This window comes from Allobosea sp. (assembly GCF_017308075.1).
In the GTDB taxonomy this organism is placed as follows: domain Bacteria; phylum Pseudomonadota; class Alphaproteobacteria; order Rhizobiales; family Beijerinckiaceae; genus Allobosea.
The window spans coordinates 1-54,964 of the sequence record NZ_JAFKFX010000030.1 but is presented as its reverse complement, the minus strand read 5'-3'; the positions used below and the strand labels follow the sequence as shown (position 1 = coordinate 54,964).

General features: G+C 68.3%; 54 protein-coding genes (1 of these 54 cut by a window edge). 20 read left to right on the top strand and 34 right to left on the bottom strand.

What is annotated here, in order from left to right:
* The 4 genes from J0J10_RS11910 to J0J10_RS11895 all read right to left on the bottom strand — a co-directional run.
* A protein-coding gene (locus J0J10_RS11910) for a cyclic nucleotide-gated ion channel (protein ID WP_291646779.1) crosses the window boundary here: on the bottom strand, positions 1-658 show its 5' portion. Its footprint begins 494 nt before the window's first position; 658 of the gene's 1,152 nt are visible here — the first part of the coding sequence; it begins with the start codon at positions 656-658; the stop codon falls past the left edge of the window.
* Between the two features lie 7 nt (positions 659-665).
* The gene (alaS, locus tag J0J10_RS11905; protein ID WP_291646776.1) at positions 666-3,308 is read right to left on the bottom strand and encodes an alanine--tRNA ligase; all 2,643 of its coding nucleotides are present in this window, start codon (positions 3,306-3,308) and stop codon (positions 666-668) included.
* A gap of 199 nt (positions 3,309-3,507) precedes the next feature.
* Entirely contained in the window at positions 3,508-4,593 is a 1,086-nt protein-coding gene (recA, locus tag J0J10_RS11900; RefSeq protein WP_291646774.1) for a recombinase RecA, read from the bottom strand.
* Positions 4,594-4,851: 258 nt separating this feature from the next.
* Positions 4,852-5,073: a hypothetical protein gene (locus tag J0J10_RS11895; RefSeq protein WP_291646772.1), complete on the bottom strand. Its 222-nt coding sequence runs from the start codon at positions 5,071-5,073 to the stop codon at positions 4,852-4,854.
* Positions 5,074-5,295: 222 nt separating this feature from the next.
* On the opposite strand from J0J10_RS11895, the gene J0J10_RS11890 reads away from it, so the two are divergent.
* Positions 5,296-5,829: a hypothetical protein gene (locus J0J10_RS11890; protein ID WP_291646770.1), complete on the top strand. Its 534-nt coding sequence runs from the start codon at positions 5,296-5,298 to the stop codon at positions 5,827-5,829.
* A gap of 14 nt (positions 5,830-5,843) precedes the next feature.
* On the opposite strand, the gene J0J10_RS11885 is transcribed toward J0J10_RS11890, so the two are convergent.
* Positions 5,844-6,341, bottom strand: coding sequence for a hypothetical protein (locus tag J0J10_RS11885; protein WP_291646768.1), 498 nt, complete (start codon positions 6,339-6,341; stop codon positions 5,844-5,846).
* 31 nt (positions 6,342-6,372) lie between these two features.
* Positions 6,373-6,960, bottom strand: coding sequence for a TetR/AcrR family transcriptional regulator (locus tag J0J10_RS11880; RefSeq protein WP_291646766.1), 588 nt, complete (start codon positions 6,958-6,960; stop codon positions 6,373-6,375).
* Positions 6,961-7,043: 83 nt separating this feature from the next.
* On the opposite strand from J0J10_RS11880, the gene J0J10_RS11875 reads away from it, so the two are divergent.
* The 3 genes from J0J10_RS11875 (at position 7,044) to J0J10_RS11865 (ending at position 9,532) form a co-directional block, all read left to right on the top strand.
* Positions 7,044-7,865 (top strand): crotonase/enoyl-CoA hydratase family protein, encoded by an 822-nt coding sequence (locus J0J10_RS11875; RefSeq protein ID WP_291646765.1) that lies wholly within the window; start codon positions 7,044-7,046, stop codon positions 7,863-7,865.
* Positions 7,866-7,876: 11 nt separating this feature from the next.
* Positions 7,877-8,296, top strand: a complete 420-nt coding sequence (locus tag J0J10_RS11870; protein ID WP_291646763.1) for a DUF1330 domain-containing protein — start codon at positions 7,877-7,879, stop codon at positions 8,294-8,296.
* A gap of 93 nt (positions 8,297-8,389) precedes the next feature.
* Positions 8,390-9,532: a Gfo/Idh/MocA family protein gene (locus J0J10_RS11865; RefSeq protein ID WP_291634387.1), complete on the top strand. Its 1,143-nt coding sequence runs from the start codon at positions 8,390-8,392 to the stop codon at positions 9,530-9,532.
* Here J0J10_RS11865 and J0J10_RS11860 read toward each other — a convergent pair.
* A complete protein-coding gene (locus J0J10_RS11860; RefSeq protein ID WP_291646762.1) occupies positions 9,529-10,596 on the bottom strand; it encodes a Gfo/Idh/MocA family protein in 1,068 nt (355 codons plus the stop codon). The genes J0J10_RS11865 and J0J10_RS11860 overlap by 4 nt on opposite strands.
* Positions 10,597-10,782: 186 nt before the next feature.
* Between J0J10_RS11860 and J0J10_RS11855 the strand changes: the two genes are divergently transcribed.
* The gene (locus J0J10_RS11855; RefSeq protein ID WP_291646760.1) at positions 10,783-12,108 is read left to right on the top strand and encodes an O-antigen ligase family protein; all 1,326 of its coding nucleotides are present in this window, start codon (positions 10,783-10,785) and stop codon (positions 12,106-12,108) included.
* A 27-nt stretch (positions 12,109-12,135) separates the two neighbouring features.
* On the opposite strand, the gene J0J10_RS11850 is transcribed toward J0J10_RS11855, so the two are convergent.
* The 8 genes from J0J10_RS11850 to flgB form a co-directional block, all read right to left on the bottom strand.
* A complete protein-coding gene (locus J0J10_RS11850) occupies positions 12,136-13,263 on the bottom strand; it encodes an acyltransferase family protein (RefSeq protein WP_291646758.1) in 1,128 nt (375 codons plus the stop codon).
* Between the two features lie 251 nt (positions 13,264-13,514).
* The gene (gene cckA, locus J0J10_RS11845) at positions 13,515-16,019 is read right to left on the bottom strand and encodes a cell cycle histidine kinase CckA (protein ID WP_291646757.1); all 2,505 of its coding nucleotides are present in this window, start codon (positions 16,017-16,019) and stop codon (positions 13,515-13,517) included.
* An 85-nt stretch (positions 16,020-16,104) separates the two neighbouring features.
* Positions 16,105-17,172, bottom strand: a complete 1,068-nt coding sequence (gene flhB, locus J0J10_RS11840; protein WP_291646755.1) for a flagellar biosynthesis protein FlhB — start codon at positions 17,170-17,172, stop codon at positions 16,105-16,107.
* A gap of 11 nt (positions 17,173-17,183) precedes the next feature.
* Complete coding sequence (gene fliR / locus J0J10_RS11835; RefSeq protein WP_291634399.1) at positions 17,184-17,942, bottom strand: flagellar biosynthetic protein FliR; 759 nt, start codon at positions 17,940-17,942, stop codon at positions 17,184-17,186.
* Between the two features lie 77 nt (positions 17,943-18,019).
* Positions 18,020-18,286: a flagellar biosynthesis protein FliQ gene (fliQ, locus tag J0J10_RS11830; RefSeq protein ID WP_291634401.1), complete on the bottom strand. Its 267-nt coding sequence runs from the start codon at positions 18,284-18,286 to the stop codon at positions 18,020-18,022.
* Between the two features lie 81 nt (positions 18,287-18,367).
* A complete protein-coding gene (locus J0J10_RS11825; protein ID WP_291634403.1) occupies positions 18,368-18,694 on the bottom strand; it encodes a flagellar hook-basal body complex protein FliE in 327 nt (108 codons plus the stop codon).
* A gap of 29 nt (positions 18,695-18,723) precedes the next feature.
* A complete protein-coding gene (gene flgC / locus J0J10_RS11820) occupies positions 18,724-19,134 on the bottom strand; it encodes a flagellar basal body rod protein FlgC (RefSeq protein ID WP_291646753.1) in 411 nt (136 codons plus the stop codon).
* A 26-nt stretch (positions 19,135-19,160) separates the two neighbouring features.
* A complete protein-coding gene (gene flgB / locus J0J10_RS11815; RefSeq protein WP_291646752.1) occupies positions 19,161-19,544 on the bottom strand; it encodes a flagellar basal body rod protein FlgB in 384 nt (127 codons plus the stop codon).
* 233 nt (positions 19,545-19,777) lie between these two features.
* Here flgB and J0J10_RS11810 point away from each other — a divergent pair, with 233 nt between their 5' ends.
* Together J0J10_RS11810 and fliP are read left to right on the top strand one after the other, a co-directional pair.
* The gene (locus tag J0J10_RS11810; RefSeq protein ID WP_291646749.1) at positions 19,778-21,313 is read left to right on the top strand and encodes a flagellar biosynthetic protein FliO; all 1,536 of its coding nucleotides are present in this window, start codon (positions 19,778-19,780) and stop codon (positions 21,311-21,313) included.
* A 154-nt stretch (positions 21,314-21,467) separates the two neighbouring features.
* The gene (gene fliP, locus J0J10_RS11805; RefSeq protein ID WP_291646746.1) at positions 21,468-22,223 is read left to right on the top strand and encodes a flagellar type III secretion system pore protein FliP; all 756 of its coding nucleotides are present in this window, start codon (positions 21,468-21,470) and stop codon (positions 22,221-22,223) included.
* Positions 22,224-22,334: 111 nt separating this feature from the next.
* Here fliP and J0J10_RS11800 read toward each other — a convergent pair whose 3' ends face one another.
* The 3 genes from J0J10_RS11800 to J0J10_RS11790 all read right to left on the bottom strand — a co-directional run bounded on the left by J0J10_RS11800 (position 22,335) and on the right by J0J10_RS11790 (position 27,555).
* Complete coding sequence (locus tag J0J10_RS11800; protein ID WP_291646744.1) at positions 22,335-25,760, bottom strand: hypothetical protein; 3,426 nt, start codon at positions 25,758-25,760, stop codon at positions 22,335-22,337.
* Between the two features lie 190 nt (positions 25,761-25,950).
* Positions 25,951-26,400: a GTP pyrophosphokinase gene (locus J0J10_RS11795; protein WP_291646743.1), complete on the bottom strand. Its 450-nt coding sequence runs from the start codon at positions 26,398-26,400 to the stop codon at positions 25,951-25,953.
* Positions 26,401-26,634: 234 nt separating this feature from the next.
* Entirely contained in the window at positions 26,635-27,555 is a 921-nt protein-coding gene (locus J0J10_RS11790) for a LysR family transcriptional regulator (protein WP_291646741.1), read from the bottom strand.
* Positions 27,556-27,704: 149 nt separating this feature from the next.
* Here J0J10_RS11790 and cnbZ point away from each other — a divergent pair, with 149 nt between their 5' ends.
* Together cnbZ and J0J10_RS11780 are read left to right on the top strand one after the other, a co-directional pair.
* Positions 27,705-28,466 carry a 2-amino-5-chloromuconate deaminase CnbZ gene (cnbZ, locus tag J0J10_RS11785; RefSeq protein ID WP_291646739.1) on the top strand — a complete coding sequence of 254 codons (762 nt, stop codon included), beginning with the start codon at positions 27,705-27,707 and terminating at the stop codon, positions 28,464-28,466.
* Between the two features lie 164 nt (positions 28,467-28,630).
* Positions 28,631-29,596, top strand: a complete 966-nt coding sequence (locus J0J10_RS11780) for a Bug family tripartite tricarboxylate transporter substrate binding protein (RefSeq protein ID WP_291646737.1) — start codon at positions 28,631-28,633, stop codon at positions 29,594-29,596.
* 28 nt (positions 29,597-29,624) lie between these two features.
* Here the strand turns inward: J0J10_RS11780 and J0J10_RS11775 are convergent, their stop codons facing one another.
* The 4 genes from J0J10_RS11775 to fliL are packed head-to-tail and all read right to left on the bottom strand — an operon-like array spanning position 29,625 to position 32,596.
* Positions 29,625-30,446, bottom strand: a complete 822-nt coding sequence (locus J0J10_RS11775; RefSeq protein WP_291646735.1) for a MotE family protein — start codon at positions 30,444-30,446, stop codon at positions 29,625-29,627.
* A complete protein-coding gene (locus J0J10_RS11770) occupies positions 30,443-30,892 on the bottom strand; it encodes a DUF6468 domain-containing protein (RefSeq protein WP_291646733.1) in 450 nt (149 codons plus the stop codon). The genes J0J10_RS11775 and J0J10_RS11770 overlap by 4 nt, the downstream gene beginning before the upstream one ends.
* A 17-nt stretch (positions 30,893-30,909) precedes the next feature.
* A complete protein-coding gene (fliM, locus tag J0J10_RS11765) occupies positions 30,910-32,043 on the bottom strand; it encodes a flagellar motor switch protein FliM (RefSeq protein ID WP_291646732.1) in 1,134 nt (377 codons plus the stop codon).
* Between the two features lie 40 nt (positions 32,044-32,083).
* Positions 32,084-32,596 (bottom strand): flagellar basal body-associated protein FliL, encoded by a 513-nt coding sequence (gene fliL, locus J0J10_RS11760; protein WP_291646730.1) that lies wholly within the window; start codon positions 32,594-32,596, stop codon positions 32,084-32,086.
* A 290-nt stretch (positions 32,597-32,886) separates the two neighbouring features.
* Between fliL and flgF the strand changes: the two genes are divergently transcribed.
* From flgF to flgH, 4 genes are read left to right on the top strand one after another with little or no spacing between them, the layout of a single operon-like run.
* Positions 32,887-33,630, top strand: coding sequence for a flagellar basal-body rod protein FlgF (gene flgF, locus J0J10_RS11755; protein ID WP_291634428.1), 744 nt, complete (start codon positions 32,887-32,889; stop codon positions 33,628-33,630).
* A gap of 20 nt (positions 33,631-33,650) precedes the next feature.
* Complete coding sequence (gene flgG, locus J0J10_RS11750) at positions 33,651-34,439, top strand: flagellar basal-body rod protein FlgG (protein ID WP_291646728.1); 789 nt, start codon at positions 33,651-33,653, stop codon at positions 34,437-34,439.
* A gap of 17 nt (positions 34,440-34,456) precedes the next feature.
* Complete coding sequence (flgA, locus tag J0J10_RS11745) at positions 34,457-35,503, top strand: flagellar basal body P-ring formation chaperone FlgA (RefSeq protein ID WP_291646725.1); 1,047 nt, start codon at positions 34,457-34,459, stop codon at positions 35,501-35,503.
* Between the two features lie 30 nt (positions 35,504-35,533).
* On the top strand, positions 35,534-36,286 hold the full coding sequence (gene flgH / locus J0J10_RS11740) for a flagellar basal body L-ring protein FlgH (protein ID WP_291646724.1): 753 nt from the start codon (positions 35,534-35,536) through the stop codon (positions 36,284-36,286).
* Between the two features lie 478 nt (positions 36,287-36,764).
* Here flgH and dksA read toward each other — a convergent pair whose 3' ends face one another.
* The 5 genes from dksA to J0J10_RS11715 all read right to left on the bottom strand — a co-directional run bounded on the left by dksA (position 36,765) and on the right by J0J10_RS11715 (position 42,029).
* Positions 36,765-37,187, bottom strand: a complete 423-nt coding sequence (gene dksA, locus J0J10_RS11735) for an RNA polymerase-binding protein DksA (protein WP_291641819.1) — start codon at positions 37,185-37,187, stop codon at positions 36,765-36,767.
* A 145-nt stretch (positions 37,188-37,332) separates the two neighbouring features.
* Positions 37,333-38,337: a hypothetical protein gene (locus tag J0J10_RS11730; RefSeq protein WP_291646723.1), complete on the bottom strand. Its 1,005-nt coding sequence runs from the start codon at positions 38,335-38,337 to the stop codon at positions 37,333-37,335.
* Entirely contained in the window at positions 38,312-39,685 is a 1,374-nt protein-coding gene (locus tag J0J10_RS11725; RefSeq protein ID WP_291646721.1) for an MBOAT family O-acyltransferase, read from the bottom strand. Before J0J10_RS11725 ends, J0J10_RS11730 begins: the two co-directional genes overlap by 26 nt.
* A gap of 223 nt (positions 39,686-39,908) precedes the next feature.
* Positions 39,909-40,985, bottom strand: coding sequence for a tartrate dehydrogenase (locus tag J0J10_RS11720; RefSeq protein ID WP_291646720.1), 1,077 nt, complete (start codon positions 40,983-40,985; stop codon positions 39,909-39,911).
* Between the two features lie 69 nt (positions 40,986-41,054).
* The gene (locus J0J10_RS11715) at positions 41,055-42,029 is read right to left on the bottom strand and encodes a tripartite tricarboxylate transporter substrate-binding protein (RefSeq protein WP_291646718.1); all 975 of its coding nucleotides are present in this window, start codon (positions 42,027-42,029) and stop codon (positions 41,055-41,057) included.
* A gap of 172 nt (positions 42,030-42,201) precedes the next feature.
* Here J0J10_RS11715 and J0J10_RS11710 point away from each other — a divergent pair, with 172 nt between their 5' ends.
* Positions 42,202-42,909, top strand: coding sequence for a GntR family transcriptional regulator (locus J0J10_RS11710; RefSeq protein WP_291646716.1), 708 nt, complete (start codon positions 42,202-42,204; stop codon positions 42,907-42,909).
* Positions 42,910-43,068: 159 nt separating this feature from the next.
* Here the strand turns inward: J0J10_RS11710 and J0J10_RS11705 are convergent, their stop codons facing one another.
* A complete protein-coding gene (locus J0J10_RS11705) occupies positions 43,069-43,941 on the bottom strand; it encodes a flagellar motor protein MotB (RefSeq protein WP_291646715.1) in 873 nt (290 codons plus the stop codon).
* Positions 43,942-43,963: 22 nt separating this feature from the next.
* Positions 43,964-44,827 carry a flagellar motor stator protein MotA gene (gene motA / locus J0J10_RS11700; RefSeq protein WP_291646713.1) on the bottom strand — a complete coding sequence of 288 codons (864 nt, stop codon included), beginning with the start codon at positions 44,825-44,827 and terminating at the stop codon, positions 43,964-43,966.
* A 375-nt stretch (positions 44,828-45,202) separates the two neighbouring features.
* Between motA and J0J10_RS11695 the strand changes: the two genes are divergently transcribed.
* From J0J10_RS11695 to fabF, 6 genes are all read left to right on the top strand, one after another.
* The gene (locus tag J0J10_RS11695; RefSeq protein WP_291646712.1) at positions 45,203-45,874 is read left to right on the top strand and encodes a CerR family C-terminal domain-containing protein; all 672 of its coding nucleotides are present in this window, start codon (positions 45,203-45,205) and stop codon (positions 45,872-45,874) included.
* Positions 45,871-46,827 carry an HlyD family secretion protein gene (locus tag J0J10_RS11690; protein WP_291646710.1) on the top strand — a complete coding sequence of 319 codons (957 nt, stop codon included), beginning with the start codon at positions 45,871-45,873 and terminating at the stop codon, positions 46,825-46,827. Before J0J10_RS11695 ends, J0J10_RS11690 begins: the two co-directional genes overlap by 4 nt.
* Positions 46,828-46,829: 2 nt before the next feature.
* Entirely contained in the window at positions 46,830-47,756 is a 927-nt protein-coding gene (locus tag J0J10_RS11685) for an ABC transporter ATP-binding protein (protein ID WP_291647039.1), read from the top strand.
* Complete coding sequence (locus J0J10_RS11680; protein ID WP_291646709.1) at positions 47,753-48,892, top strand: ABC transporter permease; 1,140 nt, start codon at positions 47,753-47,755, stop codon at positions 48,890-48,892. The genes J0J10_RS11685 and J0J10_RS11680 overlap by 4 nt, the downstream gene beginning before the upstream one ends.
* 65 nt (positions 48,893-48,957) lie before the next feature.
* Positions 48,958-49,473, top strand: a complete 516-nt coding sequence (locus J0J10_RS11675; protein ID WP_291647038.1) for a winged helix-turn-helix transcriptional regulator — start codon at positions 48,958-48,960, stop codon at positions 49,471-49,473.
* A 9-nt stretch (positions 49,474-49,482) separates the two neighbouring features.
* Positions 49,483-50,748 (top strand): beta-ketoacyl-ACP synthase II, encoded by a 1,266-nt coding sequence (fabF, locus tag J0J10_RS11670; protein WP_291646708.1) that lies wholly within the window; start codon positions 49,483-49,485, stop codon positions 50,746-50,748.
* A 15-nt stretch (positions 50,749-50,763) separates the two neighbouring features.
* Here the strand turns inward: fabF and J0J10_RS11665 are convergent, their stop codons facing one another.
* From J0J10_RS11665 to J0J10_RS11645, 5 genes are all read right to left on the bottom strand, one after another.
* Complete coding sequence (locus J0J10_RS11665) at positions 50,764-51,768, bottom strand: MsnO8 family LLM class oxidoreductase (protein WP_291646707.1); 1,005 nt, start codon at positions 51,766-51,768, stop codon at positions 50,764-50,766.
* A gap of 56 nt (positions 51,769-51,824) precedes the next feature.
* Entirely contained in the window at positions 51,825-52,796 is a 972-nt protein-coding gene (locus J0J10_RS11660; RefSeq protein ID WP_291646705.1) for an ABC transporter substrate-binding protein, read from the bottom strand.
* A gap of 23 nt (positions 52,797-52,819) precedes the next feature.
* Positions 52,820-53,554: an ABC transporter ATP-binding protein gene (locus J0J10_RS11655; RefSeq protein ID WP_291646704.1), complete on the bottom strand. Its 735-nt coding sequence runs from the start codon at positions 53,552-53,554 to the stop codon at positions 52,820-52,822.
* The gene (locus J0J10_RS11650; RefSeq protein ID WP_291646702.1) at positions 53,547-54,311 is read right to left on the bottom strand and encodes an ABC transporter permease; all 765 of its coding nucleotides are present in this window, start codon (positions 54,309-54,311) and stop codon (positions 53,547-53,549) included. Before J0J10_RS11650 ends, J0J10_RS11655 begins: the two co-directional genes overlap by 8 nt.
* A gap of 179 nt (positions 54,312-54,490) precedes the next feature.
* Positions 54,491-54,964 (bottom strand): carboxyl transferase domain-containing protein (locus J0J10_RS11645; protein WP_291646701.1); only part of this gene is annotated, 474 nt, incomplete at its 5' end.

Genomic DNA, 54,964 nt, shown 5'->3' with positions numbered 1-54,964 from the left:
TCGTCGGAAAGACGTCGCCATAGCCGACGGTGGTCAGGGTGATGATCGCCCACCACATCGCGTCCGGGATGGTGGCGAATTTCTCCGGCTGGACGTCGTGCTCGGCGAAATGCATCGCGGTCGCCGCCAGCAGCATGACGCCGATCAGGATGACGAGGCAGGCGAACAGCGCCTTGCGCTCGGCGGTCAGGGCGGCGGCGAGGGAGGTCATGCCCGGCGAGTAGCGGCCGAGCTTGAAGAAGCGCAGCAGCCTGAACAGCAGCAGGATCTTGAGGTCGTTATAGCCGAGAAGCGCGGTGTAGAGCGGCACGGTCGCCAGGAAATCGACTATGGCCGGGGCCGAGAGCGCATAGGCGCGCCGGGCCGCATTGTCGCTGAGGCCGCGATAGCGGGCGTGCTCGGGCGCCGTCCACAGCCGCAGGCCGTATTCGAGGGTGAAGATCACGACCGAGACGAGCTCGATCGCAAAGAACAGCCTGCCATGGGCCGCCGCCAGGCTCGGCACCGACTCGAGCACCAGCGCCGCGACATTGACGATGATCAGCAGGACGAGCCCGCCATGCACCAGCCGGACCGACAGATCGTCGCCGGCCCCGCGGTCGATGATCAGATGCGCCCACCGCCGCCAGCTCATGCCGGGCTGCGGGGCGGGCGCCATGACCGCCTCAGCCCATCGCGGCGGCGACGGCTTCGAGCGCCGCCTGCGCTTGGGCTCCGTCCGGGCCGCCGGCCTGGGCCATGTCGCGGCGGCCGCCGCCGCCCTTGCCGCCCAGCGCTTCCGAAGCGGAGCGGACGAGCGCGACCGCGTCGAAGCGTTCGGTCAGGTCGGGCGTGACGCCGACCACGACGCCGGCCTTGCCGTCCTCGGCGACGCCGACGATGGCGACGACGCCGGAGCCGAGCCGGGTCTTGGCTTCGTCGACCAGACTCTTCAGATCCTTCATCTCGACGCCGGTGACGGCGCGGGCGAGCAGCTTGGTACCGGCGACCTCGCGGGCCGGATCCTGGGCCTCGCCGCCGCCGCCCATGGCGAGCTTCTTGCGGGCCTCGGTGAGTTCGCGCTCGAGCTTGCGGCGCTCCTCGATCAGGGCGGCGAGCCGCGCTTCCGCCTCGCCCGCCGGCACCTTCAGCAGGCCGGCTAGATCGCGCAGGCGGCGGGAATCGGCGTTGAGCTGGCGGCGGGCGCCGGTGCCGGTCATCGCCTCGAGCCGGCGCACGCCGGCCGCGACCGCGCCTTCGCCGGTGACGCTGACCAGGCCGATATCGCCGGTGCGGGCGGCATGGGTGCCGCCGCAGAGCTCGACCGAATAGGCCTTGCCGTCCTCATTGGTGCCCATCGAGACGACGCGGACCTCGTCGCCATATTTCTCGCCGAAAAGCGCGCGGGCGCCCGAGGCGATCGCCTCGTCGACGCTCATCAGGCGCGTCGTCACCGGTTCGTTGCGCAGCACGATCGCGTTGGCGAGCTCCTCGACCCGGGCGAGCTCCTCCTCGGAGATCGGCTTGGGGTGCGAGAAGTCGAAGCGCAGCCGGTCGGCCGAGACCAGCGAGCCCTTCTGGGCGACATGGTCGCCGAGCACGAGACGCAAGGCCTCGTGCAGCAGATGCGTCGCCGAATGGTTGGCGCGGATCGCGGTGCGGCGTGCATGGTCGACGGTCAGCTCGGCGGGGGCGCCGAGCCTGATCTCGCCCGAGGTGACCTTGACCGCATGGGCGAAGACCTCGCCCAGCTTCTTCTGGACGTCCGACACCTCGGCGCTGAAGCCGGGGCCGGAGATCGTGCCGGTATCGCCGACCTGGCCGCCTGATTCGCCGTAGAACGGCGTCTGGTTCAGGACGACGAGACCGCTCTCACCAGCCTTCAGCACCTCGACCTCGGCATTGTCGCGGACCAGGGCCGTGACCACGCCTTCGGCGCTCTCGGTGTCGTAGCCGAGGAATTCGGTGGCGCCGATGCGCTCGCGCAGCGGGAACCAGAGCTTTTCGGTTGCGGCCTCGCCGGTGCCGGCCCAGGCGGCGCGGGCCTTGGCCTTCTGCTGCTGCATGGCGGCGTCGAAGCCCTCGACATCGACGCCGACGCCGCGGGCGCGCAGCGCGTCCTGCGTCAGGTCGAGCGGGAAGCCATAGGTGTCGTAGAGGGTGAAGGCGACGTCGCCGCGCAGCTTGTCGCCGGAGCCGAGACCCTGCGATTCCTGGTCGAGGATCGAGAGGCCGCGCGCCAGCGTGGTGCGGAAACGGGTCTCCTCGAGCTTCAGCGTCTCGGTGATCAGCGCCTCGGCGCGGACCAGCTCGGGATAGGCGCGTCCCATTTCGCGGGTCAGCACCGGGACCAGCTTGTGCAGCAGCGGCTCCTTGGCACCGAGCAGCTGCGCATGGCGCATGCCGCGGCGCATGATCCGGCGCAGCACATAGCCGCGGCCCTCGTTCGAGGGCAGCACGCCGTCGGCGATCAGGAAGGCCGAGCAGCGCAGATGGTCGGCGATGACGCGGTGGCTCGCCGCCATCGGCCCGTCGGACGGGACGTTGGTCAGATCGGCGACGGCCCGGATCAGGGCGGCGAAGAGGTCGATCGCGTAATTGTCATGTGTGCCCTGGAGCACGGCGGCGATGCGCTCCAGCCCCATGCCGGTGTCGATCGAAGGCCGCGGCAGGTTGGTCCTGATGCCGCCGGCAGCCTCCTCGTACTGCATGAAGACGAGGTTCCAGATCTCGATGAAGCGGTCGCCATCCTCGTCGGGCGAGCCCGGAGGGCCGCCGGGGATATGATCGCCATGGTCGTAGAAGATCTCGGAACAGGGGCCGCAGGGGCCGGTGTCGCCCATGCGCCAGAAATTGTCGGAGGTCGAGATCCGGATGATCCGGGAGTCCGGCAGGCCGGCGATCTTTTTCCAGAGCCCGTGCGCCTCGTCGTCCTCGGAGTAGACGGTGACCGTCAGCTTCTCCTTGGGCAGGCCGAATTCGCGCGTGACCAGGGTCCAGGCGTGGTTGATCGCCTGTTCCTTGAAATAGTCGCCGAAGGAGAAGTTCCCCAGCATCTCGAAGAAGGTGTGATGGCGGGCGGTGTAGCCGACATTGTCGAGATCGTTGTGCTTGCCACCGGCGCGGACGCATTTCTGCGCCGTGGTGGCGCGGACATAGGGACGCTTCTCCTGGCCGGTGAAGACGTTCTTGAACTGCACCATGCCGGAGTTGGCGAACATCAGCGTCGGGTCGTTGCGCGGCACGAGCGGGCTCGACGGCACGACCTCATGGCCCTGGCCCTTGAAGTAGTCGAGGAAGGTCGACCGGATCTCGTTGACGCCGCTCATCGCAATCTTGGCTCTGGTTCTCTGGCAAGGGGCCGGCGCAGCCGGAAAGGGTGAGAGGTTCTAGTCAGCACCGCCGCTACTGTCCAGAAACGCCAACTCCGGCAATGCCCCCGACAAGGGGGTGGAGTCAAAAAGAAACGGACGGCTCGCGCCGCCCGTCTCGTATCGTCGCGCCGAATGCGCCGGAGCAGGGGCCCGCTCAGGCCTCGCCCTCGTCGAGGTCCTCGGAGGTCGGATCGGCCTGATCGAGGATGCGATCGGCGACGAGGCCGGAATTCTGCCGGATGGTGGCTTCGATCCTGCCGGCCACGTCCGGGTTGGCCTTGAGGAAGGACTTGGCGTTCTCGCGGCCCTGACCGAGGCGCTGGCTGTCGAAGGAGAACCAGGAGCCCGATTTCTCGACCATGCCGGCCTTGACGCCGAGATCGATCAGCTCGCCGACCTTCGAGATGCCCTCGCCGAACATGATGTCGAACTCGACCTGCTTGAAGGGCGGTGCGACCTTGTTCTTGACGACCTTGACGCGGACCTGGTTTCCGGTTGCCTCGTCGCGCTCCTTCAGGGTCGAGACGCGGCGGATGTCGAGGCGGACCGAGGCGTAGAACTTCAGGGCGTTGCCGCCGGTGGTGGTCTCCGGCGAGCCGTACATCACGCCGATCTTCATGCGGATCTGGTTGATGAAGATGACCATGCAGTTCGAGCGCGAGATCGACGCCGTCAGCTTGCGCAGCGCCTGGCTCATCAGGCGGGCCTGCAGGCCGGGCTGGACGTCGCCCATCTCGCCCTCGATCTCGGCGCGCGGCGTCAGCGCGGCGACCGAGTCGACCACGAGCACGTCGATGGCGCCGGAGCGGACGAGCGTGTCGGTGATCTCGAGCGCCTGCTCGCCGGTGTCCGGCTGCGAGATCAGGAGATCGTCGAGATTGACGCCGAGCTTGCGGGCATAGACCGGGTCGAGCGCGTGCTCGGCATCGACGAAGGCACAGACGCCGCCCTTCTTCTGGGCTTCGGCGATGGTGTGCAAAGCGAGCGTGGTCTTGCCGGAGGATTCCGGCCCGTAGATCTCGATGACGCGGCCCTTGGGCAGGCCGCCGACGCCGAGCGCGATGTCGAGACCCAGCGAGCCGGTCGAAATGGTCTCGATCTCGATTGCCTGCTGGTTCTTGCCCAGGCGCATGATCGAGCCCTTGCCGAACGCCCGTTCGATCTGCGAGAGCGCCGCGTCGAGCGCCTTGGCCTTGTCCATCGAAGAGCCTTCCACGAGCTTGAGATTCGCCTGATTCACGACGTGCGCTCCTTATGGCAGGGGCGCGGGGACATCTCAATCGCGCCGATCAGCGACTATGGTCACTGTTTGTTCTCATGCGCAAGTTCTTTTTTTGTTCTTGGCGGGTTGTGCCGGCAGGCTCCCGCGATGCCGGGTTTCGGCCGCCGGCAGGCCTGTTCGGGAGCGCGTTGCGACGTGAAAAGCCGGCGCGGGCCGGCGCGCCGGGCGGGCTCGCCGGTGCAGGATGCATCATGCCGTTCGTTCCGGGGTGCCGCGCTAGTCGCCCGTGGGAGCGCCGAGAAGATAATCCTTCTGCAGGGCCCGATCCGATGACGGGTAGAGCGTCTGGCACTCGGAGTAATAGAAGGACTTTGGCGCGCGATTGACCGGATCGGCGCAGATTGAGGCCAGTTGCGCCTGCCGCGACTGCGAAGTCTGGCAGCCTGCCAGGACGGAAGCTGTGAGCAGGGCCAGGCCCAGGAGCGAAAGCGTCTTCATCTCGTTGTCCCCTTTGGAACGGAGCGAGCCGCAGGCTCGGAACAGGGCGCAGCGACCGGGAGTGATCGTGCAACCGAGCCGTGCCGATCTTGCTATCACAACTCGCGGGACAAGACCTGGGCAATTCCGGCCATTTGCGTCGGCCAATTGGGGAAATCCGGTTCCCAGCGTCGCGGGCCTCCTCTAGGACGACAGCATCCGGCCAGAAGGGCTCGCCCGCCGATGCGCACCCGTCTCTTTCGTCTCCTGCTCGTCCCGGTCGATCTCGTCGTCGCCCTCGTCATCGTGCTCGACGAGCTGGCGCGGCCGCTCTACCGGCCGCTTCTGGCCTGGTTCGGCGCGTTCCGGATCGTCGCTCGGATCGAGGCGGCGATCGGTCGCCTGCCGCCCTATGGCGTGCTCGCCCTGCTGGCTGTGCCTTTTGCCGTGGCAGAGCCGCTGAAGCTGCTCTCGCTCGTTCTGCTGGCGCGCGGCGCCTGGTTCGGCGGCATCGCGCTGATGGCGATCGGCCATCTGACGAGCTTCCTGCTGGTCGAGCGCATCTACCATGCCGGGCGCGCGCAATTGCTGACGATCGGCTGGTTCGCGCGCTGCATGGCCTGGCTGGATCGAATCCGGGAGGTCGTCGTCGAGCGGGTCAAGGCGTCGGCCGCCTGGCGCCGGGCGGCAGCGCTGGTGCGCGCCGTTCGGGAGCGGGGGCGCGCCTGGCTGGCATGGCTGTCGGGCCGGCGACAGCGGGACCGCAATTCGGGCTGAGGCGAGGGCGGGCGCTAGCCCGCGGGCCTGCCCGGATGCTCCGGCCCGGTCTGCTTCGGCGGCTTCTGCCAGCCCGCGCCGAGGCGCTCCAGTTCCAGTGCGTAGCAGTAGATTGCGAACAGCATGGTGAAGACCAGGATGCAGCGCCAGAGCAGGCCGGCGTCGAGGCTGAGCTGCTGGATGGCAGGCAGCTGGCGCAGGAAATAGATCGAGAACAGGGCGCCGCCGAAAATCGAGGTGAGGCGGCCGGCAAAGGCGAGGAGATGGCCGAGCACCGGGCTGTAGATGCCGTCCGGCAGCGGCACATGCCGCAGGCGCGTCCAGTAGCAGCCCTGGCCGATCAGGATGGCGATGACGACCTGCAGCAGGATCGAGGCGGGCAGGCTGTGCAGCTCGCCGGGCTTCTCGGTGACGATCCGGAAGGCCATGTGGATGTAGAACAGCAGCAGCGCGGCGCAGATGGTCTGCAGCAGGAGCAGGATGCCATAGGCGAGGCGCGGCCGTGCGGTCATGGCGGCAGGCTAGTTGCTGGCCGGGAGGCGATCAAACGGCGAGTTCGCGCAAGGCCGAGCCTGCCAAGGCCGCGGCAGCGCGCCCGGCGGCCTCGACATAAGCCGGATCGCGATGGATCAGCATGATCGCGAAGGCGCCGTCCATCAGCAGCACGATCTGGCGCGCCAGTTCCCCGGGGGCAGCAATGCCATGGGCCGCGCAGGCGCCGGCAAGCCAGTTTTCGAAGCCGGCCTTGTGGCGGGCGCCGATCTTGATGGCGGGATGGCCGGGCAGGGCGGCGAGTTCGGCGGCGGTGCGCAGGAAGCCGCAGCCCTTCCAGCGCGGATTGCCCGCGGCGCGCGCGAGATTCTGGAAGATCGCCTCGACCTTCTCCGACAGCCCACCGTCAGCGGCTTCGAACCAGCCGGCCATCAGCTTGAGATTGGGCTGGTCTCGCGCTTCGAGATAGGCGGCGACCAGCTCGTCCTTGCTCTCGAAATGGTAGTAGAGCGTGCGCTTGGTCAGCCCCGCCTTCTCGGCGACCGCATCGACGCTGACCGCGCGGATACCCTCGGCATAGAAGAGCTTGCTCGCGGCGTCGACGATGCGCTTGCGCGTCGGGCTTTCGGGTTCGGTCATGTCGCTATGTATACCGTATAGGTAGTATACGTAAACGGCGCGGCGAGGCAGCGTGGCGGCACCCGAAACTGCTGGAGCCCGCCATGTCCGAGATCGACACTGTCCTCATGCAATGCCGGGAGGGCATCGCGACGCTGACGCTCAACCGCCCCGCCAAACTGAATGCGCTGAACTATGCGCTGATCAACCGCCTGCTCCTGCTGCTCGACCGGATCGAGACCGATCCTGCCATCCGCGCGGTGATCCTGACCGGGTCGGGCGAGCGCGCCTTCTCGGCCGGCGGCGACATCGCCGAATTCTCGCGCAGCGTCGCGGCTGGGCCCGATTATGCGGTGCGGGATTTCGTGCGCCGCGGCCAGGCCCTGACGGCGCGGATTGAGGCCTTCCCGAAGCCGGTGATCGCCGCGGTCAACGGGCTCGCCTATGGCGGTGGCTGCGAGGTCACGGAGGCGGCTCATCTCGCAATCGCGAGCGAGCGTGCGATCTTCGCCAAGCCGGAGATCAATCTCGGAATGCCGCCGACCTTCGGTGGCACGCAGCGCCTGCCGCGCCTTGCCGGGCGCAAGCGGGCGCTGGAGTTGTTGCTGACCGGCGACCCGTTCACACCGGAGCGGGCGCTGGAGATGGGGCTGATCAATCAGATCGTCCCGCATGATGAGCTGCTGCCGGCGGCAAGGGCATTGGCCCAGCGGATCATGCGGCATTCGCCGCTTGCGGCTGCCAGCATCCTGACGGCGGTGACGCGGGGCCTGAACGCCAGCATCGGCGAGGGCTTGCTGATCGAGAGCGAGCAGTTCGCCCGGATGGCGCCGACCTTCGACCTGCGCGAGGGGCTCGACGCTTGGCTGGCGCGGCGCGCACCGAGCTATGCCGGCGCCTGGTCACGTGCTGCGGCGGCGGAATGAGGGAGGTGCCGATGCAAACCTTCACCAGCTTCACCCGCGACGCCTTCGCGGCGTTCCGCGCTGCCGCTCGTCCTGGTCCGGTGCAGATGCTCAACCTGATCCGCCTGCATGAGCGAGCGCAGTATCCCGACGAGCGGGAGGCGAGCGGCACCGACGCCTTCGCAGCCTATGGCCGGATCAGCGCACCGGTACTGGCCGGGCTCGGCGGCCGCATCCTCTGGCGCGGCGATTTCGAACAGGCGCTGATCGGTCCGGACGGCCAGCGCTGGGATGTCTGCTTTATCGCGGAATATCCGAGCGTCGAGGCGTTCGCCGCCTTGTTCCGCGATCCGACCTATCGCGAGGCGATGGCGCATCGGCAGGCGGCCGTGCGTGATTGCCGGCTGCTGCGCTTCGGCGCGGCCGAGGCCGGGGCGGGCTTCGCCGGGTAGGCGACGCACCGGGGCACGACCGAGGCCATCAACGAATTAGTCGGCATTCTCCACGATAACGCCTCGGGCAAGCGCGGAGCCCGAGGGACTGTCATGAAGATCGCGATCGTCGGCACCGGCTTCGTCGCCGACTACTATATGACCACCCTCGCCAATCATCCCGGGCTGGTGCTCGCCGGCGCCTGGGATCGCGATGCCGCGCGGCTCCGGGCGTTCTGCGCCTTCCACGGCGTTTCCGCCTATGCCGATCTGGAGGCGCTGCTCGGCGACCCCGCGGTCGGGATCGTCGTCAATCTGACGACGCCGGAAAGCCATTACGAGATTTCCAGCCGCGCGCTCGCCGCCGGCAAGCATGTCTATGGCGAAAAGCCGTTGGCGATGGATTTCGCCCAGGCGCAGGAACTGGTCGCGCTGGCGCGGCAGCGCCGCCTGACGCTCGCTGCCGCACCGGCCAACGGGCTCAGCGATGCGCATCGGCTGGTGGCGCAGGTCCTGGGCGACGGCAGAATCGGCAGGCCACGCCTAGTCTATGCGGCGATGGAGGACGGGCCGGTCTTTCGCGACAAATGGGCGAGCTGGCGCTCGCGCTCCGGGGCGGTCTGGCCGGGGCTGCACGAATTCGAGGTCGGCTGCACGCTCGAGCATGCCGGTTACGCCCTGTCCTGGCTGGTCTCGCTGTTCGGTCCGGTCGAGAGCGTCACCGCCTTCGCGGCACTGACCTTCCCGGACAAGGGGCCCGGTACGGAAGCGCTGGCGCTGGCGCCGGACTTTTCCGTCGGCTGCCTGCAGTTCCGCTCGGGCGTGGTGGCGCGGCTGAGCTCCGGCCTGGCGGCACCGCGCGATCGCTCCTTGCAGGTCTTCGGCGATGGTGGCTCGCTCACCGTGCGCGACCTCTGGGACAATTGCTCGGCCGTGCATCTGGAGGAGGTCGGCGCGCCGCGCCCGCTGCTCGGCCGTGTCCTCGGCCAGATCGAGGCCCGGCTCGGCAGCGCGCTGCCCTGGAAGCCGACGCCGGGCCGGCGCCTTGCCTATCCTGCCGCGAGCAAGCGGACGCTGCCGGCTTTCCCCTCGCAGATCGATTTCGCAGGCGGGATCGCGGCCCAGGCCGAAGCGATCGCGGCGGGGCGGGAGCCGGTCTTCTCCGGGGCGCTGGCATTGCACATCACCGAGCTGGCGCTGGCGCTGAACGGAGCGCGCGCGCTGCCGCAGCCCTATCTCATGCGAAGCTCGTTCTAACGCGCTGCGGCGGCCGGGGTCTGTGCCCGGATCGTCTCGATCATGCCCAGCACGGCGGCGCTTTCGGCGAGCGGCATGGTTTCGCAGCTCGTCGCGCCGGCCCTGATCGCGGCCATCACGGCCTGCGCCTGGAATTGCAAGCCATTGCCGGGAAAGAGGAAGCTTTCGCGCCGCACGCCAGGCAGAGGGAGTCGGGCGAGCAGCTTGCGGAGGAGGGCGGGGCCCTCTCGTTCGGGCCATGGCGTAGCAAGGGCGCCGGATGCGAAATGCGTCAGGCGCTGGGCCTTGAGGAAAGGCGCCTCGATCCGCAGCGCGCCGTCGCTGCCTTCGACCAGCAGCAGATTGGCGCCGTCGCGGTCGAAGCCGCAGGAGAGCTCGGCCGTCGCCCCGGGATAGTGCAGGACGAACTCGCTGCGCAGGTCGACGCCGCTCGCCGCGGCGCGCCAGCGCCCTTCGACGCGTTCCGGCCGGCCGAGCAGATGCAGGGCGATAGAGAGCGGGTAGACGCCGAGATCGAGCGCGGCGCCGCCACCCAATGCGGGCTCGAAGAAGCGGCTGCCGGGCTCCTGCGGATGGACATAGGAGAGATCGGCGCGCAGCCGCCGGATCTCGCCGATCCGGCCGGCGGCAAGCCGGCTCCGCAACGCCGTGACGGCCGGCAGGAAGCGGCTCCACAGTGCCTCCATGGCGAAGACGCCGCGCGCCGCGGCCGCTGCCGCGATCGCCTCGGCATCGGCGCAGGTGAGGGCGAGCGGCTTCTCGATCAGCACCGGCTTGCCGGAGGCGATGGCGGCGAGCGCCTGCGGCGCGTGCAGATGGTTCGGCGTCGCGATGTAGACCGCCTCGAGCGCGGGATCGGCGAGGAAGGCTTCGAGGTCGTCATGGGCCGCGCCGCCGCCGAAGCGGCTGGCGAAGCTCCTGGCCTTGTCGAGCCGGCGCGAATGGACCGCGCCGATGCGGGCGCCGGGGACCAAGGCGAGATCGGCGGCGAAGAGCGCGGCGATCGCGCCCGTGCCGATGATGCCCCAGGTGAAGGGGGAGGCCGGCGACGCTGCCCGGTCCATGCTGCCTCGTGCTCCCATGGGGCAGGCCAGGGGCGTCGCTGCCGACCGGCGGCGCCGCGGGCCCCGGAGGAGCGGCGATCGGCCGGTTTTCGGCTACAGGCTCTTAAGGTTGCGTGTCCATAGTCGGGGCGGCCGCGCAGGGCGGCCGGACGAGCCCGGTCGGCGGGTTCGCATGGCAGGAGCGGCATGACGGTCGGCGTGAGCGAGACAGGGAGCGGCCTTGCCGCCGGGGCGCATGGCGTCCCGGTCGACGGTCAGCGCCTCGCCGCGGCGCTGCTCAGCGGCTTCGGCCTTTTCGTGATGATCCTGACCTTCCAGCCCTTCGCCGGGGTGCCGGACGCGATCGAACCGGGAGGATCGACCGGCAACATCGTCAACCAGATCGGCTATGTCAGCCTCGCCATCGTCTATCTCGTGGCGATGCTGAAGCTCTGCGAACGCGGGGTCCTGGCGCAGATGGCGACGAGCAGCTGGCTCGTCGTGCTGATGGTCGCGGCCTTCTCGGCCGGGCGGGCGCTGGAACCTGATGCCGCGCTGCGCGCGCTGCTCCTGACCGGTTTCGCCATGGTGCCGGTGCTCGGCGTCCTCGTCTTGCCGCGGCATGAGCGCGATTTCGCCAGCGCGGTGGCAAATGCCGCTCTCGCCGTGCTGGTCCTGGTCTATGTGGCGCTCCTTCTGGCGCCGCAGCTCGCCATCCACGGCTCCGAGGGCGTCGAGGGCGGCCATGCCGGCGACTGGCGCGGCCATCTCACGCATAAGAATTTCGCGGCGCCGGTATTCTCGATCCTCATCATGTTCGGCATCTATTGCTGGCGCATGGGTCTGAGGCTGCGCGGTTTCGCGATCATCGCCCTCGGCGCGATCTTTGTGCTGAACAGCGGCTCGAAGACGACGATGGGCTTCCTGCCGATCGCGATCGCTCTCGTCCTGTTCGGCCGCGCCCTCGGCCGGCCGCGGCTGATCCTGCTGGGCCATGGCGCGTTGGTGCTGCTGATCGCGGCGCTGACGGTCGGCACGGTGTTCTCGCCCGCCCTGCTGCAGCTTGCGAGCGCGCTGACCTCCGATCCGACCTTCACCGGGCGCGACGAGATCTGGCGCTTCGCCAGCGCGCATATCGGCGAGAAGCCCTGGCTCGGCCATGGTTATTTCAGCTTCTGGCAGACACCGCTGGTCACGGCGCTGGAGGAGAATTTCGAGGCGCGCTGGGATATCCGCGGCATCGGCTCGGCCCATAACAGCTATCTCGACGCGATGCTGATGTTCGGGCTTCCGGGGGCGATGCTGGTGATCTTCTGCCTGATGATCCTGCCGCTGCGGAACTATCTGCGGGCGCAGCGCGACCCGGCACGGCAGAAACTCGCCGATCTCTTCGTGATGATCGTGATCTTCATGACCTATGTCGGCATGCTGGAATCGTTCTTCCTCAACCGCGCCGACCCGCTCTGGCTGCTGTTCGCGCTTGCCGTGCTCGGGCTCGAGCTCGCCAGCCGGCTGCGGACCAAGAGAGTCTGAGCCGCCGGGGCGAGGGCGGGGCGGAGCTCAGCGCGTCGCCGGCGCGATGCTTGCCGCGTCCCTGCCGCTGGCGGCTTCGGGCGGTCGGTCGCCGAGGACATAGCGCTTCACCTTGAGGAACGGCTTCTCGACACAGAGCCAGGAGAACAGCGCGAAGGCGGTCACGATCGGGGCGGACACCAGGAACAGGATCAGCCCGTCGCCATGGACGAAGTCGAACTTCGCCACCAGCGCCTGCTGAATCGGAAAGCCGTAGAGATAGATGCCGTAGGAGACGTCGAGCTTGCGCAGCAATTCGGGCAGGCGCAGCGGCAGCAGGCCGATATAGATGACGCAATAGGTCAGGAAGGGCGTGACGAGGAAGGCGAGCTCGCGCGGGGCCGACATCAGCGCGAGCGAAATCGCCAGCGCCGCGAGAAAGAGCAGCCGGTGGATCTTCAGGCGGTCGCGCCACTGGAAGCAGATGCAGCCGACGAAGAAATAGAAGACCACCACGGTCCAGTGATAGTTCGCCTCGCTGACGCCGAAGCCATAGGCGTAGGCCGCTACCGTGGCCGCAGCCGACAGGACGACGACGAAGGAGGTGAAGAGCCTGCGACTCCTGACGATGCCGAAACCGATCATCAGCGCCATCAGGATGTAGCAGTAGAATTCTGGCTTCAGCGTCCAGAGGTTCTGGTTGACCGTGTTCGGCAGCGGGTTGGTCTCGAAGACACCGGGCAGCTCGAAGCGGATGCGGCCGACGATGTTGCCGAAATATTCGAGGAAGCGGATGTCGCGGAAATAGTCCGCCAGCAGGAAGGTCGTGAAGATCGGCCCTAGCACCAGGGCCGACAGCGTCACCTCGACGAGCAGCGCCGGGATGATCCGGATGAAGCGCAGCGTGATGAAGGGCTTGACCGCGCCGGTGCGCAGGGCGCTGCCGGTGACGAGAAAGCCGCTGAGCGCGAAGAAGGCGGGCACCAGGCTGAGCCGGAACAGGCCCTGCAGCCCTTCCCAGTCCTGGCTCGTGTCGGCCCCTGCGACCCAGCCCGAATGCACGGCGAGGATCAGGATGGAGAGGGCGAGCCGCAAGGCATTGAAGCCGGGGCCCTCGCCATTGTTCGCCCTGAGGATGTCCCCGGCGCTGGGCGCGGATCGATAGAAGCTTGGCATGCGCGTCCTGAGCATTTCTGACGGCAGCCCGGGCGGCCAGGCCAGTGTCAGGGTGATGCTCTTGCGCCGATCGCCTTTCAATCGACGAGCGAATTTAACCTTACTGCGACCGCTCCGAACCGCCCGGCCCACTGAGTGCGAACCCGTGGCTCGCGCGCGAGCAAGGGCCGTTGCGCCGTCGCTTGCGAGAGCATTGCGGCCGGGGCCGCCGCCGGCAAACCGGGTGCGGGTGGCTCCACCCGCCGCCAGGCTCAGCCCATGGTCGCCTTCACCGTCTCGACCAGCTGCTTCATCGTGAAGGGCTTGGGCAGGAAGTGGAATTCCTCGCCCTCGGGCAGGTTCTTGCGGAAGGCTTCCTCGGCGTAGCCGGAGACGAAGACGACCTTCGTATCGGGATTGCGCTGGCGCAGTTCGCCGAGCAGGGTCGGGCCGTCCATTTCCGGCATGACGACGTCGGAGATGACGAGGTCGATCTTGCCTTCATGGCGCAGGAAGATGTCGAGCGCCTCGACGCCGGAGGCCGCCTCGTGGACGGTGTAGCCGCGCGAGACGAGCATGCGGGCATTGAGCGCACGCACGGCGTCCTCGTCCTCGACCAGGAGGATGACGCCGGCGCCGGTATGGTCGGCGGCGACGCGCTTGGGCGCTTCCTTCGCCGCGGCCTCGATGGCGAGGTCCTCTTCGCTGGGAATGTAGCGCGGCAGGAAGATCTTGAAGTTCGTGCCGCGGCCGAGGACCGAATCGCAGAAGACGAAGCCGCCGGTCTGCTTGACGATGCCGTAGACCATCGACAGGCCGAGGCCGGTGCCCTTGCCGACCTCCTTGGTGGTGAAGAAGGGCTCGAAGATCTTCTCCAGATGCTCCTGCGCGATGCCGGAGCCGCTATCCTCGACCTCGAGCAGCACGTAATCGGCGGCCGGAAGGGCGGCATGGCCGAGGCCGACGATCTCTTCGGCCGCGACATTGCGGGTCCGCACCTGCAGCTTGCCGCCATCCTGCATGGCGTCGCGCGCATTGACCGCGAGGTTGACCACGACCTGTTCGAGCTGGCCGAGATCGGCCTTCACCGGCCAGAGATCGCGGCCCTGGCGGACATCGAGCGTGATCTTGTCGGCGACGACGCGCTTCAGCATCAGCGAGAGGTCGGAGAGCACGTCGCCGAGCGCCAGCACCTGCGGGCGCAGTGTCTGTCGGCGCGAGAAGGCGAGCAGCTGCCGGACCAGCGCGGCGGCCCGGTAGGCATTCTGCTTGATCTGCATGATGTCCGGGAAGGACGGATCGGTCGGCTTGTGGCTGGCGAGCAGGAACTCCGAGGCGTTGATGATGACCTGCAGCACGTTGTTGAAATCGTGCGCGATGCCGCCGGCGAGCTGGCCGACCGCCTGCATCTTGCCGGCCTGGTCCATATTGTCCTTGAGCTTGCGCTCGGCGGTCGTCTCCAGCGCATAGACGATGGCGCGCTCGCCATCGCTGTCCTCGGTCGCCGGCACGGGCGAGAGATAGAGCCTGGCCGAGCGGCCCTCTTCGCCGGCGAGCGTGAGGTCGAGCGGGGCGATCTCGCCCTTGCCGGCGAGCGCCGCCTCGAAGGCTTCGCCGAGCGCGCCGTTGCCGTTGACGAGTTCCTGGATCGTCGTCGGCTGGCCGCCGCCGGGCGTCAGGCGCGTGAAGGCGGCGTTCGAGCGCAGGATCGCGCCCGTCCGGTCGACCGTGGCGATCGCCATCGGGGTCGCGTGAAAGAAGCGGGCGAAACGTGCCTCCGCATCGCTGCTTGCATCGGCGCCGGCCTCGCCCGCGGCGCGGTTCAGGACCAGAGTGCGCGAGGCGCCGGCACGACCGTCCTGGCCGAAGGCGACCTGGTGATGCAGCCTGACCGGCAGTGACTGGCCGTTGCGGCGGCGCAGATCGACGTCGAGCACCTCGATCCGGACATCGCCGGGCTGGCCGCGAATCGCTTGGATCAGGGCGACGGCGCTGGGTGAGGCGATATCCTCCAGATGCAAGCCCCCGGAGCCGAAACGGGCGAGGTCGTAGTCGAGCCAGCCCGAGAGCGTGGCGTTGAGATAGGGCACCTCGCCATCGGCGTTCATCGAGAGGAAGCCGGCCGGCGCGTGGTCGAGATAGTCGATGGCGTGCTGCAGCTCCTGGAAGGCGTTCTCCTGGCGCTCGCGCTCCGGCGTCACGTCGGACACCGTCCACAGCGAGGCTGGCCGGCCGGCGCGGCTGATCGGCGTGACGCGGACGCGATACCAGCCGACTGCGCCGCGCTCGTTCAGGGCGGGCTCGAGCCGGATCTCCTCGGAGAGCCGCCGCCCGGCGCGCGCCGCGGTGGCGAGCCGGTAGATCGCCTCCGAAACCTCGGCGCGGCCCTTGAACAGCCGCTCGACGGGCGCGATCTCGCTGGCGTTGCGGGCGCCGGCCAGTGTCAGATAGGTCTCGTTGGCATAGACGATGCGGTCGTCGCTCTCGGTGACGACGACGCCGTCCTCGGCCCCGTCGACGATGATCTTGGTCAGGTCGTTGCGGGCGGCCCGGCCGGAGAACTGCAGCAGCCCGATCGCAAAGGCGAAGAGGCAGAACACGCCGACCACGGAGAGCAAGGCGAGCAGGCCGAGGATCAGCGGCTGGGCCCATTCATTGGCGATGAAGCCGAGCGCGATCGCGGCGCCGACGAGCAGTCCGGCAACCAAGAGGACGATGCCGACATGGCCCGGCCTGTCGGATCGATCGATCGCGGTCGTTGCCGTGCTTGCGGTCATTGCGGCAGATCCGTTTCCTTGTGGTCCGCCCGCTCCCGGCGGGCAGCGGGCGCGGCGATCCTGCGATCGCGCGCCAGCCCGCGAGTTAGGCGCGGCGGCGCTTCAGGCGCAAGACGTAACCGACGACTTCGGCCACCGCCTGGTAGTGTTCGACAGGAATTTCTTCGTCGATCTCGACAGTGGCGTAGAGCGCCCGGGCCAGAGGCGGGTTTTCGACGATCGGAATCTCGTGCGCGCCGGCGACCTCGCGGATCTTCAGGGCAATGGCGTCGACGCCCTTGGCGAGGCAGACCGGGGCGCCCTGGCCGTTCTCATATTGCAGCGCGACCGCGAAATGGGTCGGGTTGGTGATGATCACGGTCGCCTTGGGAACCTGCGCCATCATGCGCGAGCGGGCGCGCTGCGCCCGGAGCTGGCGCAGCTTGGCCTTCACCTCGGGATTGCCTTCGGTGTTCTTGTATTCGTCCTTGAGCTCCTGCTTGGTCATGCGCTGGCGCTGGTACCAGGAGAAGCGCTGATAGCCGAAATCGCCGATGGCGATGATGGCGAAGATGGCGAGCACCCCGGCCATCAGCTTGATGGTCAGGACCAGCACGGCCGGCAGCAGCGCGCGCACATCCATCTGCGCGAAGGCCTGGAGGTGGTCGCGCTCGCCCCAGAGCACCATCCAGACCCCGACGCCGACCAGCATGATCTTGGCGAGGCCCTTGGCGAAGTTGACCCAGGCCTCCTTGCCGAAGATCCGTTTCAGGCCGGCCATGGGCGAGATCCGGTTGAATTTCGGCATCAGCGGCTCGGTGGTCCAGAGCGGCTTGTGCTGGATCAGGGCGCCAGCGAGAGCGGCGACGAGGATGAATCCCAGCGGCAGGGCGAGCGCGGTGAAGCCGGTCATCACGCCCTTGGCGGTGACCTGGAAGATGGCGTCGCCGCCGGAGGGCACCTGATGTGCGTTCATCAGGAAGGCGCGCAATTGCAGCGTCGCCTCGCGCGCAGCCGAGCCGGCCGCGATCAGCAGCGCGAGGGTGAAGCCGCAGAGCACGAAGAAGGTGCCGATCTCCTGCGAGCGCGGGACATCGCCCTTCTCGACCGCCTGATCGAGCTTTCGCTGCGTCGGCTCCTCTGTGCGGTCGTCCTTGTCCGGTTCGTCGGCCATGTCCCCTCCGCTCAGAGGCCGGTGAGCTGGCGCAGGAAGGCGCCGAGATCTTCGAGGAAGACGCCCATCATCACCCCGATCGCCGCCAGCAGCACCAGCATGCCGCCGAGGATCGAGGCCGGGATCGCCAGGAAGAAGACCTGCATCTGCGGCATCAGCCGCGCGAGGACGCCGAGACCGAGATTGAACAGCAGGCCGAAGGCGATGAACGGCGCCGAGATCTGCACCGCCAGCGCGAAGCCCCTCGCCATCGCCTTGACCGCCAGGCCGAGCAGGTCGCCGACATCGGGAAAGCCGCCGGGCGGCAGCAACTGGTAGCTCTCATGGATCGCGACCAGCGCGACATGGTGCAGGTCCGAGGCGAGGATCAGCGTGATGCCGAGCATCGAAAGCAGATTGCCGATCGAAGGGTTCTGCATGCCGCCGCTCGGATCGACGGTCATGGCGAAGCCGAGGCCCATGGTCTGGGCGACGATCAGGCCGGCGGTCTGCAGTGCCCCCATGAGCAGGCGGACGCAGGAGCCGAGCGCGAGCCCGATCAGGATCTCGCTGATCAGGAGCCCGCCGAGCCCGGCCGGGTCGCTCGGCACGGTGATCGTGCCGCGTGCCATCGGCAACATTACGAGGGCGACGAAAAAGGCGAGGGAGAGCCGGGCCCGCGAGAGGATGAAGCGCTCGCCGATGCCGGGCATCAACATGACCAGAGTGCCGACGCGCGCGAAGACCAGCACGAACAGGGCGCTGATCTCGGGCAGGATGGCGATCTGCATCGGCGGCCCAGGGTTTCCGCGCCAGCGACTGCGCCCATCGGTCTTTCGCCCCGGTATGGGGCGGCCGGGCGCGAGAATCACTCGCCCGTGGCGATTCGGACGGCGACCCTGCCCATATAGCCTGCCAGCGCGTCGCCCATGAACGGCAAAAACAGCAGCAGCGCGCCGAAGACTGCGAGGATCTTCGGGACGTAGACCAGGGTCTGCTCCTGGATCTGGGTCAGGGCCTGGAACAGCGAGACCACGAGGCCGACGCCCAGTGCGATCAGCATCAATGGCGCGCCGGCCTTGAGGAAGACGACGATGCCGTCGCGGGCGACGTCGAGGATGGCTCCGGAGGTCATGGTGCGGTTTCCGACAAGAGCTGTTTCATTTTGACCGGGGCGCCCGCAATGACAGGCGCGGTTCCAGGAGAATCCGGCCGGTCAGACCGGCATCCGCATGATTTCCTCATAGGCGGCGATGACCCGGTCGCGCACCGCGACCAGTGTCTCGATCGCCGCCTCGCTCTCGGCGACGGCGGTGACGACATCGACGATGTCGGAGCGGCCGGCGGCGACGCTGGCGGTCTGGACATCGGCGGCGCGTGCGCTCTGGGCGGTCGTCTCGAGCGCCTTGCCGAGCAGCGAGGAGAAGTCCGGCATGCCGGCGGCGCCGGCCGTGCCGACGCTGGCGGGCTTCTTCAGCAATCCGCCCGCGCCGATGCCCTGCATCGAGGCGTAGGCGCCGGCGGCGAAACTGGAGGTGGTCATGGCTGGCGTTCCGCTTCGGCTTTGAGGGGCTAGGCGCGCAGGATGTCGATGGTGCGCTGGAGCATCCGGCGCGTTGACGAGATCACGTTGAGATTGGCCTCGTAGCTGCGCTGGGCCTCGCGCATGTCCATGCTCTCGATCAGCGAGTTGACGTTCGGCAACCGGACCTGCCCGGTAGCGTCGGCGGCCGGGTGGCCGGGGTCGAGCTTGGTGCGGAAGGCGCCGCGGTCGCGCGCGACCCGGCCGAGTTCGACCACCTGGGCGTCGAGCTCGCGGTCGAGCCGGCCCTGGAAGGTGACGATCTTGCGGCGATAGGGATCGACCCCGGCGCGATCCGGTGTCGAATCGGCGTTGGCGAGGTTCTCGGCGATGACGCGCATGCGCCCGGCTTGGCCACGCAGGCCGGAAGCTGCCACCGCGATGCTCTTGAGCAGATCCATAGTGCTTCTCCTCAGCGGCCCAATTGCTAGCGGCCCTTGCCGATGGCGATCTTCATCAGCCCGAGCCCCTTGCTGTAGAGCGAGGCGGCGAGCTGATAATCGGACTGGTTCTGAGCAACCTTCAGCATCTCGTCCTCGAGATTGACGCTGTTGCCGCTCGGCGTGGTCTCGAAGCGCTTGGGATCGCGCGGGCCGAAGCCGTTGCTGCTTCCGGCCGGGCCGAGATGGAGCGGCGAGGTCTGCGCCAGCACGACGCTGCCGCCGGCGGGCGAGGGGGCCTTGAGGTCATGCGGCTTGAAGCGCGGCGTGTCGGCATTGGAGACGTTCTCGGCGAGCAGCTTCTGGCGGCTCTGGTGCCAGTGCATGCGCGTCTTGAGGGCGCCCATCAGGTTCAGGCCGTTGTTCGACATGGCTCCGATCTCCGGCCCCAGGAAGCGCCGCATCAGCGCGGAACTGGGAAATTATTGCCGGGTGCATGGTTAACGCCCCGTTAAGATCGGCAATTGGTGACAATCCGGTTAACCATCCGGTAACCATGTCTCCCGAATTCGCGGGCCTTGTGGTATAGGCTGCGGGTTCATCCGCGAGCAGCCTTTAAAAGCGAGGCTGCGCGTGGCTGTCGCGTCGCTTCATGAGGCAAACCTTGCAGACTTTGTTTGGCTTCGAACTCTCGACCGGCCTGCGCTGGATTATCGCCTTCGCGATCGTGCTCGTGCTGGTGGCCCTTTTCGCCTTCATCCTGCGGCGGATCAGCGGCGGACGGCTCAGGTTCAAGGGCCAGGCCAGCGGCAGGACCCGCCAGCCGCGGCTCGGCGTGGTCGACATCCACGACCTCGACAGGCAGCGCCAGCTCGTGCTGGTGCGGCGCGACAATGTCGAGCATCTCGTGATGATCGGCGGGGCCTCCGACGTCGTCATCGAAACCAATATCATGCGCAGCGGGGCGCGGGTCGCGCCGCCGCTGCCGAGTGAGGGGATGTCCGAGCGTCCGCTGGCGCTCGAGCCGCTGGTGCCGCCCGAATTGCCCTTGCGCCCCGAGACTGCCGAAGAGCCGCGCCGTGCGCCGCCATTGGCCGAGCCGGCGCCGATGCCCATCCCCATGATGCCCGAGCCTCCGGCACCAGCGCCTGCGATGCCGGCGCCGCCTCCGCGCCAGCAGCCTTTGGCGCCGCCGCCGCGCCCGACCGCTCAGCCGCTGCCTCCGATCCCGCCGGTGCGCCCTGCGCCGCAACCCGTGGTGCCGCCGGTTGCAGCAGCCGCGGTGGTGGCCTCGGCCGCGGTCGCCCAGAGTGCGCGCGAAGCCGCCGCGGCTGGTCAGGCCGAGCTCGGCGATATGGCCCGCCAGCTCGAGGAGGCACTGAAGCGCCCGTTCTCCGCCGTCCGCCCGTCCGCGGCCGGAGCGCGTTCCGAGGTCGAGCCCTCCCAGCCGGCCGTCCCTCCGGTCGTGCCGGTTCCGCCGGCCGCCAAGATCGCTCCGCCTGCGCCGGTCAGCGAGCTGAAGCCGCCGCTGCCGACACCGGGCATCCCGGCCTCTTCGCGCCCGGTCCTCGACATGGAGGCCGAGCTGGAAATGGCGCTGGGGCTGAAGCCCGGCCCGGCGCGCCCGGCGGAGGCGCCGATGGTCGTTCCGCCCGTCGTCGCCGCGCCGGAGCGTAAACCGCAGCCCGTCGCCAGCGCCGGGCCTGCGAAGACCGAGCCGGCCAGGGCGGAGACGCCCCGTTCCTCGGCCGAGCCCCCGCCCGCGGCCAAGCCGGAAACGCAGGCCCAATCGCCCGAGGCGCCGCCGCCGGTCCTGCCGGCTGCGCCTGCCGCGGAGTCGAAGCCGGCCGAGGCGAAGCCTTCGGAGGCCAAGGCCGTCGAAGCCAAGGTCGCCGAGGTCAAGCCCGCCGAGCCCAAACCCGCCGAGGCCAAGCCTGCTGAGGCCAAGCCTGCTGAGGCCAAGCCCGTCGAGGCCAAGCCTGCCGAGCCGAAGCCGGCAGAGGCCAAGCCTGTCGAGCCGAAGCCTTCTAAGGCCGTGCCTGCGGAGACCGTGACCGAGGTCGCCAAGGTCGAGCAGCCGGCGCCCGAAGCAGCCAAGCCGGCCGAGCCGAAGCCGGAGGAGACCGATCCGTTCTCCGTCGATGCGATCGAGGCGGAGTTCGCGCGCCTGCTCGGGCGCGATCCGAAGTCGAAGGGCTGAGCGGCCCGGCCGGCCCGGCGCCGGCCAGACGGCAGGGGATGACGGGGCGAAAGCGCTTCGCAGCCCCCCGGAGCATGCACTAGCGTTTTTCCGGCCCGCGCCTTGATTCGGGCAGGGAAGGCGCATGGGCGAGACATATTCCAAGAGGTCGGGGATGAGGCGGCGGGCCGGCACGGCCGCGCTCGTCTCGCTGCCGCTCTGCCTGGCGCTGTTCGGCTTGTGGCTGCCCGCCCCGGCACTGGCGCAGACGCTCTCGCTGGATCTCGGTCAGGGGGGTGGCGTCACCGAGCGGGCGCTTCAGTTGATCGCGGTGATCACGGTGCTCTCGCTGGCGCCGTCGATCCTGATCATGGTGACCTCGTTCACGCGCATCGCGGTGGTGCTGTCGCTGCTGCGCTCGGCGATCGGCACGCAGACGGCGCCGCCCAATGCGGTGATCATCGGGCTCGCACTGTTCCTGACCGGCTTCGTGATGACGCCGACGCTGAAGGAGGCCTATCGCGTTGCCGGGGCGCCGCTGATCGCCGGGCAGATTCAGCCGCAGGAAGCCTTCAACCGCGGGATCGTGCCGTTTCGCGACTTCATGCTGAAACATGTCCGCGAGAAGGATCTGACCCTGTTCCTGGAGATGTCGCGCGAGCCACGACCGGAGCGGGCCGAGGACATCCAGATCCAGGTGCTGGTCCCGGCTTTCATGATCTCGGAGCTCAGGCGCGCCTTCGAGATCGGCTTCCTGCTGTTCGTGCCCTTCCTGATCATCGACCTCGTGGTCGCCTCGGTGCTGATGTCGGTCGGCATGATGATGCTGCCGCCGGTGACGGTGGCGCTGCCCTTCAAGCTGATCTTCTTCGTGCTGGTCGATGGCTGGGGACTGGTCGCCGGCTCGCTGGTGAAGAGCTATGGGAGTTGATCGGTTCGGCCGCGCGCTTTTTCGGTTTGCGCCCGAACCACGCCGTCGTTCCAGGGCGCCCGCAGGGCGAGCCGGAATGACGGTGCGGTGGTGTTTCAGTGGCGTGCGCGTTCAGCCCTGGCCGGGGCGGGGCGGCGGCGGCGCGTCCGCGTCGTCGGCCTGGGGCTTGTCGCGGACCGCGCTGGAAAATGCCGGATAGCGTTTGCGATAGGCCTTCAGGAAATCCTGCATCGTGTCGGAGCCGGCGGCAGAGCGCGCGACCTCGCGGATGTCGGCCGCGCTGGCGCGGCTCGCCCCGGTGACGAAGGCGAACAGCCGGGCGTCGGGGCTTTGGGCCATTTTGCCGGCGAATTTGGTGCGCAGGCGGTCGAGCGATAGCGCCTCGTCGGACATGGCATAGGCGATGGCGGCGCGCATCGCGTCGCCGCGTTCGCCGTCGCCTAGCGGAGCCTCGCCGCGCCAGCTTTCGCCGAGGATGCGTTCCAGCGCCTCGCCGGCCTCGCGCCAGCGGCGGCCGTTCCACAGAATGTCGGCGTGCAGCCGGTCGACCTCCGGCCCACTCTCGCCTTCCAGTAGGTCAAGCGCCTGGTCGGTGCGCGAGAGATCGGAGAGCGCCTTGGCCTCGAGCAGCAGGCGGGCGCGCTTGACGTCGCCGGGCAGCTCGGCGAGGCGGGTCGAAACCAGGGCCTGCAGCGCCTCCGCCGGCCTGCGGTTCATCAGCCGGATCATGGCGAGGCGGGCAGCGACGGTGGAGCGCGCGGCGCCGTTCAGGCGCTTCTCCATCTGGTAGTGCAGGATGTCGCCGGCCTGATCGAGCAGATCGAGTTCGACCAGCCTGTCGGCGAGCAGCCGGGTGATCTCGTCGCCGCGCCGGCCGACCGGCAGGAATTCCTTGAAGTCGTAGAACAGCGCCAGCGCCTCGAGGCGTGGCAGCTTCTCGATGTCGGGATCGCTGAACAGCGCCTCGAAGCGCTGGGCGGTCTCGTCGTGCAGCAGGCGGGTCGCGGGATGATCGGGGAAATTCTCGTTCGCCCTCCGGGCGATCTGGAAGGCGTCGCGCCAGCGCTGCTGCTGGGCATAGATGCGCCCGAGTTCGGCCAGGGCCTCGATCTCGATCTCGCCGCCGCGCCAGATCGCCGAGACGGTCTCCAGCCGGGCCGCCGCCTCGTCGACCGAGAGCTCCGGCCGCTTCTCGGCGCGGGCGAGCCTGACGGCGCGCAATTGCGCCTCGGCGGCGACCGGCCGGCTGACGGCCTCGAAAAGCGCACGATAGCCGTTGAGCGCCGCTTCCGGTCGCCCGCTGGCGTCGTCGAGCATGGCCTGCAGCAGTGCGAGGTCCTCGGCCGGGACCAGGCTCGCCGACAGCTCGGCGAGATGGGCGATCTGGCGCTCGGCCACCAGCGTGTCCTGCATGGCGAGTGCGGCGCGGGCCATGGCCGGGCGGAACTGCGCCTGCAGATCGGGCGGATAACCGTCGAGTATCGTCTCGGCCCGCCGGAAGCCGGCGAGGGCCGGAGCGTTGCGGCCGAGTCGCTGCTCGACCAGTGCCCGCCAGAGGCCGATTTCGGCCTCTTCCTTGATCGGGCCGGCGTCGAAGGCCTTCAGCGCCTCGGCATGGCGGTGCATCTGCGTGGCGATCACGCCCTTGAGGAAAAGCGCCTCGCGGTTGCCGCGCATCGCAGGGTCATCGGCGAGAAGGGCGTTGAGCGGGCCGGCCGCCTCGGGCAGCATCTCGTTGGCGACGAGGAAACGGGCCAGGGCCAACCGGGCTTCCGACTTGCGGCCGCGCGAGGCATCGGCGACGTCGCGCAGCAGCTCCTGGGTCCGCGCGCGCACGTCGTCGGTGCGCAGGCTCGACCAGCGTTGCGCGTCGAGTAGCGGTGCGGCGGCGCTGTCGGTCGCCTTCTTTTCCGGCTCGTTCGGCTTGTCGGCATCGAGGCTGACGACGAGGCCGCCATTGCGAGCGATCTCCACCTCGTCCGTGCCGGCCCTGACCATGACGTCGTCCGCCAGCGCGCTGATGGCGATGCCATGGGCGGTCTGAGGCAGGCCGAATTCGACGAAACGATAAGGCTTGGGGACGGCTCGGGTCGGGCCGAGCGCGGTCGCGACCGCCATTGGCGCGCCGCCGTCACGATTCTCGAGCCAGTGCACGCCGGTCATGCCGGGAACCGGGACGGCCATCACGGTCTCGCCGCGCTCATCGGTTTCGCGCCGCGGCGCCAGAGCCGAGGCCGGCTTGCCGAGCTTTTCGCCGAAGGAGAGCGACCAGCTCGCGCCGTCATCGGAAAGACGGGTGATCTGCTGGCTGCGGGTGCGCAGGCGCAGCACGGTGATCTTGGCCTCCCGCGTCACCGTGACGTCGCGGATGAAGGCGGGGAGCAGGCCTTTCAGCCGATCGGGATCGAGCGTGTCGCGGGTGTCGAAGACGAGCGTCACCAGTCCGGGCTCGGCGAAGGCAGCGGCGCCGGTGGGGCGGGAGAAGCGGAAATCGAGGCGGCCACCATCGCCATTGGCGACGGAGCTGACGATAATGTCCCGCGGGGCCGGGTCGACCGCAGCCGGAGCCGCGACTGGCGCAGGGGCTGCAGGGGCAGCGGGTGCCGCCAGCGGGGTCGCGGGAGTGGCGGCCGCACTCGCGGGCGCTGCCTTCGGTTGCACGGCCGCTGCCTGCGGCGGCGCGGCCGGCTGCGAACCGCGGGCGGCAGTGCCGGCCTCCAGGGCCGACAGCGTCAGTGCCGTCGCCGCTGCCGGGTGCGCGAGATCGACGGTCCAGCCATGGTCCTCGCGAAAGCTGCGCAGCTCGCGTTCCTTGGGAACGCTGAAGACGAGCTCGGTGCCGCCGCCTTCGTTCCCGGCGCTTTCCAGCGTGAAGCCCGCCGGCAGCAGCGAACGGATCTTCCCTGCCTCGAGCTGCAGCGGCTGGTCGAAGGCCAGCGTCAGCTGGCCATTGTCGAGCCGGGGGGTCAGTTGCGCCTCGGCAGGCGCGTTGAACATCAGCCGGTCGAGCGTCGGCAGGCGCACGCTGCGGAAGCCGAGCGGCTTCGGCTCCGGCGCCGGGGCGCGGGCGGTATCGCGTGCCCGGGATTCGGCGAGGCGGAGGCGCTTGGTCAGCTCGGCGAGGACTTCGGGCGGCAGGCCCGGCAATTGCCCGACCCAGTTCTCGGGCAGGAGGTCGATGAAGGCGCGGTCGCCCGCTTCGAGCAGGTTGGCGCGATAGGTCTTGGCGAGTGCGAAGCGCAGGCCCCGGCCATCCGGATCGACCCGCGCCAGCGAGACATAGGCCGGGAGTTCCCTGGAAATACGGCTGGGGTCGACCTTCACCGGTTGGCTGAAGCCGACGACCAGCACGCCGTTGGAGACGCGCGCCCGGGTCGTGACCGGCTCGTCGAAGGTGAAGGCGAGGCGACCGAAGCCGGCCTGCATCGCCTCGCCACGCAGTTCGGCATTGGCGGCCAGGGCCGACTGGCTCTGGCCGAGCGCAAGGCTCATCGCCGCCAGACCGATGCCGAAGCTCAGGGACCGCAGGATACGCAAGACTGCCACTCAACCCCAACGCGACCAGACGGGCATGGAAACAACGCTCCACCCCGGGGGCGACGCTAGCCCGTCAAGGATAACGGGCGGTTAAGGGGCGCCGGCAAGGGATGCGCGGGGAGGGCGGTGGATCCTTACAATGCGCAGGCATCGTCGCCCGACCCGGTTTGCCGAACCGTCGGCTGGCTGATCAGGTCTTGACGAGCGGTGCTCCGGCAATCAGATCCAGAGCTTCGCCATATTCCCGGCGAAGGCGGGCTTGTGCCGTCTGCGGCAGTTTCGAGAGGCGGACCTCGTCGCTCTGGTCCCTGACATCCGCTTCCATCACGAGGCGCGCAAGCGGATTGGCCGTCGCGCGTTCGACATAGGCGAGATACTCCTCCTCTTCGGCGCGCATGAGCGAGGCGATCGCCTCGACCGTCTTCACCGAATAGCCCTCATCGGCCAGTCGTCCGAGTGTCCAATCGGTGCTCCTGACGACGTCGTGCAGAGCGGCGATCACGGCCAGCTGCTCGTGTCCTGCGAAGAGAAAGCCCGCCATGACCCGCATGGGATGGGCGATGAAAGGCATGCCCGTCCTGTCCTGCTGACCAGAGTGCGCCTTGGCCGCGATCTCGATAGCTCGATTGACTGCTCTCATCCCTCTTCTCCTGCGCATGTTGCCAAGGCAACGGCGGAGAACGCGACGCGAATTGTGCCGGTATCTTCGGCTAAGCTAAGCGTCCTCATGGGTCGGCGAGGTCTGGGCAGTCTGTCGGAAAAATCCGAGAAGCGCAAATCAAGCGACTCGGCTCGGCTCATCGGCCGTTACGCCACGGCCTCTTGCAGGGCACGGGGCTGCGACCGCCGCCGGCGCCCCAGCCGCCGGTCGTCGTCAGGGCGTGCTCTCGTATTTCCGCGAGGTGTAGTCGCGCGCGCTGCGGGCCAGATGCCTTGCCAGCGCCCGTACCGCCGGTGGCAGGTTCCGGCCTTTCCGCACGCAGATCTTGACGCAGGCCCGCTGTAGATTGCGCCCCTGGATCGGGATGCCGATCAGGCGCCCCTCGGCGACGTCGCGCTGGATCGAGAAGCTCGTCACGACGCTGGCGCCCATGCCGGCCCGGGCGAAGCAACGCAACGACTCGATCGAGTTCGTGACCAGCGCCGGCTTCAGCTCGATGCCGGTCGCCGCGGCGACGTCGTCGACGAGGCGCCTGATGCCGAAGGTCCGGTCGGGCAGGGCCAGACGCAGCGCGCCGATCTCGGCGATGGTCGCCGAGCAGCGCGTTGCGAAGGCATCGCCGGGGCGGACGGCCACGACCAGCGGGTCGGCGATTTCCGCCAGCGATGCGACACTGCGATGCAGCGTCGGGTTGAACGCCACCACCAGGTCGGCCTCGTCATGCAGGAGGCGCTGCACGAGCTGGTCCGAGCTTGCGATCATCACCTCGAAGCCCACCGAAGGATGCGCTTCGGAAAAACGCGCCAAAGCGGGATAGAAGAAGTCGTCGATCGCGCCCTCGACGGTCCAGGCCCGGACATGGCCACGCTTGATGCCCTGCAGCTCCTCGATGGTCGAACGGGCCCGCTGGACGCAGTTCAGGACGGTGCGCGCCGTTTCCAGCACCGCGGCGCCGGCCGTGGTCAGGCGCATGCCGCGCGCCCGGCGTTCGAAAAGGGCTGCGCTGTATTCCTCCTCGAGGCCGGCGATCTGGCGGCTGACCGCCGACGGGGCGACACGCAGCGCGTCAGCCGCTTCACGGACCGAGCCATGATCGGCGACGGCGGCGAAGTATCTGTATCGGGTGAGGGACATTGGAGGGAGCCTTGCGGCCCGACCACCAGCCGCTCCGAAGGCTAGAGCAGCGTTGCCGGGTCGGCAACGCTCGTTCTGCGATTCCGATCTGGCTGAGCGCTCGGCCGGTCTCTTAAAAAAATGCCAGAGCGTGACGAGGAGCCGATCCGATGTATTCGACCCAATCCAGTCAAGACGGCAGCTACCGGTTCATTCCGGCGGTGTTCCAGTATTCCGGCGGCGTCGTGGCCGAGCCGGGCTTCCGGATCGAGAGGGCGCGCCTGTCCGCGCCGCTTCCGCTGGAGCAGGGCCTGGCGGCGATCGAAGCCCATCTGAAGCGGATCGGCAGGCCGCTGACGGCGTTCTGCTCCTGCGAGCTGCGCTCGCCCGAGCCGTTCTCCGAGGCGGGCTTTGCGGCGCTGAACAAGGTCTATGCCTCGCGGCTCGAGCAGTGGGGCCTGCTTCAGGGCAAGGTCAACCCGGTCGCGCGGACCAATATCTGCCCGGAGCTCGGCAAGCCCGAGACGGTCTCGCTGCATGCCTTCAGCTATACCGTTCCCGACGCCGCGGCGCGCCCGAGCTTCATCGTGGCCGGCAGCGGCGAGGCCCCGGAGGGCGCCGCCAGCTATGCCGAGGGCACGATCCGGCTCGGCGATGTCTCGCCCGAGGGCGTCAGGGCCAAGGCGGAATGGGTGATGGGCGAGATGGAGCGGCGCCTCGCCGGACTTGGCCGGACATGGCGGGACGCCATGACGGTCAACGTCTACACGGCGCAGGACATCCATCCGTTGCTGGCGGACGTGCTGGCCCTGGTGACGGGGAGCGGCGCTGATCTGGTCTGGCATTTCTCGCGGCCGCCGGTGGCGGTGCTCGATTACGAGATGGATGTGCGCGGCCTGTCGCGAGAGATCGTGATTGATACGCAGCTCTGAAGGCCTGCCCGCGTCTCATGCGTTGCCGGAACGGGAACGGATGAGACGTGGATGCATCCTCGCAGATGGGTGGCGTCGGCGCCGCCGCGGGATCGACATGGCCAGACCGGCCTCGGCGAGGCCGCGAGGCGCTTTTTTTGTGAGTTTCTGCCCGGAGGAAATCGATGCTGCTTGATCGACGTGCGCTTCTTCTCGCAGGGCTGGCCCTGCCGAGTCTCGCCAGGGCGCAAAGCGCCTGGAAACCGACCCGGCCGGTGCGGCTCATCCTGCCGTTCACTGCCGGCACGGCGATGGACCCGGTCGCTCGTCTGGTCCAGGAGAGCCTCAAGAACGCGCTGGGTCAGAGCGTGGTGATCGAGAACATCGCCGGCGCTGCGACCGTCATCGCCGGCGCTGAGACGCTGAAATCGCCGGCCGACGGCCACACCATGCTGATGATCGCCAACAGCTTCGCGGCGAACATCACGCTGCGGACACGCACGGCGGACTGGCAGCGTGCCTTCGCCCCGCTGGTCCAGGCGACGGTGGTGCCGCATGTGCTGACGGTCGCTCCCTCGCTGAAGGTCGACTGGCAGGGCTTCCTGGCGCGCCTGCGCGATGCCGGCGCCGGAGCGAGCTATGGCTCGCCGGGAATCGGCACCTCGCCCCATCTCGGCGCCGAGCATTTCCTGCGCCTCGCCGGGGGCAAGGCCGTCCACGTCCCCTATAACGGCACGGCGCAGCTTTTCGTCGACCTCTATGCCGGCCGGATCGACTTCGCGCTCAGCAACCTGCCGGACGTCGTCCAGCCGATCGCGGAGGGCAAGCTCACGGCGCTCGCCGTCACCGCCGACAAGCGCGTGCCCGAGTTGCCGGATGTCCCGACCTTCGCGGAGCTCGGCTTGCCGGACCTTCTCTCGGATAGCTGGTTCGGCGTCGTGGTGCGCCGCGACACGCCGGCGCCGGCGCGCGAGGCGCTGGAGCGCGCCTGGCTCGCCGCGCTCGCGCGGCCGGAGGTCAAGGAACGGCTGCAGGCCCTGAGCTTCACCGTGCTGGCGCGGCCCGGTGCCGAGTTCGAGGCCGTGATCGACCGCTATGTCACGACCTATGCGACGATCATCAAGGAGAACGGCATCACCGTTCAGCAATAGGCGGCGCGGCCGCCCGGGACGCGGACGCTCAGCGGCGCCGGGCGGGCTCGATCGCCGGCAATTCGTTCCCGGCCGGTCCCGCGGGCGCCGCCGCAGCGGCCCGCTCGGCGCCGGTGGCGCGGCCGCGCAGGGAGAGCGCGACGGTCAGGCGCTCCGCCGCTTCCGGCGACATCGCGGCGAGCACGTCGGACATCTTGCGCGGGTTCATCTGCTGGACGACCGGGACCATCACGTCGAGCGACAGCCGGTCGAAGACGCGGGCGGCGTCCTTGGGCTTCATCGTCTCGTACATGATCACCAGGTTCTTGATCGCCTGGCTCTCCTCGCCGTCCTTCTTCTTCGGCCCCTCGACCTTCTCCTCGAGCGTCTTCAGGTCCTCGACCCGGCCGCCCAGCTTCTTCTCGGCGTTGTCGAGCAGCTTCTCGCGCATGTCGAGCTCGCGCATGCGCGCCTCGATCTCCTCGCGGCGCTTGCTGAGGCGTTCGAGCAGGGCCCGCTCGGAGGCCGAGACGGGCTGTGCCGTCCCGTTCATCAGCCCGGCCTTGTTGCTGGGGTTGGCAGTGGCGGCGGCGTCGCGCCTCGCCTGCTCCTGGGGCGACAGCTTGGGCTCGGGCGGGTCGATGGTGCCGGTGACCATGGGGTCGAGGAAAGTGTCGGGTGCATGGGCACGGGCGATGATCTTGGCCAGGCCCCAGACTTCCTTCTCGGCCGCGGGCTTGTCCGCCACGGCCTGCTGGCTCGCGGATGTCGGGCCGGGCGAGGGCTCCGCCGTCCAGGCGAGCAGCTTCAGCGCCAGGAGGCCCATGGCGCCGAGGATGACCGCTGGAATCAGGCGGGGCGACTGGATCACGCAGCCTGGCCTTCGAGTCTGCGCGCAGCGCGGGCGCGGATCGCGGCAGCGGCATCGGCGGCGCTCGCCATGCGCGAGACGGTCGGCGTCTCGGCGGGCTGCGGCTCGGCCTTGGGCGCGACCAGGGTCGCGGCGCCGACGATCTGGCCGATGCGGTCCATCACGGTTTGCCCGGCTTCGATCTGGGCGGCGAGGTCGGCGGCATAGCGCTCGGCCGTGCGCAGGCGCTCGGCCAGAGTGCGGTCGCAGTCGCCGAGAGTCAGCTTCAGCCCGGCAATGGCGCGCTCGGCGGTGTCGGTGGCGGCGATCAGCGCGCCGATGGTCTGTCGCATCGAGCTTTCATCGGCCTTCAGGCGTTCGATTCGCTTGGCGAGGACATAGCAGGTGATGATGGTGGCGACGAGCAGGCAGGCGACCAGCGCATCGGCGATCAAGGTGAGGGTCATGTCGGCTGGCTCCCGGCTCAGGCTGTCGGGGTGAGATGGCTGGTGTCGAAGGCTGCCATCGTGGTCTTGGAACGCCGCAAGGGGCTGACGACCTGGACGGCGATCCTGTCGTCGACGCGGCCGATCCGGCCCTCGCTGACGATGAACTCGCCGCAGCGCAGCGAGGCGACCGCTTCGGGGCGGGCGTCGAACATCAGCGTGTCGCCGATCTCGAGCTTCATCACCCGCTTCAGCGGCATCGTGCATTCGTGCAGCACGCATTTGACCGCGACATCCGCCTGCCAGACTTCGGTGGCGAGATGGTTCTCCCAGATCGCGTCGCGCCCGAGCTTCTCGCCCATGAAGCTTTCGAGCAGCAATTCGCGTATCGGCTCGATGGTGGCATAGGGCAGCAGGACATGCAGCGAACCGCCACGCCCCTCCATGTCGAAGCGCAGCTCGACGCGGATCGCGGCGTTGGCCGGGCGCGAGATCGAGACGAAGCGCGGATTCGACTCGATGCGGTCGACCTTGAAGGTCACCGGCGAGAGCGGGCGGAAAGCGGCTTCGGCATCGCCGAGCACCACGCCGATCACCCGCCGCAGCAGGTTCATCTCGATGGAGGTGAAGGGCCTGCCGTCGATGCGGGCCGCGGGCTGGCCGCGCTTGCCGCCCAGCATGGTGTCGAGAACCGAATAGGTGAGGGCGGATTCGATGGTGACGAGGCCGAAATTATCCCATTCCTCGGCCTTGAAGACGGCGAGCATCGCCGGCAGCGAGATCGAGTTGATGTAGTCGCCGAAGCGGACCGAGCGGATGCCTTCCAGCGTCACCTCGACATTGTCGCTGAACAGGTTGCGCAGGCTGGTCGAGAGCAGCCGGACCAGACGCTCGAAGATGATCTCGAGCATCGGCAGGCGTTCATAGGTGACCGAGCCGGAATCGACGATCGCCTGAATGCCGTTGCGGCCGCCCTTGCCGTCTTCTCCGATGGAGAAGCCGAGCATGGTGTCGATCTCGTCCTGAGTCATCAGGCGGTCGATATGGGCTTCCGCCTCGCTCTCGTCGGGAGCGATGTCGGGCATGGCCGCCCATTCGGCTGCCATGCCTTCCGGCGTCAGCGGAGCGTTTTCCTTGGCGGAGGCTTCGAGGTCGAGATCGTCGGTGGCCATGGACGGTGGTCGCCTTGCGGGATTCTTGCGCGGGATCGGGCTATTGGATCAGCAGTTCCTTGAAGAGCACTGCGTCGATCTTGGCCGGGTGGACCGTGACATTGACGCGTCGCAGCAGCTCTTCCTTGAGCCGGTACATGCCGGCCGAGCCTTCGAGGTCCGCGGGCCTGAGCTCGCGCATGAAGACCTGGAAGGCATCCTCGACCCGCGGCAATAGCGGCTTGATCTGCTCCGACATCTTGGCGTCGGCGATCTCGAGCACGACCTTGATCTTGATGATCGGCTGACGGTCCTGCTGGCCGCCGGCCGAGATGCCGATCATCATGTCCTTCATCTCGACGAAGGTGACGGGCTTCTTGGCGGTAGCGGCGGCCTCGGCCGCCGCGAGCTGCTCGGCGGACGGCTTCTTCAGGAAGAAGAACCAGCCACCGCCTCCGAGCGCGAGCAGGGCGACCGCGCCGACGATCATGACGAGCTTCTTCTTGCCGGGCTTCGGCGCGGCATTCGTGCCGGCTTCGCCCTCCTCATCGCCCTTTTTCGGCTTCTTCGACATTGCGGCCCGCCTGCTTGGAAGGTGGCGCGCGCAGCCGCCGATCCCTTCAGGTGAACCTGACGAATTACGGTTAATACCTCGTTAAGACAGGCAAAATCTGCCGGGTCGTTTCTGCCGCACGGGCCGGTTCATGCCGCCGTCGGGGTCGTCGTCGATTTTCAATTATTCGTTTTATATCAGTATCTTGATTGAGATTAACCATGTTGGCACGGGCGTTGCTGACCTCTTGGCTGCGATTGCCGCGCTGGGGAGCGTCGAGGCGATCGCGGGAAAGATCGGGAGCAGGGGCCGTGGAAAACGCGCTTCTCGTCGGCCTGTCGCGCCAGATGGCTCTGGCGCGGGAGCTCGACGTCATCGCCAACAATGTGGCGAATGTCGGAACGAACGGCTTCAAGGCCCGCTCGGCGCGCTTTGCCGAGTTCATCTCGCCGGGCGCCCGCGCCGACACCTTTCCGTCCGCCGACCGTCGGCTTTCGTATGTGATCGACCGCGGCTCGCCGATCGATCTCTCCACCGGAACCCTCGAGCGTACCGGCAACCCGCTTGATATCGCGCTCCAGGCCGACAACTACCTCGTGGTGCAGACCCCGCAGGGTGAGCGCTACACCCGCGCCGGCTCGCTCGACATCAATGCTCGCGGCCAGCTCGTCACCCAGTCCGGCCAGCCGGTGCTCGGCGATGGCGGCCCGATCGTGTTCGGCGAAAGCGAGAGCAATCCGCGCATCGCCGCTGACGGCACCGTCTCCTCCGACCAGGGCCAGCGCGGCAAAATCCGTCAGGTCCGCTTCGACAATCCCCGGGCCCTGCAGAGCGAAGGCGACAACCTGTTCTCGTCGACCGCCGCGGCCCAGGCGGCCGGCCCGCAGGCCCGGCTCGAGACCGGCGCCTTCGAGCGTTCCAACGTCAAGGCGGTGGCCGAGATGACCCGCCTCGTCGAGGTCCAGCGCGCCTATCAGAACATGTCGGCCCTGCTGGCCAAGACCGACGAGCTGCGCGGCAAGGCGATTTCGCGCCTCGCCGACCAGCAGGCCTGACGCGGAACGGAGACAAGCTCATGCGCGCCCTTCACACCGCCGCCACCGGCATGATGGCCCAGGAACTCAACGTTCAGGTCATCTCCAACAACATCGCGAACGTGCGCACCACCGGCTACAAGCGCCAGCGCGTGCACTTCCAGGACCTGCTCTACGAGCACCAGCGGCGTGCCGGCTCGGCGACCTCCGAGCAGAACACCATGGTTCCCGCCGGCATCTCGATCGGCTCGGGCGTCAAGACGGTCTCGACCGGCCGGGTGATGACCCAGGGCAACATGACACCGACCGATAAGCAGTTCGACGTCGCGCTCCGTGGCGAGGGCTTCTTCCGCATCCGCCTGCCGGACGGGCGTACCGCCTATTCGCGCGACGGCTCCTTCGATCTCGACGCTCAGGGCCAGCTCGTCACGCGCGACGGCTACCAGGTCGAGCCCGGCATCACCGTCCCGAACAATGCGACCAGCGTCAGCATCAACGCACAGGGCACCGTCGAGGCGACGATGCCCGGCCAGACGGCGCCTCAGCAGCTCGGCCAGATCCAGCTCGCCCGCTTCATCAACAAGGTCGGCCTGGAATCGCTCGGCGACAACCTGTTCATCGAGACGGCGGGCTCCGGCCCGGCGATCGACGGGGTCGGCGGCGGCGAGGGCTTCGGCACCTTGCAGCAGAACTATCTCGAGGAAGGCAATGTCCAGGCGGTCACCGAGCTGTCCTCGCTGATCGCGGCGCAGCGCGCCTATGAAATGAACTCCAAGGTGATCTCGGCGGCGGACCAGATGATGCAGTCCACCACCCAGATCATCCGCTAGAGCCAGGGAGAGACGCCATGATGCGCTCCATTCTGCTTCTCGCCGCGTTTGGCCTCGCAGTGGATGCGGCCCGGGCCGAGCCCGCCGCGCCGGTCGCAGCCCAGGTTCCCGCTACCGCTCCCGCCGGCGCCCCGCAGGCGGCCACCGGCAAGCCGCGTCTGCGGCCCGATCTGACCCTGAGCCGCGACATCGTCAGCTTCGGCGACCTGATTGCCGGGCTGTCGCCGCAGGATGGTGCCCTGCCGGCCTTCCGCGCCCCGGCGCTGGGCGAAACCGGTACGATCCAGGTCGGCCGGATCGTCGAGGCGGCGCTGAAGAACGGCATCCTGCGCGAGGCGCTCGACCTCGACAGCCAGGGCCTCGCCCAGGTCGTGGTGACGCGGGCGGCGCGCCGGATCACCGGGCAGGACATCGAGTCGGCGGTGAAGACGGCCCTGCTCGAGCGCTTCGGCTTCGATGCGCGCGCCTTCGCCCTGGTCTTCGACGGCGGCGCCCCTTCGGTCGCGGTCGAGCCGGAACTACCCGGCGAGATGGTGGCGCTCGACCTGACCTATGACGCCCGTTCGCGGCGTGTGATCGGTCGTCTCGCCGTGCCCGGCAGCGCCGCGACCCGGCTGAAGCCGGTGCGGGTCTCCGGGCTCCTGGTCGAGACTGTGGACGTCGTGGTGCCGCTGCGCCCGATCGCGCGCGGCGAGACGCTGACCGCCGGCGACGTCATGGTCGAGCGGCGGCCGCGCGATCCCGGCACGAACGACCAGCTCAGCGAGATGCGGGCGGCGATCGGCAAGGTCGCGAGGCGCTCGCTGCTTGCCGGCGTCGCGCTGCGCGGCGGCGACGTCCAGCGCGAGGAGATCGTCGGCCGCGGCGAGATGGTGACGCTGGTCTACGAGGCGCGCGGCGTGCTGATCAGCATGCGCGCCCGGGCCAACGAGGCCGGCGCGATGGGCGACGTCATCGCCGTCACCAACCTCAATTCCAAGCGGGTGCTGCAGGGGACCGTCAGCGGGCCCGGCCGCATCAATGTCAGCCCTCCCGGCGGCGGCCATGTCGCCGCGGCGCGCTGAACCCAGGTTTTCAAAGTGCGGATCGAGATCATGACCCGAAGCAACCCGATCGCTGTCCCCGCCGTTCTCGGCCTCGCCTTGCTGCTCGGCGCCTGCGGCGCCGCCGACCGGCTCGCCAATGTCGGCCAGGCCCCGGCGCTCTCGCCGATCGAGGACCCGACGGCGACCAAGGGCTACAAGCCCGTGCAGATGCCGATGCCGGCGATGGAGCATGCCTCCTACGCTCCGAACTCGCTCTGGCGCACCGGTTCGCGCGCCTTCTTCAAGGACCAGCGCGCGCGGCTCGTCGGCGACCTCGTCACGGTCAAGGTCAAGGTTACGGACCGGGCTCAGCTCGACAACACCACCAAGCGCAGCCGCAAGAACGGCGAGGATTTCGGCGCGGCCCGGATCATGGGCTTCGAGAACAAGCTCGATCGCTTCCTGCCCAATGGCTCGAGCGCCGGCGAGCTTCTCAAGCTCGATTCCGAGGGCTCGAGCGAAGGCTCGGGCTCGGTGCGCCGGGCCGAGCAGCTCGCCACCAATGTCGCCGCCGTCGTCACCCAGACCCTGCCGAACGGCAATCTGGTGATCGAGGGCAAGCAGGAGATCCGGGTCAATTTCGAGGTGCGCGAGCTGATCGTCGCCGGCGTGATCCGGCCCGAGGACATCGAATCCGACAACACCATCGAGTCGGCCAAGATCGCCCAGGCCCGCATCGCCTATGGCGGCCGCGGCCAGATCACCGATGTGCAGCAGCCGCGTTACGGCCAGCAGGTGATGGACATCCTGCTGCCCTTCTGAGGGCGGCCCCCGAACCACCGAGCCGGCCATCCGAGAAAGGGACGCCGAAGCCACGATCATCGCAGACACCCGGTGCGACCAGGCGACGCTCCCCACGTCCACGCCCCGCCCCGGGCCGGCGGTCTCTCCCGAGGCCGCCGAACCTCCCGGCCGCCAGCCACGCTCCCCAAGCCAACCGGCTGGCGGCCAGAAGCCCCGCGCCCTCCCGCGCGGGGCTTTTCTCCCGCTCGATCACGCTGTCCTTCGGCGGAACGCGTGCCGGAGCGGAGAATAGGGTCCATCCAACGGTTTACGGAGCGTTTTGGCACGCCGTGTCGTCGCCGCATTCTCGCAGCAGGCTCTCGGGCAGATGATGATTTGAGGCCGAGGCCCGCCCCCGGTGCGGAACCGCCGCTTCCTTCAAGCCCGACGCGGCAAGCAAAAAAGGCCCCGCAGTCGCCCGCGAGGCCTTCTGTCATCGTCATGTCCCTGCCGCGGCTCAATCGTCGCGGAAGACGCGTTCGTTGCGCTCGTGGCGTTCCTGGGCTTCGAGCGAGAGGGTCGCGATCGGGCGGGCTTCGAGCCGCTTCAAGGAGATCGGTTCGCCTGTATCCTCGCAAAAGCCGTAAGTGCCTTCGTCGATGCGGGCGATGGCGGATTCAATCTTGGAGATCAGCTTGCGCTGGCGGTCGCGGGCGCGCAGCTCGATGGCGCGATCGGTTTCCGAGGAGGCGCGGTCGGCGATGTCCGGATGGTTCTCGCTCTCGCTCTGCAGGGTGACCAAGGTCTCCTTGGCTTCCTTGAGGATCTCATCCTTCCAGGCCTGCAGTTTGCCGCGGAAATATTCGCGCTGCCGCTCGTTCATGAACGGCTCGGTCTCGGAAGGTTTGTAGTCGGGATCGAGGGTGGTCTGCTTCGACATGGGCAGGCTTTCTCAATTCACGCTGCTCGACGCCCCTTCCGGCATTGCCGTCGGGCCGCCGATTTGGCGCCCTTATAACGATTGGTCTCCTTCGTAACAATCGGCTTTCGCAGAGCCGTGATCTACCCGGCAAGTAACCGTAAATTCAGCGAAATCGGTTGATCGCGGCGGCAATGTCGGCCTCGACCAGCCGCGCTATCCCCAGCCTGTAGTGGCTGTGGTCGAAATAGTTGTCCGGCTCGCGATTCTCCGGCCGGTCGATCCGCCAGTCGATCAGGGTGGTGCGCGGGCGGCTCGCCGCGAGCCCGGCGAAAGCGTCGCGGCAGGCAGAATCGGCGGCTGCATCGGCACTGCCCGGCACCGGCAGGGCGCTGACGAAATTCGGCGGGCGCAGCAGCACGACCGGCGCGTCGGGCGCCTGGCGGGCGAGCAGGGCGCGCAGCGCATCGGCGGCGGGGAAGGGGCCGGTCGCATTGCCGCCGCCGGACTGGATCGGCTCCAGCAGCCGGGCGCGGCGGGCCGGATCATTGTGGAAGCCCTGGACCTCGTAGCCTTCCTCATAGTTCCAGAAGCCGTCCGGGCGGGCGCGTTGCGGTGCCTTGGCTGTCTGGTAGCGCAGCCTGCGGGGGATTTCCTCGATCACGTCGAAGCGCATCAGCCCGGCGAGATAGGCGGCGGGCGAGCGCTCGAACAACCAGAAGGGGAAGGGTTTCTCGACCGGAAGGCTGGCATCGGGCGTGCACCAGCGGACATCGATGCCGATCACCAGCGCCCTGGCCGGCTCCTTGCGGTGGCGCAGGAACCAGTCGAGCAGGACGAGGGATTCGCGCGGGCCGGTGGCAGGGGCGATCAGCGAGACGAAGGCGATGCCGGTCTGCTGCTTCAGCGCTTCCGGCGAGACGAGCTGGATATGGGAGTTGCCGAAGATCGCGCCCGAGAATTGGGGATCGCGGCCGCGGCTGGCGGCGGCGGTGCGTGGGCCCTGCGGGCTGACGCCGGGCTTCAGCTTGAGGGGCGAGCGGCCGCTGTCATAGGGATCGACCAGGAAGGCGAACGCCAGCAGCGCCAGAGCGAGCCCGGCCGCGGCCAGCGCGAAGGTCGCGGCGAAGCCGCGCCAGCGCGTCTCAGAACTGGAAGTAGATGAACTCATAATTGGCGTCGTCGCCGATCTTGAACAGCACCAGCACGAAGAGGACCGCGGTCGCGACGGCGAGCCAGCGGGCCGGCGGCAACTTCCAGGCCAGCGCCCAGGCGGTCGGCCCGATGATCGCCACTGCGGCGGCCGGCAGCAGGGCCCGCCATTTGAAGCCGCCGCCCCATGGACCGAAGCCGAACAGTCCCTTGTAGATGGCGAGGGCCGCGTCGAAGGAGGTGGCGCGGAACAGCACCCAGCAGAGCGCGACGAAGAGGAAGGTCAGCACCCAGCCGAGGAGATCGGGCATCGACAGCCCGGCGCGGCGCCAGAGCACGCCGACGGCCAGCGCGACGCCATGGGCGGCGCCCCAGGCAACGAAATTCAGTCCGGCACCGTGCCAGAGCCCGCCGAGCGCCATGGTGGCGAACAGGGCCCAGAGCTGCAGCGGCAGGCCATGGCGCGAACCGCCGAGCGGAATGTAGAGATAGTCGCGCAGGAAACGCGACAGCGTCATGTGCCAGCGGCGCCAGAAATCCTGCAGGCTGACGGCGCGATAGGGCGTGTCGAAATTCTGCGGCAGCACGATGCCGAAGAGCAGCGCCAGGCCGAGCGCCATGTCGGTATAGCCGGAGAAGTCGAAATAGATCTGGAAAGTGAAGGCGAGGGTCGCCTGCCAGGCTTCACCGAGGGCGATCGCCTTGCCCTGCGCCGCGGCGGCGAAGACCGGATTGGCGTATTCCGCCAGCGGGTCGCCGAGCAGGACCTTCTTGGCGAGGCCGATGGTGAGCAGGATCAGGCCGCGGGCGATGCGCTCGGCCGCGTCGGAGCGCAGATAGGGGCGCTCGTCGAACTGATGCATGATCTCGCGCCAGCGCACCAGCGGCCCGGCCAGCACCTGCGGGAAGAAGGCGATGTAGAGCGCATAGCGCACCAGATCATAGCGCGGCGCCTCGCCGCGGCGCAGATCGGTCAGATACATCACATGGTGGAAGGTGAAGAAGGAGATGCCGAGCGGCAGGGCCAGATCGAGCTTCGGCGCCGGCAATCCCGGAATCATGCCAGCCAGATCGGCAAAGAAGTTGAAGTATTTGAACAGCGCCAGCACGGCGAGGTTCGCGACGATGGCGAGCGTGATCAGCGCGCCGGCCCTGGTTTTCTGGAAGGCTTCGGCGATCAGCCAGTTGAGCAGGATCGAGAAGCCGAGCAGCGGCACGAAGCGCCAGTCCCAATAGCCGTAGAAGGCGAAGGACAGCCCGGCAAGCAAGGGCAGCCGCCAGGCCGGCGCGAAACGCTCGACCAGCCAGTGCAGGGCGAGGGCCAGCGGCAGGAAGCCGAGCAGGAAGATGAAGGAGTTGAACAGCATCGGGCGGGCGAGGGCAGCAGGAGAGGGCCGCCTTAGACGATTATCGCCGCGCTGTCATGGTCGGGAGATGAAAGCTGCCGGCAGCGCGTCCGGCCTTCGCGGATATTCCCTTCGCCATTTCGGAAGGTCGACCCGCCCGGAAATCCACGGCCCTCATCCTGCGAGACAGGCTCCTGCGGAGCGCTCCTCAGGATGAAGGCCGTGGGAATTTCCAGGCGGGGGCTCAGATATTGTCGCCGCGCAGAGCCTCGCAGACCGCGTCCGTCACCTCTCTCGTCGTCGCCTTGCCACCGAGATCGGGCGTGTGCAGGGCCGGGTCGGCGGTGACGCGCTCGACGGCGCGCATCAGCCGGGCCGCCGCGGCCTTCTCGCCGAGATGTTCGAGCATCATCGCGCCGGTCCAGAAGGTCGCGACCGGGTTGGCGATGCCCTTGCCGGCGATGTCGAAGGCGGAACCGTGGATCGGCTCGAACATGGAGGGCGTCCTGCGCTCCGGATTGAGATTCGCGGTCGGCGCGATGCCGAGCGAGCCGGCCAGCGCCGCGGCGAGGTCGGAGAGGATATCGGCATGGAGATTGGTCGCGACGATCGTATCGAGCGTTTCCGGCTTCAGCGTCATGCGCATGGTCATCGCGTCGACCAGCATCTTGTCCCAGATCACATCCGGAAACGCGCGCGCGACTTCGGCGGCGATCTCGTCCCACATCACCATGCCGTGGCGCTGGGCGTTCGACTTGGTGACGACGGTCAGGAGCTTGCGCGGCCGCGCGCGGGCGATCTCGAAGGCGTAGCGGATGATGCGCGTGACGCCGGCGCGGGTGAACATCGAGACATCGGTCGCGACTTCCTCGGGCAGGCCCTTGTGCACGCGGCCACCGACACCGGAATACTCACCTTCCGAGTTCTCGCGCACGATCACCCAGTCGAGCTCCGGGCCGGAGACATGGCGCAGCGGGCTCACGATGCCGGGCAGGATCCGGGTCGGGCGGACATTCGCGTATTGGTCGAGCGGCTGGCAGATGGCGAGCCTGAGGCCCCAGAGCGTCAGATGATCGGGAATGTCGGGGGCGCCGACCGCGCCGAAATAGATCGCGTCGAAGGCACGTAGCTGGTCGGCGCCATCGGCCGGCATCATCACGCCATGCTTGCGATAGTAATCGGAGCCCCAGTCCAAGGAGCGGACATCGAGGCTGAAGCCGCCATCGCGCTCGGCACAGACCTCCAGGGCCTGGAGCCCGGCGGCGATGACCTCGGGGCCGATGCCGTCCCCTCCGATGGCGGCGATCCTGTGCGTGCGCATGCTCATTGTCCGTTCGATGCTGGTTCGTGACGAGGCGGTGCCCGGCGCGGGCCGGGCGCCGTTTGCTGGTTACTGCGCGGTGACGCCGGCATTGCGGATGACCGGCACCCATTTCTCGATTTCGCTGCGGACGAGCTCGCCGAGCGCGGCCGGGGTCTGGCCGGCCTCGTCCGGCAGTTCGGCGCCGAGATCGAGGAAGCGCTTGCGCGTGGTCGGGTCGTTGAGGGCGGCGCGGGCGGCGGTGTTCAACCGATCGACGATCTCCTTCGGCGTGCCCTTGGGTGCGAACATCGCGTTCCAGCCGGTGGCCTGGAATTGCGGCAGGCCCTGTTCGGCGGCGGTCGGCACGTCGGGGATGACGGCGAGCCGGTCCTTGACCGCGACGACGAGGCCCTTGCCCTCCTTCGCCTGCACGGTGGGAACGATGGCGACCGTCTGGTCGCAGACATAGTCGACCTGGCCGCCGAGCAGCGCGTTGAGCGCGGGTCCCGAGCCGCGGAAGGGAACATGCGAGGGCTTAGTGCCGAGCAGCGAGTCGAGGAAGAGGCAGGTCAGATGCGAGGTCGAGCCGACGCCGCCGGAGCCGTAATTCAGCTTCGCGGCGTTCTCCTTGAGATAGGCGACGAACTCGCGGAAATCCTTGACCGGCAGGTCCTTCTTGGCAACCACCAGCATCGGCGTCGAGGCCGAGTTCATGATCGGCTCGAAATCGGTGCGCGGATCATAGGCGAGCCTGGGATAGAGCCCGACGCTCGCAGCCTGCGTGCCGAGATTGCCCATCAGCAGCGTGTAGCCGTCGGGCGTCGCCTTGGCGACGCGGGTCGCGCCGGTGGTGCCGCCGGCGCCGGCGACGTTCTCGACGACGATCGACTGGCCGAGCGTGCGGCTCATATGGTCCGCCATCATCCGGGCGACGATGTCGGTGGTGCCGCCGGCCGCGAAGGGCACGACCATGGTGATCGAGCGCGTGGGATAGCCGGGCTGGGCCAGCGCTGGCATCGTCGCCGCGAGCCCGAGCGTCAGTGCGAGCAGCATTCGCTTCATTGCTTTTCCTCCCTGTGCCGGCGCCGTTCGCCGGCGCCTCGACCGCCCTTCCATTTGTGTTCCATGGAAGTTTGCATGCGTTCAGCGTTTCCGGTCAGGATCGCCTTGTCAAGCTTCCATTCTTGCTTCCATGCAAGTGATCGGCCATGCTCGGACGGTGTTGGAGGTGGCCATGGCCGAGCTTGCGCGGGCGGAAATTGCGGGGGGCGGGGCCAGGCGCGGCTCGCTGGTCGACGAGGCCTATGCCGCGCTGAAGCAGGCGATCCGCGATACCGTCTTCGCCCCGGGCTATCAGGGCTCGGAGCAGGAGATCGCGGTGCGGCTCGGCATGAGCCGGACCCCGGTGCACGAGGCGATCATCCGCCTGCAGGAGGACGGGCTGGTGCGGGTGCTGCCGAAGCGCGGCGTGCTGATCTGCCCGCTGGCCCCGCAGGACATCCGCGAGATCTACGAGGTCGTCATCGCGGTCGAGTCGATGGCGGCGGAGCTGCTGACGGCGCTGCCGGACCAGGATCGCGCGGCGGTGGCCGACGAGCTCGAGGCCGCGACGGCGGCGATGGAGCAGGCACTGGCGGCGGAGGATCTCGCCGGCTGGGCCGAGGCCGACGAACTGTTCCACCGCCTGCTGGTCGAGCGCTGCGGCAATGGCCGCCTGCGCCGCATCGCCCAGACGGTGACGGACCAGGCCCATCGCGCCCGCATGCTGACCCTGAGGCTGCGGGCCCGGCCGGTCGGCTCGGCACAGGCGCATCGGCTGATCGGCGAGGCGGTGAGGGCCGGCGACGCCGAGGCGGCGCATCGGCTCGCCCGTGCTCACCGCGTTGCGGCGCGCGACGAGCTCGTCCCCCTGATCGAGCATATCGGTCTGCGCCAGCTCTGAGCCGCGCCCGGTGCGGCTGCAGGAGCGTCATGCGCCTGCGGGCTGCTTAAGCAGCCGCAGATCGAGATGGAGACGCTGGAGGAGCGCGCACGGCCGGCGGGGCAGGGCGCCGCCGCTGGGCAGTGGCTCCTCGGGCTTGAGGGCCGAGGGGCCTTGTCGTCAGCGCAAGACGTTCGGGGGCAGCGGCGGTTCCGCGCCGAGCAGTGTGATCGTCACCCGTCGGTTCGGCGCGATGTAGGGATTGTCGGGGAAGACCGGCTCGGTGTCGGCGCGCCCCGTCACGGAAGCGAAGCGGTCGTTCGGGATTCCGGCACCCGACAGGATCCTGCGCACGGCGAGGGCGCGCCCGGCGGTGAGGCTCCAGGAATCGACGGCCCGCGCCGAGCCCGGGCGCGCGACGGCCGTGTGGCCCGTGACGGACAATTGGTTGGGCAGCCGGCGCAGGGTCGGCGCGAGCACCTCGAGCACGCGACGGGTGCGGTCATAGGGCTCGACCGAGCCCTCGGGGAACATGGAGCGGCCCTCCTCGTCCACGAGGGAAACGTTCAAGCCCTCCTTGGTCGGCTCGATCACGATGTTGCGCGACAGCTCGGCCATTTCGGGCATGTTCTGGAGCGTTTGCCGGAGGCTGGCCGCGGCGCTGTGCTGGGCCTGCGCGCCGGCGGCCGGGCGGGTGACCTGACGGTCGCTGGCGCGGCCTGAGCTCGCCCGGCGCGCTCCGTCTTCCTGCCCGGTGACGCCGCTCGCCGTTTCGCGGGGCGCCGACGACTTGTTGCCTGACTTGTCCAGGGCGGTGCCCATCAGGATGCCGCCAGCGCCACTGGTGCTGGCACTCACAGCCCCCGGCGCGAAGTATTCCGCCAGGCCGATTTTCTGCTCCTGCGTCGTCATGCTGATCAGCCACATCAGCAGAAAGAACGCCATCATCGCTGTCACGAAATCCGCATAGGCGATCTTCCAGGCCCCGCCATGGTGCGCATGGGCGGCCTTCTTGACCTTCTTGATGATGATCGTCTGGGCGGGCTTGGCCATCGAGTCCCTGCTGGAGATTGGGTCAGGCGTTGGCGGGCAGATCGGCGGTTGCCGCTTCCACTTCGCTGAAGGTCGGGCGGACGTCGCTCATCAGAGCCTTGCGGGCAAATTCTACCGCCATCACCGGCGGCTGGCCGCTGATATGGGCAAGGAGGCCCGCCTTGAGCGAAAGGTAGTACTTGGATTCCGCCTCGAAGATGCTCTTGAGCGATTGCGCCATGGGCCCGAAGAAGCCGTAGGCGACGAAGACGCCGAAGAAAGTGCCTACGAGCGCGCCGCCGATCAGATGGCCCAGCACCTCCGGCGGCTCGCTGATCGCCCCCATCGTCTTAATCACGCCGAGCACGGCGGCGACGATGCCGAGCGCTGGTGTTCCGTCGGCGATCGACTGCATGGCTGCAACAAGACGCTCCTGCTCCTGATGGTGCGTCTCCAGTTCCTCGTCCATGAGAGCGTCTATCTCGTGGACGTTGTCGGCGCCCATCGTCAACATGCGCATGTAGTCGCAGACAAACTCGACCGCATGATGGTTCTCTGCAAAGGTCGGAAAGGCATTGAAAAGCGCCGACTCGCTCGGATCTTCAATGTGCTGCTCGACCGCGAGCATGCCCTTCTGCTTTACAAGCCTGTACAGGGAATACTGCATCGCCAGCAGTTCGACATACGCCTCCCGATTGTACTTGGGGCCCTTCACGAGCGTACCAAGCATGGTGGGGACGGACTTGAGCACCGGCCCGGTGTTGCCGATGATGAAGGCACCCATCGCTGCACCGAGAATGATAACAAACTCGAACGGCTGCCAAAGGACGAGGAGCTTGCCGCCCATCGCCGCATACCCGCCGAAGACGCAGGCAAAGACGATGATTGTGCCGATGATCAGCCGCATGAATCCGCTACCCTGCGCCGCGGCAGGTGCGGCCCGCGCTAGTTAACTTCCGATCCTGGGAAATGAACGATCAAGGTTAAGGGCGAGTTTACAAGCCTTGGCCCACGGGCTTGTAAGCGTCGTCCTCCGGCAGCGGCTTGGGGTGGCAGGGTAGGCCCAGGAAGAGGGCCGGGGTGCAATGAGCCTCCGCCGGTCACTATGATCGGCGCCCACGCTTTTGGGCTCGGTGACAAACTGGACGCGCCGCGGTGACGAAAGGCGCGCGTCGATGACAAGCTCTCTGCATCTTGAAAGTGAGTGCCGGTCGGCGCTCACAGACGACCTCATTTCAATCAATCGATTGATTGAAATGAGACGTGGTGCTATGCTCTCGCTATGGCGAGCATTTCCATCATCGAGGACGTCGAGAGCACGCGGCAGGCGCTGATCCGCGCGGGGCTCGACCTGTTCGGCCGCAACGGCTTCGACGCGACCTCGACGCGCGAGATCGCGCAGGCGGCCGGCGTCAACAGCGCCGGCATCGCCTATCATTTCGGCGGCAAGGACGGGCTGAGGCAGGCCTGTGCCGAGGCGATCATCGCCCGGATGCAGGGCGTGCTGACGGGCGGCTCGCCTGCCGTCTCGATGGCGCCCGACGTGACCGATCGCGACGCCGCAACCGAGCAGCTGCTCGCCCTGATCGGCCGGGTCGTCAGCTTCCTGACGACGGTGCCGGAGAGCGAGGTCGTCGCCCGCTTCGTCATGCGCGAGATGCTGACGCCGAGCCCTGCTTTCGAGGCTCTCTATGGCGGTCTGTTCGAGCCGGTGCATCGCCGGGTCTGCCAGGTCTGGGCGGCGGCGACCGGCATGGAGCCGGAGGCGCCGGAGACGAAGCTCGCAGTCTTCGCGGCGATCGGCCAGGTTTTCTACTTCCGCATCGCGCGGCCGGCGGTGACGCGGCGGCTCGGCTGGGACGGGATCGGGGCCGAGGAGGCGCGCCTGATCGGCGAGGCGATCCGGCGCTCAGTGCGTGCCGGCATCCTCGCCTGCAGGGGAGAGGCGTCATGATCCTCGGCTTCATCTGCTCCTTCGTCCTGGTCGCTTCGCTCGGCATCTGCGCCCCGCCGACCACGCGGGTCGCGGGCTATGTCGAGGGCGAATATGTCCGCCTCGGGCCGATCGATGTCGCGCGGATCGAGAGCGTCGCGGTCCGCCGCGGCGAGCGGGTGACTCCGGGCGCCGTCGTCGCCGAACTGCAGAAGGACGATGCGCAGAACGTCGTCGCCGAAAGCGAGGCGCGGCTGGTGCAGGTGCGCGCCCAGCTCGCCAACCTGCTCAGCGGCAAGCGCCCGGAGGAGATCGCGGTGATCGAGGCCAATGCGGCCTCGGCCCAGGCCCAGCATCGCGAGGCCGAGCGGGCGCTGGAACGCCGGCAGGATTTGTTCCGGCGCGGGGTCTCGACCCAGGCCGATCTCGACCAGGCGCAGACGGCGCGCGACGTCGCGGCGGCGAGCGTCCGGCAGAGCGCCGCCAATCTCGCCGTGGCCCGGCTGGCGGCGCGCGAGGAGGAGATCAGGGCGGCGCAGAACCAGGTCGCGCAGGCGCAGGCCGCGCTCGACCAGGCGAAATGGCGGCTGTCGCAGCGCCGGCTCACCGCGCCTGCCCCCGGCATCGTCACCGACATCGTGCGTCATCCCGGCGAACTCGCCGGGCCGACCGCGCCGGTGCTGACCTTGCTGCCGGACGGGGCGGTGAAGCTGATGCTCTATGTGCCGGAGGCGCTGCTCTCCGGCACGGTGGTCGGCACAAGGCTCGAAGTGCAGTGCAATGGCTGCCCGCCGGGTCTCGCAGCCACCGTCTCCTATGTCTCGCAGGAGCCGGAATTCACCCCGCCGGTGATCTACTCCGCCGATACCCGGCAAAAGCTGGTCTATCTCGTTGAGGCGCGGCCGGAAGGCGGGCCGGCGGCGAAGCTGCAGCCCGGCCAGATCGTCGACGTCGTCATGCAGGCCCGGCGATGAGCATCGAGAACGCCATCGCGGTCCGCGGGCTGACCAAGCGCTTCGGCACGCGGACCGTGGTCGACAATGTCGACCTCACCGTGCGCCAGGGCGAGATCGTCGGCTTCCTCGGTCCGAACGGCTCCGGCAAGACCACGACGATCCGGCTGATCTGCGGGCTGCTGACGCCGGATGCCGGCGAGGGCACGGTGCTCGGCTTCGATGTCCGCAGCCAGAGTGCGCAGATCAAGCTCAATGTCGGCTACATGACCCAGAAGTTCTCGTTCTACGAGGACCTGACGATCGAGGAGAATCTCGCCTTCGTCGCCCGGCTCTACGGGCTTAAGCCCGTCGGGGAGGCCGTGGCGAGGACGCTCGACGGTCTCGGCCTGACCTCGCGCAAGGACCAGCTCGCCGGCACGCTCTCGGGGGGCTGGAAGCAGCGTCTCGCGCTCGCCGCCTGCATCATGCACGAGCCGAAGCTGCTCTTGCTCGACGAGCCGACCGCGGGCGTCGATCCAAAGGCGCGGCGCGAGTTCTGGGACGAGATCCACCGCCTCGCCGGCGAGGGGCTGACCGTGCTGGTCTCGACCCATTACATGGATGAGGCCGAGCGCTGCCACCGCATCGGCTACATCGCCTATGGCCGCATGCTGGCGACGGGCACGGTCGAGGAGGTGGTGCACGGCTCCGGCCTCTCGACCTATGTCGTCCATGGCGTGCTGAAGCCGGCCGAGATCGCGGCGCTGTCCCGGACTGACGGTGTCGAGCAGGTCGCGCCCTTCGGGGCGACGCTGCATGTCGTTGGCACGGACAGGGACAAGCTGGAGCGCGCTCTGGCGCCACTCACCGAGCGGGAGGACATCAGGGTCGAGCCCGGAGAGACCAGCCTGGAGGATGTCTTCATCCAGTTCATGGCGAGGGCCCAGGCCGGGGGGCAGGCGGCATGAGCGCCTTCGCGCTGTCCGCGGGGCGGCTCGGCGCCATCCTCGCCAAGGAATTCGTGCAGATGCGGCGCGACCGCATCACCTTCGCGATGATGCTGGTGGTGCCGATCATCCAGCTCCTGCTCTTCGGCTATGCGATCAACAACGATCCCAAGGGCTTGCCGGCGGCGGTCCTGGCGCTGGGCCAGGATCGCTATACCCGCTCGGTGGTCGCGGCGCTGGAGGTCTCCGGCTATTACCGCTTCGCCAAGCGGCCGGAGAGTGCGGCCGAGGCGGAGAGCCTGATGGCGCGCGGCGCGATCTCCTTCCTCGTCACCATTCCCAGCGATTTCGGCATGCGGGTCGAGCGCGGTGACGAGCCGCGCATCCTGGTCGAGGCCGATGCGACTGACCCCGCCGCATCGAGCAATGCGGTCGGGGCGCTGCAGACCATTGCCGGACGGGCGCTGACCCGCGAGCTCGGCACCGAGGACCAGGCCCGGCAGCAGAGCGAGAGCGCACTCTCCTTCGTCGTGCACCGGCGCTACAATCCCGAGGGCATCACCCAGTACAACATCGTGCCCGGACTGCTCGGCGTCATCCTGCAGATGACCATGGTGATGATGACGGCGATGGCGCTGACCCGCGAGATCGAGCGCGGCACCATGGAGAACCTGCTTGCCATGCCGGCGACAGCTGGCGAGATCATGCTCGGCAAGGTCCTGCCTTATCTCGCGGTCGGCAGCGTCCAGGTCGCGGTCGTGCTCTCGGCGGCGAAGCTGCTCTTCGGCGTGCCCTTCCTCGGCAGCCTCACCTTGCTGCTCGCCTGCGTGCTGATCTTCGTGCTGGCGCTGGTCCTGCTCGGCTACACGATCTCGACCCTGGCGCGCACGCAGCTCCAGGCGATGCAATTGACCTTCTTCTTCTTCCTGCCCTCGCTGCTGCTTTCCGGCTTCATGTTCCCTTTCGCCGGGATGCCGCTCTGGGCGCAGTGGCTCGGCGAGATCTTCCCGCTGACGCATTTCCTGCGGGTCGTGCGCGCGATCATGCTGAAGGGTGCCGATCTCGGCGACATCGGCACCGAGGTGTTCTGGCTGGCCGCCTTCGTGCCGCTCTATGCGGGGATCGCCCTGATGCGGTTCCGGAGCACGCTGGACTGACGAGGCGGCCTTCCCGGAAAATAGTAACTTGCAAAAAGATAGTAACCGAGATAGCGGGCTTGGTCATGCAGCCTGGGCTCGCTCCGCTCACCGAATGCCCCTGTGCCCGCGCCGTCGCGACCGTCGGCGAGTGGTGGAGCATACTGATCCTGTGCGATGCGTTGCAGGGGCTGACCCGCTTCGACGAGTTCGAGCGCAGCCGCGGTATCGCGCCGAACATGCTGGCGCGCCGGCTGAAGCATCTCGTCGAGAGCGGATTGTTCGAACGGCGGCTCTATCATGAGCGGCCGAAGCGCTACGAATACATCCTGACCGAGAAGGGGCGGGACTTCTTCCCGGTCGTCGCCGCGCTGATCGGCTATGCCAACCGGCATCTCGCGCCCGAGGGCGCTTCCCTGCAACTGGCCGAGCGCGGAAGCGAAGAGCCGATCATCCCGATCACCGTCGCTGCCGCGACCTTGCAACCCATCACCGTCGACAGCGTCACGGTCATCGCCGGTCCGCAGGCCAGCACCGGCATGCACGAGCGCCTTGCCTTCGTCGCAGCGCGCGAAGCAGCCACCCGAACCAAACCGAGCTAGGAGCTTTCTATGCGTCGTATCGTCGTCACCGGACTGGGCGTCGTCTCGCCCCTGGGCTGCGGCACCGAACTCGCCTGGCGGCGCCTGCTCGCTGGCCGCTCCGGCCTGCGCCGCCTGCCGGATGCGGTGGCCGAGACCCTGCCGGCCAAGGTTGCGGGTCTCGTGCCCGGCAAGGCCGAGGACAATGAGGGCGGTTTCGATGCCGATGTCGCGATCGCGCCCAAGGACCAGCGCAAGATGGACCGTTTCATCCAGTTCGCGCTGGTCGCTGCCAAGGAGGCGCTGGCGCAGGCCGGCTGGCAGCCGCAGAGCGAGACCGAGCGCGAGCGCACCGCGACCGTGATCGCTTCCGGCGTCGGCGGCTTTCCGGCGATCGTCGAGGCGGTGCGGACCACCGACCAGCGCGGCGTGCGCCGGCTCTCGCCCTTCACCGTGCCGTCCTTCCTGGTCAATCTCGCCGCCGGCCATGTCTCGATCGACCATGGCTTCAAGGGGCCGATCGGCGCGCCGGTGACGGCCTGCGCCGCCGGTGTGCAGGCGATCGGCGATGCCGCCAGGATGATCCGGGCCGGCGAGGCCGATATCGCGCTCTGCGGCGGCAGTGAGGCCTGCGTCGATCTCGTCGCGCTCGGCGGTTTTGCTGCGGCTCGGGCGCTCTCCACCGGTTTCAACGACGAGCCGGAGAAGGCGTCACGTCCCTTCGACCGCGACCGCGACGGCTTCGTCATGGGCGAGGGGGCCGGGCTCTTGGTGATCGAGGCTCTGGAGCATGCGCAGGCGCGCGGTGCGACGATCCTCGCCGAGCTGAACGGCTACGGCACCAGCGCCGACGCCTATCACATCACCTCCGGCCCCGAGGACGGATCGGGAGCGCGCCGGGCGATGGAAACGGCATTGAAGCAGGCAGGCCTGAAGCCCGGCGATGTCCGCCATCTCAATGCGCATTCGACCTCGACGCCGGTCGGCGATCGCGGCGAGCTCGCCGCGATCAAGTCGGTGTTCGGCGAGGGGGGCGGCATCGCGATCAGCGCGACCAAGTCTGCCACCGGCCATCTGCTCGGCGCGGCGGGCGGGCTCGAAGCGATCTTCACCGTCCTCGCATTGCGCGACCAGATCGTGCCGCCGACGCTCAATCTGGACAATCCGGACGAGGAGGCGGCCGGGCTCGACCTCGTCGCCAAGCTCGCCCGGCCGCATGCGATGGAGCACGCCATCTCTAACGGCTTCGGCTTCGGCGGCGTCAACGCCAGCGTGGTGTTCCGGCGCTGGAGCTGACGGCTTTCCGCGCCCTCAGGCGAATTCGCGCAGCAGCAGCTTGTAATTGCGCAGCCGCAGCTCGGGATCGTCGAGGAAATCCTGGATCATGAACTCGTCGGCGCCGGTCAGCGCCGCCATGCGGCGCAGCCTGCCGGCAACGCGCTCCGGCGTGCCGACGATGAAGGTCGGCCAGTCGGCATCATCGGCCGGAACCATCCCGTCCATGATCGCCATCGCTTCGTCGAGCTCCGGCAGGCGCTCGAGCATGATCCGCTCGGGCTTGCGGCGCTGGCGGAAGACGGCGCGGACCGGCATGGCGAGGCGCTCGGCCTCCTCCTGCGTTTCGCCGATGATGGCGCGCACGGCGATGAAGGCCTGCGGCGCGGCGATGCCGGCGGCGTGGCGCGAAGGCCGGAAGGCCGACTGATAGGCCGCGAAGGAGTGCGGCGCCTGCTCGGGCTGGTGGAAGGCGCTGCAAGCGAGGCCGAGGCCGAGCTCGGCCGCGTGGCGCGCGCTGCCTTCGCTGACTGCGAGGATCCAGGGCAGGGGACCGGCCGGCTCGTCGCGCATGATGCGGATGCTGTGGAAGGGCGAGGTCTCCGGCAGATCATTGCCGAGCCAGCCGATCAGCTCCTCGACATGGGCTGCGTGATCATCCGGGATCTCGGCGTCGCGCAGCCGCTTCAGCGCCCGGTCGGCGAGCGGGCCGGCGGTGGCGCGGCCGATGCCGACATCGATGCGGCCCGGGAAGAGCGCGCCGAGCGTCCGCAGCGCCTCGGCGACCTTGTAGGGGCTGTAATGGTTGAGCAGCACGCCGCCGACGCCGATGCGGATCCGCGAGGTCGCGCCGGCGAGCGCGGCAGCGAAGACTTCCGGGGCCGGGTTGGCCTCGAAGGCGACGTCATGATGCTCGACGATCCAGTAGCGGACGAAGCCGAGCCGCTCGACCTCCTTCGCCATGGCGATCGCGGTGCGCAGGGCGCCGCCGGAGGTCTGGCCTTTCGGCACGACGAGAGGATCGAGGAGCGAGAGCTTCATGGTGGCGATATCCGCTGGCCGGAGCGCCGCCGAAAAGGCGGCGCTCCCTTGCCTTGTCAGTTGAGCTTGAAGGCGGAGGGGGCGACGAGGCTCGCCTTGATGTCGATCGCCTTGGCCTTAGGCAACATGCCGGCCTCGATCATGAAGGCCTGGTCCGCCGTGAGATTGGCGATGTCCGCCTCGGTCATCGCCGGGGTGAAGTCGTAGAGCGGCAGCTGGGCGCGGGCGTCCTCGATCGAGATCTTCTGCTCCTTGGCGGCGATCGCCAGCGCCTCCTCGGGGTTCTTCGCCATGAAGTCGAGCGCCTTGTGATGGGCGGCGAAATAGGCGGCGACGAGATCGGGGTGCTTCTCCAGGAAGGCGGCATTGGCGCCGATCACCGTGGTCGGCTTGATCAGGCCCTCGCCGCTGGTCAGAGCGCGGCCGCCGGCCTTCTCGACCTGGGTGACATTGGCGCCAGCGAGCGTCGCGACGTCGACCTGGCCGGCAAGCAGCGCGGCGCGCGCGGCCGGCAGGTCCATGTTGATGTACTCGACATCGCTGAGCTTCAGATTCTGCGAGGCGAGCGCAGCGACGAGGAGCTGGTTCAGCACCGTGCCCTTGGGGCCGGCGATCTTCTTGCCCTTGAGGTCGGCGAGCTTGGCCGGACCATCGGCGCGGGTCATCAGGAAATAGGCTTTCGGCGAGCGGGCATAGGCGGCGACGACCTTGAGCGGCACGCCGTTCGCGGCAGCGAGGATGGCGGAGGTGCCGCCGAGCACGCTGGCGATGTCGATCTCACCGGCGGCGATGGCCTGGGTCTGCTGCGCGCCGGAGGTGATGACGGGGTTCTCGACCTTGATGCCCTTGGCTGCGAAGGCCTCGTCGAGGAAGCCCTTCTCGCGCATCACGATCGAGGGAACGTTGAAGGGCGCGGTGACATAGGTGATGCGAACCGTTTTGGGCTTCTCGGCCGTTTGCGCCTGGGCGTGAGCGGCGGGCAGCAGCAGCGCGAGCGCGAGGCCGAGACAGGCAAGGGGCTTCTTCATGGTGGTCTCCTTGGACAGAAAATTCAGGCCGCGGCAGGCGTCGGCGTCGTCATCAGCCGGGAAAGGATCGCCCGGCGATGGAGGTTGACGTCGGGGTCGGTCGGGTCGCGCGGATAGGGCAGGGCGATCGCCTCGCGGCCGACCATGCGGCCGCCCTGCATTTCCAGCGCCCGCTCGCCGAGCAGCACGGCTTCCTCGACGTCGTGGGTGACGAAGACGATGGTCGGGCGCCGCCGCTGCCAGATCGCGACGAGCTCGTTCTGCATGGTCCGGCGGGTGAAGGCGTCGAGCGCCGCGAAGGGCTCGTCGAGCAGCAGCAAATCCGGCTCCTGGACGAGGGCGCGGGCGATGGCGACGCGCTGGGCCATGCCGCCGGAAAGCTGGGCCGGCATCGCGCCGGCGAAGGCCGAGAGCCCGACGAGCTCGATCGCGGCGGCGCAGCGCTCGGCGGCGACGGGGCGCGGCACCCGGCCGCGCAGGCCGAAGCCGACATTGGCGGAAACATCGAGCCAGGGCATCAGCCTTGCCTCCTGGAAGACGACGGCGGTGCGCAGTTTGCCGCCGCCGCGTCGGATCTCGCCCTCGCTCGGCTTTTCGAGGCCGGCGAGGATGCGCAGCAGCGTGGTCTTGCCGCAGCCGCTGCGGCCGACCAGCGTCGTGAACGAGCCGGCGGGAAAGGACAGGTCGATATCGGCGAGGGCCGTGACCTCCTCCGCGCCGACGCGATAGCGCCGGCCGATGCCGGAAAGCTCAAGCACGGGCCATCTCCAGATCGCCGGAGAGCCAGGGCGCGCTGCGGCGGATGGCGAGGCGCAGCAGATGGTCTGCGGTGAGGCCGAGCACGCCGATGACGAGGATGCCGGCGAGCACGATATCGGTGCGGGCGAGGTTCTCAGCGTCGACGATCATATAGCCGAGCCCGGCCGACGAGGCGATCAGCTCGGCGCCGACCAGGGCGCGCCAGCTATAGCCGAGGCCGATCCGGAGGCCGACGACGATCGCCGGCAGGGCCGAGGGCAGCACGATGCGCAGCATGATCTCCGGCCGCGAGAAGCCGCAAACCGTGCCGACATCGATCAGCTTGCGGTCGACGGAATCGAAGCCGCCGCGCACGCCGAGGAAGATCGGGAAGAAGCAGGAGAGGATGATGATCCCGACCTTCTGCGTCTCGCCGATACCGAGCCAGAGCATCAGCAGCGGCATCAGCGCCAGCGGCGGAATCTGGCGCAGGAATTCGAGCAGCGGCTCGAAGAGCGACCGCAGCCTGAGGCTCAGCACGAAGAGCAAGGCGAGCGGGACGGCGAAGGTGATGGCGAACAGGTAGCCGAGCGCGACGCGGCGGAGGCTGACGAGCGTGTGGCGCAGGAGTTCGCCCGAGGCGATCAACTCGGCAATCGTCTCCGCGACCGTGCCGGGCCCGGGCAGCAGGAAGGCGCTGACCCAGCCGAGACGGCTGGCGAGCCACCACAAAGCGAGCGTGGCGGCGAAGACGATGATGGTCGTGAAACGGGGCAATGTTTGCTGGCGCCAAATTTTGGATGCGCCACGCTCAATAAGCCGATGTATAAAATGCGCAAGCTTGCTGCAGTGCCGCAGCAAGCTTGCGCTCTACATCAGAAATATTCTAATTCAATACTTGGGTCGTGTCTTCCGGTGAGCAGTGGTCGCGCAGGGGTTATCCTGCGCGAGCCGGATCACAGCGGGATATTGTCGTGTTTGCGCCAGGGGCGTTCGAGGCTCTTGGTGCGGAGCATGGCCAGCGCCCGGGCGATGCGGCGCCTCGTCGAGTGCGGCATGATCACCTCGTCGACATAGCCGCGTTCGGCCGCGACGAACGGGGACATGAAGCGGTCCTCATATTCTTTCGTCTTGGCCGCGATGCCATCCGCGTCCGTGCCCCGGAAGATGATCTCGACCGCGCCCTTGGCGCCCATCACCGCGATCTGCGCCGAGGGCCAGGCATAGTTGACGTCGGCGCCGATATGCTTCGAGGCCATCACGTCATAGGCGCCGCCGAAGGCCTTTCGGGTGATCACCGTGACCAGCGGCACCGTGCATTCCGAATAGGCGAAAAGCAGCTTGGCGCCGTGCTTGATCAGCCCGCCATATTCCTGCGCCGTGCCCGGCAGGAAGCCGGGCACGTCGACGAAGGTGACGATCGGGATCTC

Excerpts from the sequence above, each read along its gene's own strand:
- fliR (WP_291634399.1), bottom strand. The coding sequence starts at position 17,942 with ATGCAGATCGCCATCCTGCCCGAGATCAGCGCCCTGTTCGTGCTGGTC.
- J0J10_RS11880 (WP_291646766.1), bottom strand. The coding sequence starts at position 6,960 with ATGACCGAACCCGAAAGCCCGACGCGCAAGCGCATCGTCGACGCCGCG.
- alaS (WP_291646776.1), bottom strand. The coding sequence starts at position 3,308 with ATGAGCGGCGTCAACGAGATCCGGTCGACCTTCCTCGACTACTTCAAG.
- flgB (WP_291646752.1), bottom strand. The coding sequence starts at position 19,544 with ATGTCGAACAACGGCCTGAACCTGATGGGCGCCCTCAAGACGCGCATG.
- flgA (WP_291646725.1), top strand. The coding sequence starts at position 34,457 with ATGATGCGCTCCATTCTGCTTCTCGCCGCGTTTGGCCTCGCAGTGGAT.
- J0J10_RS11730 (WP_291646723.1), bottom strand. The coding sequence starts at position 38,337 with ATGAGTTCATCTACTTCCAGTTCTGAGACGCGCTGGCGCGGCTTCGCC.
- fliL (WP_291646730.1), bottom strand. The coding sequence starts at position 32,596 with ATGTCGAAGAAGCCGAAAAAGGGCGATGAGGAGGGCGAAGCCGGCACG.
- J0J10_RS11875 (WP_291646765.1), top strand. The coding sequence starts at position 7,044 with ATGTCCGAGATCGACACTGTCCTCATGCAATGCCGGGAGGGCATCGCG.
- flgH (WP_291646724.1), top strand. The coding sequence starts at position 35,534 with ATGACCCGAAGCAACCCGATCGCTGTCCCCGCCGTTCTCGGCCTCGCC.
- J0J10_RS11680 (WP_291646709.1), top strand. The coding sequence starts at position 47,753 with ATGAGCGCCTTCGCGCTGTCCGCGGGGCGGCTCGGCGCCATCCTCGCC.
- J0J10_RS11865 (WP_291634387.1), top strand. The coding sequence starts at position 8,390 with ATGAAGATCGCGATCGTCGGCACCGGCTTCGTCGCCGACTACTATATG.
- J0J10_RS11690 (WP_291646710.1), top strand. The coding sequence starts at position 45,871 with ATGATCCTCGGCTTCATCTGCTCCTTCGTCCTGGTCGCTTCGCTCGGC.
- J0J10_RS11885 (WP_291646768.1), bottom strand. The coding sequence starts at position 6,341 with ATGACCGCACGGCCGCGCCTCGCCTATGGCATCCTGCTCCTGCTGCAG.
- J0J10_RS11855 (WP_291646760.1), top strand. The coding sequence starts at position 10,783 with ATGACGGTCGGCGTGAGCGAGACAGGGAGCGGCCTTGCCGCCGGGGCG.
- fliQ (WP_291634401.1), bottom strand. The coding sequence starts at position 18,286 with ATGACCTCCGGAGCCATCCTCGACGTCGCCCGCGACGGCATCGTCGTC.
- J0J10_RS11780 (WP_291646737.1), top strand. The coding sequence starts at position 28,631 with ATGCTGCTTGATCGACGTGCGCTTCTTCTCGCAGGGCTGGCCCTGCCG.
- J0J10_RS11870 (WP_291646763.1), top strand. The coding sequence starts at position 7,877 with ATGCAAACCTTCACCAGCTTCACCCGCGACGCCTTCGCGGCGTTCCGC.
- J0J10_RS11665 (WP_291646707.1), bottom strand. The coding sequence starts at position 51,768 with ATGAAGCTCTCGCTCCTCGATCCTCTCGTCGTGCCGAAAGGCCAGACC.
- J0J10_RS11695 (WP_291646712.1), top strand. The coding sequence starts at position 45,203 with ATGGCGAGCATTTCCATCATCGAGGACGTCGAGAGCACGCGGCAGGCG.
- fliM (WP_291646732.1), bottom strand. The coding sequence starts at position 32,043 with ATGGCCACCGACGATCTCGACCTCGAAGCCTCCGCCAAGGAAAACGCT.
- J0J10_RS11895 (WP_291646772.1), bottom strand. The coding sequence starts at position 5,073 with ATGAAGACGCTTTCGCTCCTGGGCCTGGCCCTGCTCACAGCTTCCGTC.
- flhB (WP_291646755.1), bottom strand. The coding sequence starts at position 17,172 with ATGGCCGACGAACCGGACAAGGACGACCGCACAGAGGAGCCGACGCAG.
- J0J10_RS11725 (WP_291646721.1), bottom strand. The coding sequence starts at position 39,685 with ATGCTGTTCAACTCCTTCATCTTCCTGCTCGGCTTCCTGCCGCTGGCC.
- J0J10_RS11860 (WP_291646762.1), bottom strand. The coding sequence starts at position 10,596 with ATGGACCGGGCAGCGTCGCCGGCCTCCCCCTTCACCTGGGGCATCATC.
- fliP (WP_291646746.1), top strand. The coding sequence starts at position 21,468 with ATGAGGCGGCGGGCCGGCACGGCCGCGCTCGTCTCGCTGCCGCTCTGC.
- J0J10_RS11770 (WP_291646733.1), bottom strand. The coding sequence starts at position 30,892 with ATGACCCTCACCTTGATCGCCGATGCGCTGGTCGCCTGCCTGCTCGTC.
- J0J10_RS11790 (WP_291646741.1), bottom strand. The coding sequence starts at position 27,555 with ATGTCCCTCACCCGATACAGATACTTCGCCGCCGTCGCCGATCATGGC.
- J0J10_RS11705 (WP_291646715.1), bottom strand. The coding sequence starts at position 43,941 with ATGGCCAAGCCCGCCCAGACGATCATCATCAAGAAGGTCAAGAAGGCC.
- flgG (WP_291646728.1), top strand. The coding sequence starts at position 33,651 with ATGCGCGCCCTTCACACCGCCGCCACCGGCATGATGGCCCAGGAACTC.
- dksA (WP_291641819.1), bottom strand. The coding sequence starts at position 37,187 with ATGTCGAAGCAGACCACCCTCGATCCCGACTACAAACCTTCCGAGACC.
- motA (WP_291646713.1), bottom strand. The coding sequence starts at position 44,827 with ATGCGGCTGATCATCGGCACAATCATCGTCTTTGCCTGCGTCTTCGGC.
- J0J10_RS11825 (WP_291634403.1), bottom strand. The coding sequence starts at position 18,694 with ATGACCACCTCCAGTTTCGCCGCCGGCGCCTACGCCTCGATGCAGGGC.
- J0J10_RS11795 (WP_291646743.1), bottom strand. The coding sequence starts at position 26,400 with ATGAGAGCAGTCAATCGAGCTATCGAGATCGCGGCCAAGGCGCACTCT.
- flgC (WP_291646753.1), bottom strand. The coding sequence starts at position 19,134 with ATGGATCTGCTCAAGAGCATCGCGGTGGCAGCTTCCGGCCTGCGTGGC.
- cckA (WP_291646757.1), bottom strand. The coding sequence starts at position 16,019 with ATGACCGCAAGCACGGCAACGACCGCGATCGATCGATCCGACAGGCCG.
- J0J10_RS11720 (WP_291646720.1), bottom strand. The coding sequence starts at position 40,985 with ATGCGCACGCACAGGATCGCCGCCATCGGAGGGGACGGCATCGGCCCC.
- J0J10_RS11710 (WP_291646716.1), top strand. The coding sequence starts at position 42,202 with ATGGCCGAGCTTGCGCGGGCGGAAATTGCGGGGGGCGGGGCCAGGCGC.
- cnbZ (WP_291646739.1), top strand. The coding sequence starts at position 27,705 with ATGTATTCGACCCAATCCAGTCAAGACGGCAGCTACCGGTTCATTCCG.
- J0J10_RS11890 (WP_291646770.1), top strand. The coding sequence starts at position 5,296 with ATGCGCACCCGTCTCTTTCGTCTCCTGCTCGTCCCGGTCGATCTCGTC.
- fabF (WP_291646708.1), top strand. The coding sequence starts at position 49,483 with ATGCGTCGTATCGTCGTCACCGGACTGGGCGTCGTCTCGCCCCTGGGC.
- J0J10_RS11660 (WP_291646705.1), bottom strand. The coding sequence starts at position 52,796 with ATGAAGAAGCCCCTTGCCTGTCTCGGCCTCGCGCTCGCGCTGCTGCTG.
- J0J10_RS11715 (WP_291646718.1), bottom strand. The coding sequence starts at position 42,029 with ATGAAGCGAATGCTGCTCGCACTGACGCTCGGGCTCGCGGCGACGATG.
- J0J10_RS11675 (WP_291647038.1), top strand. The coding sequence starts at position 48,958 with ATGCAGCCTGGGCTCGCTCCGCTCACCGAATGCCCCTGTGCCCGCGCC.
- J0J10_RS11850 (WP_291646758.1), bottom strand. The coding sequence starts at position 13,263 with ATGCCAAGCTTCTATCGATCCGCGCCCAGCGCCGGGGACATCCTCAGG.